This window comes from Thiocapsa sp. (assembly GCF_011390875.1).
Taxonomy (GTDB): Bacteria; Pseudomonadota; Gammaproteobacteria; order Chromatiales; family Chromatiaceae; genus Thiocapsa.
The window spans coordinates 1-55,445 of record NZ_JAABRP010000009.1 but is presented as its reverse complement, the minus strand read 5'-3'; the positions used below and the strand labels follow the sequence as shown (position 1 = coordinate 55,445).

43 protein-coding genes and 2 pseudogenes are annotated in these 55,445 nt (G+C 64.6%); 27 read left to right on the top strand and 18 right to left on the bottom strand.

From position 1 onward, the window contains the following. From GPT33_RS01480 to GPT33_RS01455, 6 genes are all read left to right on the top strand, one after another. Positions 1-715 (top strand): ABC transporter ATP-binding protein (locus GPT33_RS01480; protein ID WP_363928915.1); only part of this gene is annotated, 715 nt, incomplete at its 5' end. Continuing rightward, a complete protein-coding gene (locus GPT33_RS01475) occupies positions 712-3,234 on the top strand; it encodes an ABC transporter permease (RefSeq protein WP_296805203.1) in 2,523 nt (840 codons plus the stop codon). The genes GPT33_RS01480 and GPT33_RS01475, both read left to right, overlap by 4 nt. Before the next feature lie 173 nt (positions 3,235-3,407). Next, positions 3,408-3,956 (top strand): DUF2934 domain-containing protein, encoded by a 549-nt coding sequence (locus GPT33_RS01470; RefSeq protein WP_296805201.1) that lies wholly within the window; start codon positions 3,408-3,410, stop codon positions 3,954-3,956. A 558-nt stretch (positions 3,957-4,514) separates the two neighbouring features. After that, entirely contained in the window at positions 4,515-6,404 is a 1,890-nt protein-coding gene (locus GPT33_RS01465) for an LTA synthase family protein (RefSeq protein WP_296805199.1), read from the top strand. 232 nt (positions 6,405-6,636) lie between these two features. Next, positions 6,637-6,792, top strand: a complete 156-nt coding sequence (locus GPT33_RS01460) for a hypothetical protein (RefSeq protein ID WP_296805197.1) — start codon at positions 6,637-6,639, stop codon at positions 6,790-6,792. After that, positions 6,789-9,254, top strand: a complete 2,466-nt coding sequence (locus tag GPT33_RS01455; RefSeq protein ID WP_296805195.1) for a heavy metal translocating P-type ATPase — start codon at positions 6,789-6,791, stop codon at positions 9,252-9,254. The genes GPT33_RS01460 and GPT33_RS01455 overlap by 4 nt, the downstream gene beginning before the upstream one ends. Here GPT33_RS01455 and GPT33_RS01450 read toward each other — a convergent pair. Beyond that, complete coding sequence (locus GPT33_RS01450; RefSeq protein WP_296805193.1) at positions 9,215-9,496, bottom strand: hypothetical protein; 282 nt, start codon at positions 9,494-9,496, stop codon at positions 9,215-9,217. The genes GPT33_RS01455 and GPT33_RS01450 overlap by 40 nt on opposite strands. Positions 9,497-10,042: 546 nt before the next feature. Between GPT33_RS01450 and GPT33_RS01445 the strand changes: the two genes are divergently transcribed. From GPT33_RS01445 to GPT33_RS01435, 4 genes and pseudogenes are all read left to right on the top strand, one after another. Then, the gene (locus GPT33_RS01445) at positions 10,043-10,411 is read left to right on the top strand and encodes a hypothetical protein (RefSeq protein WP_007191680.1); all 369 of its coding nucleotides are present in this window, start codon (positions 10,043-10,045) and stop codon (positions 10,409-10,411) included. Further along, positions 10,365-10,934, top strand: a complete 570-nt coding sequence (locus GPT33_RS01440; RefSeq protein ID WP_296805190.1) for an RES family NAD+ phosphorylase — start codon at positions 10,365-10,367, stop codon at positions 10,932-10,934. The genes GPT33_RS01445 and GPT33_RS01440 overlap by 47 nt, the downstream gene beginning before the upstream one ends. A gap of 108 nt (positions 10,935-11,042) precedes the next feature. After that, positions 11,043-11,492: pseudogene (locus tag GPT33_RS18845) on the top strand (hypothetical protein); the annotation flags it as partial. 136 nt (positions 11,493-11,628) lie between these two features. After that, positions 11,629-11,751, top strand: a pseudogene (locus GPT33_RS01435) (TIGR03761 family integrating conjugative element protein); the annotation flags it as partial. 549 nt (positions 11,752-12,300) lie between these two features. Here the strand turns inward: GPT33_RS01435 and GPT33_RS01430 are convergent. The 3 genes from GPT33_RS01430 to GPT33_RS01420 form a co-directional block, all read right to left on the bottom strand. Next, entirely contained in the window at positions 12,301-12,543 is a 243-nt protein-coding gene (locus GPT33_RS01430; protein ID WP_296805188.1) for a BolA family protein, read from the bottom strand. Positions 12,544-12,760: 217 nt separating this feature from the next. Continuing rightward, positions 12,761-13,156, bottom strand: a complete 396-nt coding sequence (locus tag GPT33_RS01425; protein WP_296805186.1) for a Rieske 2Fe-2S domain-containing protein — start codon at positions 13,154-13,156, stop codon at positions 12,761-12,763. Positions 13,157-13,597: 441 nt separating this feature from the next. Further along, positions 13,598-13,882 (bottom strand): hypothetical protein, encoded by a 285-nt coding sequence (locus GPT33_RS01420; protein WP_296805183.1) that lies wholly within the window; start codon positions 13,880-13,882, stop codon positions 13,598-13,600. Positions 13,883-14,145: 263 nt separating this feature from the next. Here GPT33_RS01420 and GPT33_RS01415 point away from each other — a divergent pair, with 263 nt between their 5' ends. Beyond that, positions 14,146-14,991: a PA4780 family RIO1-like protein kinase gene (locus GPT33_RS01415; RefSeq protein WP_296805179.1), complete on the top strand. Its 846-nt coding sequence runs from the start codon at positions 14,146-14,148 to the stop codon at positions 14,989-14,991. Between the two features lie 83 nt (positions 14,992-15,074). Here GPT33_RS01415 and GPT33_RS01410 read toward each other — a convergent pair whose 3' ends face one another. The 5 genes from GPT33_RS01410 to GPT33_RS01390 form a co-directional block, all read right to left on the bottom strand. Continuing rightward, a complete protein-coding gene (locus tag GPT33_RS01410) occupies positions 15,075-18,224 on the bottom strand; it encodes an efflux RND transporter permease subunit (RefSeq protein WP_296805177.1) in 3,150 nt (1,049 codons plus the stop codon). Next, complete coding sequence (locus GPT33_RS01405; protein ID WP_296805174.1) at positions 18,221-19,453, bottom strand: biotin/lipoyl-binding protein; 1,233 nt, start codon at positions 19,451-19,453, stop codon at positions 18,221-18,223. The genes GPT33_RS01410 and GPT33_RS01405 overlap by 4 nt, the downstream gene beginning before the upstream one ends. Positions 19,454-19,517: 64 nt before the next feature. Next, positions 19,518-19,856: an SET domain-containing protein-lysine N-methyltransferase gene (locus tag GPT33_RS01400; RefSeq protein ID WP_296805172.1), complete on the bottom strand. Its 339-nt coding sequence runs from the start codon at positions 19,854-19,856 to the stop codon at positions 19,518-19,520. Between the two features lie 31 nt (positions 19,857-19,887). Beyond that, entirely contained in the window at positions 19,888-22,269 is a 2,382-nt protein-coding gene (locus tag GPT33_RS01395) for a Tex family protein (RefSeq protein WP_296805170.1), read from the bottom strand. A 78-nt stretch (positions 22,270-22,347) separates the two neighbouring features. Further along, positions 22,348-22,563, bottom strand: coding sequence for a hypothetical protein (locus tag GPT33_RS01390; protein WP_296805168.1), 216 nt, complete (start codon positions 22,561-22,563; stop codon positions 22,348-22,350). 139 nt (positions 22,564-22,702) lie between these two features. Between GPT33_RS01390 and GPT33_RS01385 the strand changes: the two genes are divergently transcribed. The 4 genes from GPT33_RS01385 (at position 22,703) to GPT33_RS01370 (ending at position 25,993) form a co-directional block, all read left to right on the top strand. Further along, on the top strand, positions 22,703-23,434 hold the full coding sequence (locus tag GPT33_RS01385) for a 4'-phosphopantetheinyl transferase superfamily protein (RefSeq protein ID WP_296805166.1): 732 nt from the start codon (positions 22,703-22,705) through the stop codon (positions 23,432-23,434). Positions 23,435-23,669: 235 nt separating this feature from the next. Beyond that, the gene (locus GPT33_RS01380; RefSeq protein WP_296805164.1) at positions 23,670-24,482 is read left to right on the top strand and encodes an undecaprenyl-diphosphate phosphatase; all 813 of its coding nucleotides are present in this window, start codon (positions 23,670-23,672) and stop codon (positions 24,480-24,482) included. Between the two features lie 21 nt (positions 24,483-24,503). Further along, complete coding sequence (locus GPT33_RS01375) at positions 24,504-24,761, top strand: hypothetical protein (protein ID WP_296805162.1); 258 nt, start codon at positions 24,504-24,506, stop codon at positions 24,759-24,761. Positions 24,762-24,790: 29 nt separating this feature from the next. Further along, positions 24,791-25,993: an alkaline phosphatase family protein gene (locus GPT33_RS01370; RefSeq protein WP_296805160.1), complete on the top strand. Its 1,203-nt coding sequence runs from the start codon at positions 24,791-24,793 to the stop codon at positions 25,991-25,993. A 201-nt stretch (positions 25,994-26,194) separates the two neighbouring features. On the opposite strand, the gene GPT33_RS01365 is transcribed toward GPT33_RS01370, so the two are convergent. The 4 genes from GPT33_RS01365 to sufB all read right to left on the bottom strand — a co-directional run bounded on the left by GPT33_RS01365 (position 26,195) and on the right by sufB (position 30,559). Beyond that, positions 26,195-26,599 carry an SUF system Fe-S cluster assembly protein gene (locus GPT33_RS01365; protein WP_296805158.1) on the bottom strand — a complete coding sequence of 135 codons (405 nt, stop codon included), beginning with the start codon at positions 26,597-26,599 and terminating at the stop codon, positions 26,195-26,197. A gap of 218 nt (positions 26,600-26,817) precedes the next feature. Further along, positions 26,818-28,143 carry a Fe-S cluster assembly protein SufD gene (gene sufD / locus GPT33_RS01360; protein ID WP_296805155.1) on the bottom strand — a complete coding sequence of 442 codons (1,326 nt, stop codon included), beginning with the start codon at positions 28,141-28,143 and terminating at the stop codon, positions 26,818-26,820. After that, positions 28,140-28,895 (bottom strand): Fe-S cluster assembly ATPase SufC, encoded by a 756-nt coding sequence (gene sufC / locus GPT33_RS01355; protein WP_296805153.1) that lies wholly within the window; start codon positions 28,893-28,895, stop codon positions 28,140-28,142. The genes sufD and sufC overlap by 4 nt, the downstream gene beginning before the upstream one ends. Before the next feature lie 218 nt (positions 28,896-29,113). Beyond that, positions 29,114-30,559, bottom strand: a complete 1,446-nt coding sequence (gene sufB, locus GPT33_RS01350) for a Fe-S cluster assembly protein SufB (protein ID WP_296805151.1) — start codon at positions 30,557-30,559, stop codon at positions 29,114-29,116. Positions 30,560-30,878: 319 nt separating this feature from the next. Here sufB and GPT33_RS01345 point away from each other — a divergent pair, with 319 nt between their 5' ends. From GPT33_RS01345 to cysC, 6 genes are all read left to right on the top strand, one after another. Continuing rightward, positions 30,879-31,922, top strand: coding sequence for a Fe(3+) ABC transporter substrate-binding protein (locus tag GPT33_RS01345; RefSeq protein WP_296805149.1), 1,044 nt, complete (start codon positions 30,879-30,881; stop codon positions 31,920-31,922). 95 nt (positions 31,923-32,017) lie between these two features. Continuing rightward, a complete protein-coding gene (locus GPT33_RS01340) occupies positions 32,018-33,664 on the top strand; it encodes an iron ABC transporter permease (protein ID WP_296805147.1) in 1,647 nt (548 codons plus the stop codon). Continuing rightward, positions 33,648-34,751: an ABC transporter ATP-binding protein gene (locus tag GPT33_RS01335; RefSeq protein ID WP_296805145.1), complete on the top strand. Its 1,104-nt coding sequence runs from the start codon at positions 33,648-33,650 to the stop codon at positions 34,749-34,751. The genes GPT33_RS01340 and GPT33_RS01335 overlap by 17 nt, the downstream gene beginning before the upstream one ends. A gap of 256 nt (positions 34,752-35,007) precedes the next feature. After that, on the top strand, positions 35,008-35,364 hold the full coding sequence (locus GPT33_RS01330) for a hypothetical protein (protein ID WP_296805143.1): 357 nt from the start codon (positions 35,008-35,010) through the stop codon (positions 35,362-35,364). 17 nt (positions 35,365-35,381) lie between these two features. Next, on the top strand, positions 35,382-35,777 hold the full coding sequence (locus GPT33_RS01325; protein ID WP_296805141.1) for a hypothetical protein: 396 nt from the start codon (positions 35,382-35,384) through the stop codon (positions 35,775-35,777). A gap of 225 nt (positions 35,778-36,002) precedes the next feature. Next, positions 36,003-36,662 carry an adenylyl-sulfate kinase gene (gene cysC / locus GPT33_RS01320; protein WP_296805139.1) on the top strand — a complete coding sequence of 220 codons (660 nt, stop codon included), beginning with the start codon at positions 36,003-36,005 and terminating at the stop codon, positions 36,660-36,662. A 240-nt stretch (positions 36,663-36,902) separates the two neighbouring features. Here cysC and GPT33_RS01315 read toward each other — a convergent pair whose 3' ends face one another. Further along, entirely contained in the window at positions 36,903-37,967 is a 1,065-nt protein-coding gene (locus tag GPT33_RS01315; protein WP_296805137.1) for a DUF2333 family protein, read from the bottom strand. 158 nt (positions 37,968-38,125) lie between these two features. Further along, positions 38,126-39,508, bottom strand: a complete 1,383-nt coding sequence (locus tag GPT33_RS01310; protein ID WP_296805135.1) for a hypothetical protein — start codon at positions 39,506-39,508, stop codon at positions 38,126-38,128. A 384-nt stretch (positions 39,509-39,892) separates the two neighbouring features. On the opposite strand from GPT33_RS01310, the gene cysZ reads away from it, so the two are divergent. From cysZ to GPT33_RS01280, 6 genes are all read left to right on the top strand, one after another. Further along, positions 39,893-41,074: a sulfate transporter CysZ gene (gene cysZ, locus GPT33_RS01305; protein WP_296805133.1), complete on the top strand. Its 1,182-nt coding sequence runs from the start codon at positions 39,893-39,895 to the stop codon at positions 41,072-41,074. 99 nt (positions 41,075-41,173) lie between these two features. Then, positions 41,174-42,346: an efflux RND transporter periplasmic adaptor subunit gene (locus tag GPT33_RS01300; RefSeq protein WP_296805131.1), complete on the top strand. Its 1,173-nt coding sequence runs from the start codon at positions 41,174-41,176 to the stop codon at positions 42,344-42,346. Beyond that, positions 42,343-45,414, top strand: a complete 3,072-nt coding sequence (locus tag GPT33_RS01295) for an efflux RND transporter permease subunit (protein ID WP_296805129.1) — start codon at positions 42,343-42,345, stop codon at positions 45,412-45,414. The genes GPT33_RS01300 and GPT33_RS01295 overlap by 4 nt, the downstream gene beginning before the upstream one ends. A gap of 518 nt (positions 45,415-45,932) precedes the next feature. Then, positions 45,933-46,169: an AbrB/MazE/SpoVT family DNA-binding domain-containing protein gene (locus GPT33_RS01290; protein ID WP_296805127.1), complete on the top strand. Its 237-nt coding sequence runs from the start codon at positions 45,933-45,935 to the stop codon at positions 46,167-46,169. Further along, positions 46,166-46,588: a PIN domain-containing protein gene (locus GPT33_RS01285; protein ID WP_296805125.1), complete on the top strand. Its 423-nt coding sequence runs from the start codon at positions 46,166-46,168 to the stop codon at positions 46,586-46,588. Before GPT33_RS01290 ends, GPT33_RS01285 begins: the two co-directional genes overlap by 4 nt. A 58-nt stretch (positions 46,589-46,646) precedes the next feature. Beyond that, positions 46,647-46,781 (top strand): hypothetical protein, encoded by a 135-nt coding sequence (locus GPT33_RS01280; protein WP_296805123.1) that lies wholly within the window; start codon positions 46,647-46,649, stop codon positions 46,779-46,781. A 382-nt stretch (positions 46,782-47,163) separates the two neighbouring features. On the opposite strand, the gene GPT33_RS01275 is transcribed toward GPT33_RS01280, so the two are convergent. The 3 genes from GPT33_RS01275 to GPT33_RS01265 form a co-directional block, all read right to left on the bottom strand. Beyond that, on the bottom strand, positions 47,164-51,039 hold the full coding sequence (locus GPT33_RS01275; protein ID WP_296805121.1) for a CHASE domain-containing protein: 3,876 nt from the start codon (positions 51,037-51,039) through the stop codon (positions 47,164-47,166). Continuing rightward, positions 51,032-55,033, bottom strand: a complete 4,002-nt coding sequence (locus GPT33_RS01270; RefSeq protein WP_296805119.1) for a CBS domain-containing protein — start codon at positions 55,031-55,033, stop codon at positions 51,032-51,034. The genes GPT33_RS01275 and GPT33_RS01270 overlap by 8 nt, the downstream gene beginning before the upstream one ends. Before the next feature lie 17 nt (positions 55,034-55,050). Further along, positions 55,051-55,445 (bottom strand): HD domain-containing phosphohydrolase (locus GPT33_RS01265; RefSeq protein WP_296805117.1); only part of this gene is annotated, 395 nt, incomplete at its 5' end.

The following is a 55,445-nucleotide window of genomic DNA, read 5'->3' as shown; positions in this document are numbered from 1 at the left end:
GCAGCCCTCCGCGGACGTCCCGGTGCTGCGCATCCGGGATCTGCACAAGTTCTATCGCGAGGGCGAGGGAACAACCGAGCACCGCGTCCTGGAAGGGATCAACTTCGATGTGGATCGCGGCGAGTGTGTTGCGCTGTTGGGGCGAAGCGGCTCGGGAAAGTCGACCCTGCTCAACCTGCTCGCCGGGATCGACCGGCCGGATCAAGGACGCGTCGAGGTCATGGGGCATCGCCTCTCGACGCTCGGCGAGCCCGGCCTGACGCTCCTGCGACGGCGCCAGGTCGGCTTCATCTATCAGTTCTTCAATCTGATCCCGACCCTGACGGTCGCCGAGAATCTCGCCCTGCCGCTCGAGCTGAACGGCACCTCGCTCGCCCGCGGGATGCCGCGGATCATCGAGCTGTTGGAGCGCCTCGGACTCGGCGCTCGCGCCCGGGCCTTCCCGGATCAGCTCTCGGGCGGCGAGCAGCAGCGCGTCGCCATCGGCCGTGCGCTGATCCACTCCCCTGCCCTGGTCCTGGCCGACGAGCCGACCGGCAACCTGGATGTGGAGACGGGCGAGCAGATCCTCGCGCTCCTCGCCGAGCTGTTTGCGGATCGACAACGGACCCTGATCCTGGTGACGCACAGCCTGGCGGTCTCGCGCATCGCCGACCGGGTGCTCACGCTCGATAAGGGCCAGCTGGTCGACTCGGCTCGGGATCTTGCCTGGTGATCCCCGTCCTCGTTCGCGCCAGCCTGCGCTATCTGGCCCGCCACCGCTGGCAGTCCGGTCTGTCGATCCTCGGCATCGCACTCGGCGTGGCGGTCGTCATCGCCGTGGACATCGCCAACGAGAGCGCGCGGAGGGCCTTCGACCTCTCGATCGAGCGGGTCGCCGGTCGCGCAACCCACCGCATCGAATCGGCCTCCGGCGGCATCGCGGATGCGGTCTATGCCGATCTGCGTCGCCGCGGCGGGCTCGGATCCACCGATGCCACGCCCGTCATCGAGGCCCCGATCCGGATCGGCGAGGCGACCCTCACCCTGATCGGGCTCGATCTCTTGGCCTTCTCCTCGCTGCGAGGCACCGGCCTCTCGGTCGAGGGCACGTCGCTGATCCGCATGCTGACACAGCCCGATACCCTGCTGCTGAGCGCAGCGGACGCACAGCGTCTCGGCGTCGTTCCGGGCGACACCTTGCCGCTTCGGATCGGGTCCCGCGAGATCTCCGCCGAGCTGGTCGGCATCCTCGCCTCGGATCAGACGAGCGGTTTCGAGGGTCTGGCGATCGCGGACATCGCAACCGCACAAGAGATCACCGAGCGCATCGGCAGGCTCGATCGGATCGATCTGGTGCTCACACCCGAGGACGCGTCTGTTCTGGCCGAAGGGCTCCCGCCCGGTCTGCGGCTGGTCGCCTCCGAGCAACGCAGCGAGACCCTGCGTCAGATGACACGGGCCTTCCATACCAACCTGACCGCCATGAGCCTGCTCGCGATGCTGGTCGGCGGATTCATCATCTACAACACCATGACCTTCGCGGTGCTGCAGCGACGCAGCCTGCTCGGCTCGTTGCGGACACTCGGCTGCACGCGTGCGCAACTCTTTGCCTTGGTCCTGTCCGAGGCGTTGCTCTTCGCGTTGGCCGGCGCACTGCTCGGGCTGGCATTGGGCATTCTGACCGGCTGGGGGTTGGTGCAACTGGTCACGCGCACCATCAACGACATCTATTTCACGCTGACCGTACGCGAGCTCTTCGTCACGCCGCTCTCGGTCGTGAAGGGCATGGCCGCCGGACTCCTGATCACCCTAGTCGCCGCACTCGGCCCGGCCATCGAGGCCGCGCGGGCTCAGCCGCGCGACGTGCTGCGTGCCAACAGCCTGGAGCGTCGCGGGCAGCGCTGGGTGCTCTGGCTGGGCGCGTTGGGTCTGACCCTGATGCTCATCGGATGGGGTGCAGCCCAGATCCCGAGTCGCTCGCTCGGTCTCGGCTTCCTGGCCATCCTGATCCTGATTCTCGGCTTCAGCCTCTGTGTCCCCGCACTGCTGCGCGCGATTGCCCTCGGCTTGACGCACGTCGTCGGGCCGATCGGCGGGATCCCGGCCGTGCTCGCAGCGCGCGGGGTGGCTGCATCCATCACCCGGACCGGCATCGCCGCAGCGGCCCTGACTGTGGCCATCTCCTCGACCCTCGGGGTCGGCGTCATGATCGACAGCTTTCGCAGCAGTCTGATCGTGTGGCTCGACACAACCCTGCAAAGCGACATTTATGTCTCTGCGCCCTCGGAAACGGGGAATCGCGCGGATGGCGTCCTCCCGACCGGTCTGGCGGAGCGGCTGGCCACCCTTCCGAGCATCGCCGAGATCAGCATGGGACGCAGCGTGCGGGTCGAGACGGACACCGGCTCGGTGCTCCTGCTCGGGCTGACATCCTCGTCGGTCAGCCCGAGCGGCTTCAGCTTCGAAGGCGGAGAAGCGGCGGATCTGTGGACGCGTTTCGAGGCCGGCGAGCTGATCCTCGCCTCGGAGCCCTACGCCTATCACCACGACGTCGGGGTCGGCGACCGGGTTGCCCTCTTCACCGACCGGGGCTGGCAGTCCTTCGAGATCGGCGGCGTCTTTCGCGACTACGGCTCGGATGCGGGGATGCTGGTCATGGCAGGCGCCCGTTACGCCGCGCTCTGGGGCGACGACGCCGTCTCCTCGATCGGCATCATGGTGCGCGACAACGCCGATCGCGCCGAGGTCTTCGAACAGGTTCGTGCCCTGACCGAAACCCTCGATGCCCCGGTCCTCGTCAGCCTGAACGAGCAGATTCGCGAGCAGTCGCTCGACATCTTCGACCGCACCTTCGCCATCACCCATGTCCTGCGTCTGCTGGCGATCGGCGTGGCCTTCATCGGCGTGCTCAGCGCCCTGATGGCGCTCGAGCTGGAGCGGCGCCGCGACTACGCCGTGATGCGCGCGACCGGCATGACCCGACGTGAGCTGACCCTGTTGATCCTGACCCAAACCTCGATCCTCGGCCTCTCGGCCGGCCTGCTGGCGATCCCCCTCGGCCTCGTCATGGCAGACCTTCTCATCGGGGTCGTCAATCTGCGATCCTTCGGCTGGACCATGGAGATGCGGATCCCGCCGCTGACCCTGATCCAGGGTGTCGTGCTCGCTTGGAGCGCCGCCTTGCTGGCGGGCCTCTACCCGGCTTATCGTTCTGCCGACACGGATCCGGCGCAGGCGTTGAGATCGGAATAAGAAGGTTGAAATCCATGCGTCCGTTCTTGCCACGGGGGTTAGAATCCCGTGTATCCTTATCGGCGATGACGAGAAGAACCGCCGGTCTTGAATCAACGACGTCGAATGACCGACGGGGTCTCAGTAACAACCCCGAAGAGACCACACCGGAATCCAAGAGGCGAGCGAGCGACATGGCCGACGACAAAACGATCGTAACCAAGAAAACGGCCCCGAAAGCGGCCGTGGACAGCAAAAACCCAGTCATCAAGAAGACCGTGGCGAAGAAGACTGCCACGAAAGCGGCTGCCGGCCAGAACGCCGGGCTCAAGACCGCGCAGGACAAGGCGGCTCCCGTCAAACCGGCCGCCATCGCGGCGAAACCTGCACCGCCCAAGACCGCGCCTGCAAAAGCAGCCGCGACGAAGAAGACCGCGCCCACCATGGCCAAGACGGCCGCAGCGACGACGAGCGCGAAAAAGGCACCGGCCAAGAAGGCACCCGAAAGGGCCGGAACGAGTGCGCCGCGCCCCGCTCCGACTGCGCTCGAGGGCAAATCCATCAGCCTGAAATCGCTCGCCAACGTCTCTGACGAAGAGCGGTTGCACATGATCCACGAGGCGGCCTACTATCGTGCCGAGAAGCGCCGTTTTGCGCCCGGGCACGAGGTTGAGGACTGGGCCGAAGCCGAGCGCGAGATCGACGACCTGATCGCCAATGCCAAGCGGATTTCGGGGCGCTGATCCTGATCCCCGCGGCGAAGCGGAGCCTGTCTCGCCTCGCTTGACAGGTTCGCTTCGCGACGGCTCGACGAGAATCTAATGCAGTTCCGAATTCGCCCGGGGTAAAGGTACGAGCCCCGACTCGAATACCCGGCATTCCGGGGTTCGCTCTAAGGCGATTTCCGCGAGTCAGCATCCCGACTACCTATCCCCGCATCCCTCACCGGCGTCGTCGACGACAGTAGATCCAGGCGGCGCACTGCCGCCGCGAGGATAAGCGCGCTTACGCCCGCCCTGAACGCCGCCTCCGTCCTCCCGATAAGACCCGCATCAATATCAAAGGCAGCGCCATACCCGACCCGCCGACCGCCGTGACCACGACGGTCGCGACGAAGCGTTGCAACGGGAACACGGCGAGCGCGACCCTCGACAACCGCACGAACACCGCCGAAAAGGTCCCCGCGCTAGTCAGGGACAGGGGCGTGTATTACACTTTCATGTCGAAATCATGACGCTTTTGCGTCCTTGATGCTCCGTCGACCCTGTGGGGAGAGGGATCTTGGCATGACCCGATTACCGATGAACCAACTCCGTCTTCCGTCTCCCCTTCAGAGCGTGCGCCGCCGAGTCCTCGGCTGGATCGGCGCGATGCTCTTCGTCGCGGCCTGGTATCTGGCTGCGCAGGCGGTCATGGATCTCCTCTTCGAGGTCAAACCCGGCCCCGATGCCTTTCGCACCGACCTGATCGCACACCTCGTGATCGGTGCCCTGCTCTACGGCATGTCCAGCAGCATCACGCGCTTCGCACTCGGCACGGCCGCCCTGTTGACCGCCCTGACCCTCGGCAACGCGCTCAAGATGTCGATCTTGGGCGGCCCCCTGATGCCGGACGACTTTGTCGCCGCCAAGAATATGTTTCTGCTGCTTGATGGGTGGCAGCTCGCAGGTGCTGCACTCATGGTCGCCGTCCCGGCGATCTTGCTCTGGTGGATGATCGCCTGGCGTCGGGCTTGGTCTTGGGTGAACCTCGGTGTCGTCGCGCTCGCCGTCGGGCTGCTCGTCGCCTTCCCCGAGCCGACAAGCCTTGCTCTGGACAAGCAGTTCGGCAACTCGGTGTGGAACCAAAGAGGCAACTTCGAGGCCCGAGGTCTTCCGCTGCAGCTCCTGCAGGAAGGCGTGCGTAGCCGCGCCCGGCGCGAGCCCACTCCGACGCACGGCGAGGTGGAAGAGGCGCTCGCGCGGCTCGGCGCCTCCGCTCCAAGCGAGCTGGTCAAGGTGGCGGCGAGCGCCCGCCCCGGCCGAAACCTGCACATGATCGTGCTCGAATCCTTCTGGGATCCGATGTTGCTCGACGCATCCGAGCTCTCCGCGGATCCGCTCGATCCGGCCTTTCGCGAGCTTTGGGCCGCCGCCGGCCATGCCCATGGCCTCGCGCCCGTTTTCGGCGGCTACACCGCGAACACCGAGTTCGAGATCCTCTGCGGCTTCCCCGTCGAGCGCGACAACGTCTTCTTCGAGGGCGGACTGCGCAACGAAGCCCCCTGTCTGCCCCGCCATTTGGCGAGCGCCGGCTACCGGTCGTTCGCATCGCACCCGAATGCGGCGTCCTTCTGGAATCGGGTCAACGCGTATCGTCGCATTGGGTTCGATACCTATTGGTCCGACGGTGATTTCGACCTCGACGACATGAATAAAGGCTTCTTGAGCGACGCATCGCTCTATCGCCAAGTGCTCGACCGCCTCGGCCCGCAGCTGCACGGACCCACGCCCGTCTTCAATTATGTCCTCACCTATTTCGGACATCTTCCCTACCCGCTCAACGCTCAGCGCCCCACGGTTATCAGAGCGGCCGAGGGACACGAGACGGTCGAGGCCTACGCCAATACCCTGTACTACAAATCGCGCGAGCTGATGGACTTTCTGCGCGAGCTGCGTCGGCGCGATCCGGACGGGCTGATCGTCCTTTTCGGCGACCATCTGCCCGCGCTCGGAAACCAGTTCGGCGGCTTCAGGGAATCCGGCCTCTTGGCGTCGAGCCGCGCGGAGTTCACCGACACGATGTTCCGCACCCTCGTCGCTACACCCTTGATCTTGATCGACGGACGCCGCGGAGTTGTCAAGACCGGCGACCTGCCCTTCTACCAACTCCCCGGATTGCTCCTCCGACTTCTGGGTGATGCGCGCCCCTCGATGATGACCCTGACCGCACCCGAGCCCGGATTACCGTCAATCCGACCGCTCCCCGGCATGCACTTCATCGGCGACGGCGTATCGCTGACCACCTGCCGCGACCCCGCTGACCACGTCGCCGCCTGCGAGGCATCTACTGCCCGGCTCACGGCACTCCGCGTCATCGCTCGGGACATCTTCGGCGGCGCTCAACACGCCCTACGCCGTCTGGAGCCCACACCCGGATTCAGGGCCGCCGCCTCCGCACCGCTCCCGGATGCGCTGAAGCCCAGGCTCTGATGCCTTCGAACCTGCGCGATTGCCTCCGCGTGCGCGCGTTCGTCGCTTGAATGACAGCAGCCGATCCCGCATTTCCTCCTGTCACCGCAGGCGGGCGGGCATCATTTGGCGATACCGGAGATGTCGACATGAACTACACCGAGGTCATGGACGCGCTGGGTCAGGCCGGCTTGTCCGAGATCTATCGCTTCGCCTTCAAGGGCCGCGATGGACAAGAGCGTTTCGCACCGTGGTGAAGATCAATACCAAGACCGCGTCTGTACAGGGCGAGACCGTTCGCTGGCGGGTGAGCTACGGGCTCTTGGCGCCCGTGATCGACGGCGCGCCGGGCGATGTTTTCGACGACCCACCGGTCCTGCCGGGCGTCTGGAGGCGGGTCGACTCATGACGCAGGAGGTACGGATCGGTGTCGATGGCATGAGCTGCGCCTCCTGCGTGGCGCGGGTGGAGCGCGCCATCGCCCGCACGCCGGGCGTGGACACGGCGACGGTGAACCTCGCGGCGGGAACCGCGGTCGTGCGCTTCGAGCAGGCGACCGTGCCGGCCCTGCTCGATGCGGTGCGCGGCGCCGGGTACGTGCCGGTGGTCGAGTCGGTCACCCTCGGCGTCGGCGGCATGACCTGCGCGTCCTGTGTGGCACGCGTGGAACGGGCTGTTCAATCCGTACCGGGCGTCATCGAGGCGACAGTCAATCTCGGCACCGAATCGGCAACCGTGAGCTATCTCCCCGCGTCGGTGAGCACGGAGCGCATCGCCCAGGCGATCCGCACGGCCGGCTACGAGCCGGCGGCGCCCGAGCAACGGGCGGAGACGGACGAGACGCGCAAGGCGCACGAGCTGCGCCGACTCAAAAGCGATCTGCGCGTCGCCGCGGCCCTGACCCTGCCCTTGTTGCTGATCAGCATGGGGCCGATGGTCGTGCCGGGACTCGATGCCCTCATGGGCAAGCTGGCGCCGAAGGGCCTGTGGGCCTGGCTCGAGCTTGGGCTGGCCACCCCGGTGCTCTTCTGGTCCGGGCGCCGCTTCCTCACACGCGGTCTGATCGAGCTTCGGCATCTGAGCCCCGGGATGGACAGTCTGGTCATGCTCGGCAGCGGAGCGGCCTATCTCTACTCGCTGCTGGCCCTGACCCTGCCGGGGATGTTTCCCGCGGGTACGGTGCATCTCTATTTCGAGGCCGCCGCGGTCATCGTCACCCTGATCTTGCTCGGGCGTTATCTCGAAGCGGTCGCCAAGGGCCGAACCTCGCAGGCCATTCGACGCCTGGTGAACCTCCAGCCCAAGACCGCCCGTATCATCGGCCCGGACGGCGAGACCGAGATCCCCGCCGACGCGGTCGTTCCGGGCGACGTCATCCAGGTGCGCCCGGGCGAGCGCATCCCGGTCGACGGCACCCTGACCGAGGGCGGCAGCCGGGTCGACGAATCCATGATCAGCGGCGAGCCGGTGCCGGTGCGCAAGGATCCCGGAGACGAGGTCATCGGCGGCACCCTCAATCAGACCGGGGCCTTCCGTTATCGCGCCACCCGCGTGGGTGCGGAGACGGTGCTGGCGCAGATCATCCGACTGGTCGAAGATGCCCAATCCGGCAAGCCGCCGATCCAGCGCGTCGCCGACCGGATCGCGGCCGTCTTCGTGCCTGTGGTCATGGTCGTCGCGCTTGTGACCTTCGCGGTCTGGCTTTGGCTGGGTCCGGCGCCGCCCTTGAGCTATGCCTTCGTCGCCGCGGTTAGCGTGCTGCTGATCGCCTGTCCCTGCGCCATGGGACTCGCGACGCCGACCGCCATCATGGTCGCCACCGGACGCGGCGCGGCCTTGGGGATCCTCGTCCGCAACGGCGCCGCGCTCGAGACGCTGGCCCGCGTGGACACCATCGTCATGGACAAGACCGGAACTTTGACGGAAGGCCATCCGTCGCTGACTGCGCTCGACGCCTACGGCATGGACGAGGACGCTGCGCTGGCCCTGACGGCAGCGGTCGAGCATCATAGCGAACATCCGATCGCCGCGGCCATCGTCGCGGAGGCCAAGGCGCGGGGGTTGACCCTGCCCGACGCCACGCAGATCGAAGCGGAGCCCGGGTTCGGCATTGGGGGCCAGGTCGACGGGCAGCGAATCGCCGTCGGCGCGCGGCGCTGGATGGAACGCCTGGCGGTGCCTTTGGCGGCAGCCAGCGAGATCGCCGAGCGACTCGGCGCGGAGGGTCAGACCCCGATCTATGTCGCGGCGGATCAACGCCTGATCGCGGTCCTTGCGGTCGCTGATCCCATCAAGGCCGGCAGCCAAGAGGCGATCGCGCAACTGCGCGCGCTCGGGCTCGAGACGGCGATGCTGACCGGCGACGGCCGCCGGACCGCCGAAGCGATCGCGCGCCAAGTCAGCATCACTCGCGTTCTCGCCGAGGTGCTGCCGGCGGACAAGGCCGCCGAGGTCAAGCGTCTGCAAGCCGAGGGGCGTCGCGTCGCCTTCGTCGGGGACGGCATCAACGACGCCCCTGCACTCGCGCAGGCGGATGTCGGCATCGCCATCGGCACGGGGACCGATATCGCGGTCGAGGCGGGCGAGGTGATCCTGATGCAGGGCGACCTGCGCGGCACCGCGACCGCGATCGCGTTGGCGCGTAAGACGCTGCGTACCATCCGCATCAACTTCTTCTGGGCCTATGCCTACAACGTCGCGCTCATCCCGCTGGCGGCCGGCGTCTTCTTCCCGCTCACCGGATGGCTGCTCAACCCCATGCTCGCCGCCGCGGCCATGAGCGTGTCGAGTCTCTTCGTCGTCACCAACAGCCTACGGCTGCGGCGCTTCGGTCAAGCAGCACAGGGCTCCCGCCAGCTCGCCGCCAAGTAATCGTAGACGATATCGATCTGCTCCGGCGTCAGCGCTCCGAAGTGTTGGCTCAGGCGGTATCCGAGATTCAGCCAGGTCAAGCGCTCGAGCTTCTCGGCTTCGTACACCTTGCCCTCCAGCGCCGCAGCCCAGCCCACCCGGAACTTGCTGCTGCGATGCGCATCCGGCGCCTTGCGCTCGTCACGATCGTAGACGAGCGCGGCGAACGCCTCGTCGATGGCCTGTTGCGTTGGAGTCGGCATGCTGTGTCTCTCTGTCCTGTTGTGGCATGGATCCGGCGATTGAACGGCCCCTGGAGTACTTCACGCGGGGTGTCCGAACATTCCGGGGGCGCATTATAGGTCCACGTTGCCTGTAGGGTGCGTTGAGAGATCGCAAGCCCAGGACAGACAACCGAAACGGCGGCTCCCGAAACGCGTTCCGGTGCTCCTCTGAGACCGATAACGCAGGTGTTGTCGCTCACGTTCGTTCACAGAAGACTCTCACGATGACGCTCGCTGACCGTACCGGACAATTTCACCGGCCCCAATCCACTCAGCGTTTCCGCGATTCTGGTTCACCTTGAGTCTTTCCTTAGATTCGCAATCGGCCAAGCGCCTTCGCACGTCAGGTCAAGCCGAGCAACTGTTCGACGCTGGAAACGGAGAATGGAGTCTGCTGCACCGTTGACAGATCACGAACCAGACCTGCCGCTCGGTGCCTGGTCCCGAGAGACCGTTCCGACTTGAGCTGTGCTTAAGCTGTGCGTACAATGTGCATTGCAAAAATGCCCCCTCAGGTGCAACGCCATGGCCGCCATCTTCGCAGACGTGCTCGAATCGACGCGGGAACCCGGGACGTCGCGGTTCTCTGCATCGGGCGTCGCCGACATCCTCGGCATGCAACAGCAGGATCTGGCCGAGCTGGCGGGGGTCCATCGCAACACCTTGCGCACCCACCCGGAATCGCCAAGACTGCAATCCGCACTGCGTGACCTGATGCGTGTGTTGTCGGCCGCTGCGGCGGTGCAGCCGGACCCGCAACGCGCCATCTTCCTGGTCAAGAACGAACCCATTCCCGCGTTCCGTCACAAGACCCTGTTGCAACTGGTACAGGAAGGCCGGACCGAGGATGCGATCGGCTACCTGGAGTCCATCAGCACCGGGTTCGTCGGTTGATCCTCTGCGATCTGCCCCCGGCACCACGTTATTCCGGGCGCTTACCCCGCAGTGGGCCAGCCGGCCAACCAGCGGCGCAGGCGCCGCAACCCGAGGCGGGCGCTTCAACCGAGAAGGCGTCGAGGCGCTGTACCTGTCGTTGGATGAGGTGACCGCCTTGCGCGAGTACCAGCAGACCTCCCCCTTCCTTCCACCCTGCACGATGTGCTCGTACACCGCGGCGCTGCGCGACCTGGTCGACCTGCGCCTGCTCCACCACGGGGCGCTCTGGGACGCGCTATGGCACGACTGGCGCGAGGACTGGCGCCACCTGAAGTTCGATCTGCACATCGAACCCCCGACTTGGGTTCTCGCCGATCTGGTGCTGGCCCATGGCTATACCGGCATCCTCTTTCCGAGCCAGGCTCACGAGGGCGGAACCAACATCGTGGTGTATTCAGACCTGCTCAAGGATGGCAACTCGGTCACCGTCAACGACCCCGACGGGCGGCTCCCCCGAGACCAGTCCAGTTGGGGACTCTGACCCCCCATATGCTGCTGACCCCGCATATGCTGGTTTCCAGTCCGCAATGAACGACGGGGAACTTCAGGCACAGCAGCACGATGTCCAACGGACGTTATCTATTTCGCAATGCGGATGCAGCTGAGCCAGTCTCCTGAAGACTACGCCAGGACACAAAGCGACTTGAAGGAACTGGTGCAGTTGCGAAACAATCTGGTTCACCATTTCATCGACCAGCACGATCTCTGGTCGATAGACGGATGCATTTCGGCACGCAACGCGCTGGTTGCCGCGTTAGGACACATCGGCAAGAACCATGAACAGCTTCGGGGCTGGGCTGAGCACATGGATCAGGCCAGGCGCCTGGCCGCGGAGTTCGCACAGTCCGATGCCTTCTACGACATCATGTTCAATGGCGTCTTCCCGGACGGCACAGTGAACTGGCCAGCCGCAGGCATCGTCCGCGCTTTGCGCGAGGCGGCGAACGAGCTCGCCGTGGACGGCTGGACGCCCGTTGCAACGGCTGAGCGATGGATCATGGAACGGAGTCCTGAACAGCAGCCCAACAAGTACAGATGCACCAGCTGGCGACAGGTTCTACATGAGTCGCGCCTGTTCGAGCTGCGCTACCGTGACGTGGATGGTCAGCGAGCCGCCTGGTACAGGGCCCGCCCCCAGTGCCCTGCTTGGGGTTCATCAGCGCGACATCGACCCTGGCGAAGGTCTCACCCTACGACCCGCGAAGCTGCCGCTGTTCGTCAATGCGTTGTTGGCCTTCATAGCGGTGGACCTGCCGGCCGAGGGCGATCTCGCGCACAAGCTGATCCTAGCCGAACACCGTCAGCCGGCACGCCAATGGGTGTTCAGCGTCCCCTGACATTGCGCTGAGGGGCTCTCGTCGATCACCTACCGTGTCGACCTTGATCCACAGGGAGGACTGGAGTTGCCAATGGCCGGTTCCGGGCGAGAGCCGGCGCTGATCCGGTTCGCCCCGACCGACCGCAATGCGCGTCGAGCTGGCGCTGGAGCGGCTTGGTACCGGCGGCAGCTTTTGGCCAAGTCCCCGGCCCCGGGGTAGGCTCTGCAGGGTTACTCATGGCCGATTGGGGGCTTAAGCGAAGCCTCAAGGCGAACGAGAATCGCGGAACCGCTCGGTGGATTGGCGACGGTAGATTCGTCCGGCAAGGTCCGCGCGGAATGCTGTGAGGGCAATGGACAGATCCCATGCGTCCCCGAAATCCCTGGAGGAGGTTTCGCCAAACCCACCCCGGCGTGCGATGGCAGGCCAGCTCCCCTGCCCTGCTCTCGGGCATGCCGCCGATGACCGTGCGCCGGACCGCTCGGGGCGAGGCGCGAGTCGCCCAAGCAGCGGCGGTTGGGTAGCCTCTCACGGCGACTCCGCCGCCGTCTCTTCCGGTGTTTTTGCCTTGATCGTCAAGGCGTGCAGTGCGCCGGACTTCAACTCGTCCTTGAACAGGGCCAATACGCCCTTTTGCCGTTGCAGTAGACCCTGGCCGGCGAAGGCTTCGCTGACGATGTGGAGCTCGAAGTTGCAGTCGGCCCCGGCGATGTCGATGACCGCCTCCGGGTATTCGGCCCGCACGCGTTTGATGATCTCGTCTTGGTGCATGTGTAATCCTCGGTCTCGTGTCAGCCGGCCGCGCTTTTCAGCATCGGCAGTCACTCGCCGCTTGCGAGCATGGCCTCAATGATGTCGCTGCCGCCGATGACCTCGCCGTTGATGAAAAGCTGCGGGAAATTGGGAAAGTCCGAGACCTGAGAGAGGCCGGTGGTCGGTTGTCTGCCCGGCGCATGCAGAAGGCGGCAAGATTCAACACTCGCCGAGGTCAGGGCAGGCCCGTCACGCGTTTGTCGACGAGGTAAACCTGCCCGTCGATCTCCCTGGACCGCAGCGCCTCGAGACGTTCGCCGGAGCACAACACACTCAAGGATTCACCCGTAGCCGGGTCGTAGACGATGCCGTGCATGGAACAACGCAGGTGCTCGTGCTCTTCATCGAAGACCGTGTCGTGTATGCAGTCCAGACGTCTCACCATGTGCACGCACTGATTCAAGTAGGCGTAGACCTGGCCGCCATGTCGCAACACGATGGCGCTCTGCGGCTCGTGCTTGAAGAGCACGGGGATGATTCGATGCTGACGATCCGTCAAGTCAGCGCTGGCGCAGACCAGCAGCTTGCGTTTGTCGAGCGCCGAAGGGCGCTGGGTTGGTGTCGTGTTCACCGATCAGAAACTCGAATTCTCGTTCAGATGGGCGGCCAGGGCGCTGTCCGTGGTCACGGTATGCACTGCAAACCAAGCCGGCTCTGTCTGCGCTCTCGGTTTCGTTGTGTGGGTTGGTGCCATGCAATCGATCTACGCTGCTGTTGTGCTTCGGCTGATATAAGCAAACAACGGGCCAGTGGTTGCGAGATAGATTTCAATGACCTACCGGGAAATACAGCCATTACGAGGGCGACGTGTCGCATCCGCGACAAAGACAGCTCCAAGGTGAGCCACGGCCGGTGCCGATGTTGCCACATCCGGTGCGCCCGCTTGCGCTGAAGCAGCGCTGCGGCGCCAGCGGTTGCGTGCCGGGGACAAAGGAGTCAAAGCGGCGTTGGATCTTGCCGACCAAGAGACGGCTTGTCAGGTACCGAGAATCCTTTTTGAAACGACAGCATCTCAGCTCGGCTCCGCGTCCTCGGACAGGTTGCCGTTTCGCACCAACACACGATGGATCTTGCGAGCGGTCTTGGCCAGACGCGACAGGTCTGCAAGACTCGGCCGCTCTCCCTCGGCGAGCCGCTGCTCCCATGCCGCCAGCTCTCCCTCCAGATAGTCCAACAGCTTCTGCGAGCAGCCGGAACAGTCGCCGCTGCAGGCACGGGCCTGCGCCGCCTCGAACGGGATCGCCGCGCGCACCTGCTCGATGAGCTGTCGCAAGGCGGTTCGGGTATCCGGTTTCATGATGCTCTCGTGCATCGCATGCCTTCGTCGGTCAGGCGAGGCCCCCGGGCACAGGCGCCCCGAGTCAACGTGTTAATCTTGGCCGAGACCGTAACGCTCGAGACCATGGACACGCCCCGTCGGGGCGAGCGTGCGTCACAATCCCGGGCCGTCAGGTCAACGCATAGCGCTGCAATGCCGTCGGCGGTCATTCGAACACCGAGAAACTGCTCTTGGGCGGCGCCGATTTCGCGCGGATTTTGTCATTTCACATCAGGATGTCTATGAAGATTCCAAAGCGTCTCGAACCCTTGGTCCGCGACGGTCTTGTCGACGAGGTGATCCGCCCGCTCAAGAGCGGCAAGGAGGCCGCGGTCTATGTGGTACATGCCGATGGCGCGGTGCGCTGTGCCAAGGTCTACAAGGAAGCCAATCAACGGGGTTTTCATAAGCAGGTCTTGTACAGCGAAGGGCGTAAGGTGCGAAACAGCCGACAGGCGCGCGCGATGGCGAAAGGCTCGCGCTACGGGCGCCAACAGCAGGAAGACGTCTGGCAGAACACCGAGGTGGATGCCCTATACCGCTTGGCCGCAGCTGGCGTGCGTGTTCCCAAGCCTCACCTCTACGTCGAGGGCGTCTTGCTGATGGAGCTGGTCACCGACGACGAGGGTAATGCGGCGCCGCGGCTCAATGATCTGGACCTGACGGGCGAGCAGGCGCTTCGATACCACGAGATCCTGCTCAAGGATGTGGTGCGCATGCTCTGTAGTGGTCTCGTACACGGCGATCTGTCCGAATTCAACATCCTGGTCGACCAGTACGGCCCCGTGATCATCGACCTCCCCCAAGCGGTTGATGCAGCGGCCAACAACAATGCCGCGAGAATGCTGGAGCGCGATGTCGGAAACCTGGCATCCTACTTCGGTCAATTCGCCCCGGAGCTGCTCTCGACATCCTATGGAAAAGAGATCTGGTACATCTACGAGAGCGGCGCATTGACGCCCGAGATCAAATTGACCGGGCACTTCAAAGGTGCCAACAAGGAAGCGGACATCGAAGGCATCATGCGAGAAATCAACGATGCGCGGGAGGATGCGATCAGACGTCGTCAGGGTCGCGAGGATGCCTGACGCGCGATTGACCTGACCCGGCTTCGCCTGGAGAGGCGTGACACCGCAGGAGCGGTGTCGTCCAGACCACACAGGGGGGAGGATCACGCCGGCGCCGGGTTCGCCCCGAACAACCGGCCCAGACGTCCGTGCACACTGTCGTGGATCGAGAGCAATGCCGGGATGACGAGCAGCACCAGCAGGGTTGCAAACCCGAGTCCGAAGGCGATCGAGGTCGCCATCGGGATCAGGAACTGTGCCTGAACGGATTTCTCGAACAGGAGCGGCGTCAGGCCGGCAATCGTGGTCAGAGAGGTCAAGAGTACGGCCCTCAGGCGCTGGCAGGCGGCCTCGATCAAGGCATCGCGGCTGGCGACCCCCAGGTCGAGCTGCTCCTGATAGAACTTGACCAGGATGATGGAATCGTTGATCACGATCCCGGACAGGCCGAACATCCCGAACAGCGAGAGGATGGTGACATCGATGCCGATCAGCCAGTGTCCGAAAAGTGCGCCGGTCAAGCCGAACGGTATCGCCGCCATGACGACCAACGGCCAGCCATAGGACGAGAAGACCCAGGTCAGGATGATGTAAATCAGAACCAGCCCGAGGACCAGGCCCTTGCGCATATCGCCCAAGGTCTCGCGCTGATCGGCGGAGCGCCCCTCGAAGGAGTAGCTGATCCCGTAGCTCGCCTCGAGCTCGGGCAAGGTCGAGGCGATCAGACCTTCGATGATGGCCCCGGCGTTGTTGGCGTCGGAGTCGACGTCCGCCGAGACCTCCACCGCCAGCTTCCCCTCGGCATGACGCAGGATCTCGAACCCGCGTTGTGAGCGCCATTGCGCGACCGTTGTCAGCGGCACCGAGGTCCCGTCGGGAAGGCGGATGTTGATGCGCTCGAGCGTTCCGAGACGTTCGCGCTCGGCCTTGGGAAGCTTGACGCGGACCTCGACCTCGTCGGCGCCGTCTTGGAAGATCTGGACCAGCTGTCCCTCGAACGCGGTTCGCAGCTGGGTCCCCAGCTCGGCGACCGTGAGACCGAGCGCCTGACCCGCAGGGGTGAGCGAGTAGATGATCTGCTCGCGTCCGAAGGCCATGTCGTCCTCGACGGCCGTCACACCCGAGATCCCCTTCAGAACCTCGGAGATATCCAGTGCCGCAGCCTTCAGCGTCGCCGCATCCGCACCGAAGAGCCGCACGGTCAGGTCTCGACCGGGCGGACCGGCGCGCCGCGAGGCGATGGTGAAGCCCTCGAGCCCAGCCGGCAGCTTGATGCGCTCCTGCCAGGCTCGGATGAACTCCTCGTTGCGCACATCGCGCGCGTCCGGAGCGACCAGCTCCACCTGCAGGGCGCCGAGCTGATCCGCCGAGGAGCCGCTACTGTCCCCTTTGGAACCGTGCAGCGCGATCGCGAGATTGACCAGCCTGCCCTGATCGAAGGCCCGTTCGGTTTCCCAAAGCGTCTCGTCGAGGTGCTCCAAGAGCGCATCGACCCGCGCGCGCGGGGTGCCGGCGACAAAGGTCGCGTTTGCCGTGACGATTTGACCTTCCGGCGTCGGGAAGAAGACGAAGCCCAAGCGCCCGCCGGCCAAAAGGCCGACAGCGATCATCAAGGCCGCCACCGCACTGGCTATCGTCGCGAAGCGATGGTGGACGGCGAGCGTCACCAGGGGCCGGAACAGCCTGTCGCGAAAGTATTCGAAGCCGCGATCCAAGCGTGCACGCAGCGAGTCGGGCTTGACCTTGTGCGAGTGCACGAAGGCGCTGCGCAGATGCCCGGGCAGGACGAGCATGCTCTCCAGGAGCGAGGCAAGGATGACGGCCACGATGACCAGCGGGATGACGTTCAGGATGTTGCCGATGACCCCGCCGACCAACATCAGCGGAAGGAAGGCGGCGATGGTAGTGAGCGAGGACGCGACCACGGGCGCCAGCATCCGCCGCACCCCGCCCTCGGCCGCGAGGAGCGGATCCTCGCCCATCTGATGGTGGGCCATCGCATCCTCGCCGACCACGATGGCATCGTCCACGATGATGCCCAGCGCCATGATGAGCGCGAAGAGGCTCATCATGTTGATGCTGCCGCCGGCCAGATAGAGGATGAAGAGGGTCGCCATGAAGGATACCGGGATCCCCCAGGCGACCCAGAAGGCGACCCGACCGCTCAAAAACAGAAAGAGGATCGCCACGACCAGGACAAGACCGCCGGCCCCGTTGGTGACGAGCAGCATGATGCGGTCGCGGATCAACTCCCAGGAGGCGTCGTAGACGACCAGCTCGACCCCGGGCGGGAGCAAGGGACGGGTCTCGGCCAGCCAGGTGTCGAGCGCCTTGGCCGCGGCGAGCGAGTTGCCCGTCTCGGCGCGCTGCAGGATCATCTCGACCGCGGGGCTTCCGTTCATCGATAGCCGCAGGGTCGCGTCGCGGGGCACCCGCTCGATCTCGGCGATATCGCCGAGCTGCAGATTCAGCGTCTCCTCGGTCTTGATCGGAATCTGTGCAAACTCGAGCGCATCCCGGCGCTTATCCAGGCTGCGCAGCTCGCGCGTCGCCTCGCCCCGACCGATCGCGCCGGCCGGAAGGTCACGACTGAATGCACCGACCCGCTCGCCGATCTGCGGCAAACCCAGGCCCAGCTCTTCGAGCTGCGCCTGATCGACCTGGATGCTGATCTCTTCGAGCGGCAGCCCGCGGATCTCCACCTTGTCGATCCCGTTTTCGAGCAGCTCGGACTCGAACCGGCGTGCCAGATGGCGCAGCTCGTCCGGGCGCTCGAGACCGGTCAGGACCAGGCGGGCGACCGACTCGTAGCGCGTCACCAGCGCGACCTCGGGTTTCTCGGCGTCCTGCGGGAGGTTGCGGAAATCGTCGACCAGGCGACGTACCTGGTCCAGGGCCAACAAGGGGTCCACTCCCTCGTTGAACTCCAGCGTAATCGACGAGATGCCTTGGGTCGACGTGGAGGTCATCTTGCGCAGCTCATCGACCGAGCGCAGACGCTGCTCCAGTGGATTGGTGATGCCGTCCTCGATATCCTCGGCACTCGCCCCTGTCCAGACCACCCGCACCGTGACGAGGTCTAGGTCGAAGTTCGGGAAAAACTGTACGTTCAGGCGATCCAGAGCGAAGATCCCGCTTAGGATCATGATCGCCATCAAGAGGTTGGCGGCGACCTTGTGGTGGGCGAAGAGGCCGACGATGTCGTTCTGATGCCCCTTGACCACCTTCTCCTTGGCCGGTCTGCCGTTCGTCACTGCACCGTCTCCACCCTCAGCCCGTCCACGGCATTGGGCATGTGGGTCACGATCAGGCGGTCCCCGGCGGCGAGATCGGCTGCCTGAACCAGAAGACGTTCCTCGCCCGTCTCGGTAAACCAGCTTCCCAGACTTCGCACGGGCACGCCCTTCATCCGGCCGTCGACGAGCTTGTAGATGCGATCACCGCCGTAGACCGCACCGAAGGGCGCCGGCACCACGCCCTCCTGCGGCGGACGGTCCAGGCGCAACGAAATCATCTGTCCGGCACGCAGAAGGCCCGCCTCATCCGCGACATCGAAGAGACCATCGATGCCGCTAGCGCTTGCCTCCCCGGCGAGTCGTTCGAGCGAAAGATCGAGGGTGCGGTCCCCGACGGTGGCCGTCGCCGGCAGGCGGCCCTCGGCCTGCAGCGATGCGGTCAGCTCAGCTTGAAAGGGCGCCGGGATACGCGCGCGCACCTCGAGGCTGTCGATCGCATAGAGGGTCAAGAGGACATCGTCCTTGCGCACCTGATCGCCCGCCGTGACGGAGACCTTGGCGATGATGGCATCGTAGGGCGCGACCACCGGAGCACGCTCGAGCTCGAGCGCGATCTCCTCGAGACCCGCCCGTGCGCTCGCGAGTCTTGCCTCGAGCGCGCGTCGGCGCGCCGGGAAATCCGCGATGCTCATCTCGCGGTTGCTCACGGCCAGGGCTTGGCGGGCCAGCTCCTGCTCGGCGATATCGAGGTCGGTTTGGGAGCCGACCCTTTGCTTGGTCAGCTGCGAGGCGCGCTCGACCCCGTCTTGAGCGATCGCGAGCAGCTTGCGCTCCTGTTCGAGCGCGGCGAGATCGGTCTCGTGCCCGGTTTGCTCGCTCTCGACCTGGGCCTCGAGCTCGTCGATTTGGGCCCGCGCCTGTGCGAGACGAAAGCTGAAATCACGGGGATCAAGCTCGACCAGGAGTTGTCCTGCATCGACACGATCGCCCTCGCGCACCAGCACCCTGGCAACACGCGCCTGCGCCGAGGCCGCCGCGCGCAAAAGATCCGGCGTCTGAACACTCCCGTAGAGCTCGAGGCCGGGCGAGAGCCGGCGCGGCTCGACCGTTTCGGCCTCGATCCGCCAGACACGCTCGACGATCTCCGCCGGCGGACGCTCCGGACGAGTCTGCTTAAGGTACTGAAAGACTCCGAAACCGACGGCGAGGATCAGAAGGGGCAACAAAAACTTGGTCAGGCGCTTCACGGTGACTCACGGGGTAACTGCTTGGGTGGGTAGTGTCGGGGCGCGCCGTGTCCAAAGCAACTCGTCAGCCTCCGCCGCTGTAGTCGAAGGTGATCTCTTCGTCGACCGCGATCGCGCGACGGGCGTAGAGATCGAAGCCGTCGAACTCGGTGTTCGGATCGTCGCTGTGGTTCAACCAGCGCAGAAGATTGCGGCCCTCGCGAGCGGTGAGGACATTGCCCTCGACGTCGTAGGCCCAGAGCACGTAGGTGCCGTCGCGGTCCACCTCCGCGCCTTCGTAGGTCCCGATAAAGTCGCCGCTGCGAAACGCGATCTTCGCGAAGCAGCCTTGGCCGTGAATCGAGGAGGCTGCGCGGTAGACGCGCGTGCGCAGCAAATCGTCGGTGGAGGATGAGCGGCCCATCGCGGCCGTCGCCTTGCCGCGATGCTCTGACTCAGCGGCGCTTGGCCTTGGCGAAGGCATCCGCCATGGTGCCGCCGCCGGGGGCCGCCGCGGGCGCAGGCGCCTTGGCGCGCGCCGCACTTCGCCCCTCGGACGCCGGGTGTGCCTCGGACGGGCGGCCGGGCCGACCCGGCGGGGTGTGAGCCCTCGGGCGCGGTTCTCGACCCTGCGGTCGAACGTCGGACGCTCCGCCGGCCGCGCGGTCTGGCGCGACATCGCCCAACCGCATGCTCAGCGCGATGCGTTTGCGCATGAGATCGACCTCCATCACCTTCACCTTCACGAGGTCACCGGACTTGACCACTGCATGCGGGTCCTTCACGAAGCGATCTGCCAGGGCGGAGATGTGCACCAGACCGTCCTGATGCACCCCGACATCCACGAAGGCGCCGAAGTTGGTCACGTTGGTGACCGTGCCCTCGAGGATCATGTCGGGCTTGAGGTCCTTGAGCGTCTCCACGCCTTCCTTCAGCTGAGCGGTCTTGAACTCGGGGCGTGGGTCGCGGCCGGGCTTCTCCAGCTCGGCGAGGATGTCCTTCACCGTCGGCAGGCCGAATCGGTCGTCGGTGAAGCGGGCGGGATCCAGGCGGCGCAGGGTCGCGCTGTCGCCGATCAGGGCGGTGATGGGTTTGCCGGTCTCCGCAAGGATGTTGCGCACCAGCGGATAGGCCTCCGGATGAACCGCCGAGGCGTCCAGAGGCTCGTCGCCGTCGCGCACGCGCAGGAATCCCGCACTCTGCTGGAACGCCTTCTCGCCGAACCGGGGGACCGCCATCAGACGCTTGCGGTTGGAGAAGGCCCCGTTGGTCTCGCGGAACTGCACGATGTTCTCGGCCAGTGTGCGGTTCAGTCCGGAGACTTGCGTCAAGAGCGGCACGGAGGCGGTGTTCAGATCCACCCCGACGGCGTTCACGCAGTCCTCGACCACGGTATCCAGGGCGCGCGCGAGCCGGGGTTGATTGACATCGTGCTGGTACTGGCCGACACCGATCGCCTTGGGCTCGATCTTCACCAGCTCGGCGAGCGGATCCTGCAGTCGGCGCGCGATCGAGACCGCACCGCGCAGCGAAACATCCAGCTCGGGCAGCTCCTTGGAGGCGAATTCGGAGGCAGAATAGACTGAGGCGCCGGCCTCGCTCACGACGAGCGAGCGCAGACCGAGCTCCGGATGTTTCTGGATCAGCTCGCGCACCAGCCGGTCGGTCTCGCGCGAGCCGGTCCCGTTGCCGATGCTGACAAGCTTGACGTCGTGCTCCTTCGCCAAGAGGGCAAGGCGCGCGATCGATGCATCCCACTGGTTCTTCGGCACATGGGGATAGATGGTATCGGTCGCGGCCACACGCCCGGTGCCGTCCACGACGGCGACCTTCACGCCGGTGCGCAGTCCGGGATCCAGTCCGAGTGTCGCAAGCCGGCCCGCCGGGGCCGCCAACAAAAGCGCCTTGAGGTTGAGCCCGAAGACGCGAATCGCCTCCTCCTCGGCCGCTTCCATTATCCGCCCCTTGAGCTCCAAATCGAGCCGCGTCAGCAGCTTGATCCGCCAGGTCTTGCGGACCGTCTCGATCAGCCAGTCGTCGCCGGGGCGCCCGGCCTGGCGAACCCCGAAGCGTGAGGCGATCAGACCGCGACAGACGGCGTCGGGATCATCGCCCTCCCCGGCCAACAGTTCCAGGTGAAGGACGCCTTGGTTACGTCCACGGAACAGTGCCAGTGCGCGGTGCGACGGAATGCGTGAAAGCGGCTCGCGATAGTCGAAATAATCCGAGAACTTATTGCCCTCTTCTTCCTTGCCCGGCATCACCTTGGAGACCAGAATGCCCTTCTCCCAGAGGTGATCGCGCAGGCGCCCGGTCAGCTCGGGATCCTCGGCGAAACGCTCCATCAGGATCTGACGCGCACCCTCCAGGGCCGCCGCGATGTCCTCCACGCCCTTGGTTGAATCCACATACGCCGCCGCGCGCGACTCGGGCGACACACTCGGATCCGCAAGCAACGCATCGGCCAAGGGTTCGAGCCCCGCCTCGCGCGCGATCTGGGCCTTGGTGCGCCGCTTGGGCTTGAAGGGAAGATAAAGGTCTTCGAGACGTTGCTTGGTCTCGGCGCCGACGATCTCGGCTTGGAGCTCCGGTGTCAGCTTGCCCTGCTCCTCGATGCTCTTGAGCACGGTCGCGCGACGCTCGTTCAGATCGCGCAGATAGACCAAGCGCTCTTCAAGCAAGCGTAACTGGATATCGTCCAGCCCCCCGGTGGCCTCTTTGCGATAGCGCGCGATGAAGGGCACGGTCGCGCCCTCGTCGAGCAGTCGGATGGCGGCCTCGACCTGCTCGGGTCGAGCGGCAAGCTCCTGGCTGAGGGTCAGGGTAATGTCGGTCATGCGCGATGGGTTCCGATGCAGCGGATCAGGATGAATGGCGGCGGAAGCATACACCCCAGACGGGAGGGGCGCAGGCTCTTAGGTCGGCGGCAGGCGGCAGGCATCGCCGTAGACGGCCATGATCTGTTTGAGCTCGCGCAGCAGGGTGCTGCGCTCCTCCTCGCTCAAACCCCGCGTCTCGGGAAGCTGTGCCCCGGCCTCCAAGGCAGCAATATCTTGCCTGACCTGTCTGCAACCCTTGCTGCACACCGCCTCGATGCGCGCATCCACACGACACTGCTCAAGCGTCTGCACAGCCCTGACCTCCGGCGGTGAGCGAGATGGTCCGACACGCGCGCCTCGTCTCGATCGCCGGCGTTCCGAACGAGATCGACGCACCCTGTTTGCCGGGTGTTTGCCGATTATAGGAAGATGACGACGGAGGTCACAACGCATGTCGACGCAAAGACAGGATGAACAAGGCCCGATGACGGCCCCGCCGACGATCGATTGGGCCGCCGGGACGAGCCGCTGCGACATCCGATCGGGTGCACTGCATCTGTGGCGGATCCGCACCGATGCAGACGGGATCGATCTCGCGCACGGTCTGAGTCTGCTCGGCGAGCGTCAGCGCGCGCGCGCGGCGCGGATGCGTCATCAGCCCTATCGCGAGCGCTATGTGCGCGCACATGCCGGATTGCGCGAGATCCTCTCGCGCTATCTCGACGCACCGCCGGGGTCGCTCCGCTTCGACTACGGACCGGCGGGCAAGCCTGCGCTCGCCGGCGCAGCCGTGTCGCTCTCCTTTAACCTGACGACCACCGGTGACCTGGCCTTGGTGGCCGTTTGCTCCGGGGTCGGGCCAAGCACCGATGTGGGTGTCGACTGCGAGTGGATCCGCCCGCGGCACAGCATCGAGGCCGTGGCTGAGCGCATGTTCGCACCCGAGGTGGTGCGAACTCTCGAATCGGCTCCGCAGGACGAGCGCCTCGCCCGCTTCTACCGTGCCTGGACCGCACTCGAGGCGGATGCCAAGGCCGACGGTCGTGGACTCTTCCGGCCGCGACCCGCCGGCGCACGGCCGCCGGCGGTTCTGCATTGCATCCCGGAGGCGGGCTATATCGCCGCGGTCGCGCGCGAGACCCTGCCGCCGGTGAAGGACTGGTCGACATTCGATCTGCTCTAAACCGCGCCCGGAGCGATATGCGTAGTGTGTTGGATTGGCTTGGCCGCGCCGGCTCCGACACGTGTCGGAGCCGGCGCGGTTTAGGCATGAAAAGCGCTTGAGAATGAAGAGCGTCGCCATCCTGCTCATCAGACCGTCGTCGATCACTCGATAGGGCACCGGAAGCATCGATCGCGCGGACACGGCCGGTACGCCGCGTATAATCCGGGGCTTCAATCCCGAGGAGCGCCGTTCGTTGGAAAACATTCAGATCGTCTTACTTGCGTTCGTCCAGGGCATTACGGAGTTCTTGCCGATCTCGAGCTCGGGACATCTGATCCTGACACCGCTGCTGTTCGGCTACGAGCTGCAGAGTCTCGCCTTCGATGTCGCGTTGCATCTCGGCACGCTCGCCGCGGTAATGCTCTATTTCAGGCGCGAGATCGTGACCATGACGATCGCCGTGCTGCAGTCGTTGCGCACACGCCGATTCGACGCGCCCGATGCCCGTCTCGGCTGGATGATCATTCTAGCCACTCTGCCGGTGATCGTGCTGGGCCTGCCGTTGAAGTCCGTGCTCGAGGTTCTGCGCGACGACCCGACCCTGGTCGCCGTGGTGGTCGCGGCCACCAGCATCGGCTTCGGGCTGCTGCTGTGGTGGGCGGACTACAGCGGAAAACGCGCGCGCGACGAATACAGCGTTGGCTGGAAGGCGGCCCTGTTCGTCGGCGTCATGCAGGCGGTCGCGATCATTCCGGGGACCTCGCGCTCGGGCATCACCATCACGGCGGCGCTCATGCTCGGGCTGACCCGCAAAGCGGCTTCCCGCTTCTCGTTCCTGCTCGCGATCCCGACCATCATCATGGCGGGCGGTCTGGAAACGCTCGATCTGGTGCAGGCCGGCGAGCCGGTCGACTGGATGTCGCTGTTGCTCGGAGCGGCCCTTTCGTTCTTCTTCGCCTACCTGACCATTCACTACTTCCTGAAATTCATCGAGCGCATCAGCATGCTACCCTTCGTCATCTACCGGGTGCTGCTGGGCGCTGTGATTCTGGTGCTGGTGTGGTGACCATCCATGTGGTGACCATCCATGAGTCTGGAAGCCGAAATCGCGACAACCTTGACCTCCGGGATCGCGAGCCTGCAGCCGATCCTCGATCGTTACGGACTCTGGGCACTGTTTGTCGCCTGCATGGCCGATGGATTCGGCATCCCGCTGCCGGGCCAGACCATCTTGATCGCCTGCGCGCTCTTGGCCGCGACCGGGAAGATGGACACCTGGTGCGCCGTAAATCGGCCGGCCAACACGCCTGAGCCGCGACAAATCGCACGGCAGGCCCGGCCGTGACCTGAGCAACAACCAACGGGGGCGGAAACATGGTCAATCCCCAGCCGCCGGACGCGCTCGAGATGACACGGCCGGACTACGAGGGCGGCGGCATCCTCAATCTGATGAGCAGCATCATCCAGGCCCGCGGCGGACGATCCGACGCCCCGAGCCTGCGCGATCTGCCAACGGACGAGCTGGCGCAAGCCACCAATCTGATCCTCCTGGTCATCGACGGTCTCGGCGCCGATTGGCTCGACAAGCGATCTCCCGACGGGATCATGAGGCGAGCCCGGCGCACGACCCTCACCTCGGTCTTCCCCTCGACGACGGCCGCCGCGATCCCGACATTTCTGACCGGGGAAGCGCCGTCGGCACACGGACTGACCGGCTGGCATACCTATCTGGGTGAGCTCGGATGCGTGATGACGGTGCTCCCGGGCACGCCGCGCTTCGGCGGCGTGCCCTATCGGAAGGCCGGGATCGATCCGGTCAAGCTCTTCGGGACCACCCCGATCGCCGACCGGATCGCCACTCGCAGCATCTTGGTCTCGCCGGTACACATCGCCCGGTCGGACTTCAATCGCGCACATCTCGGGCGCGGCGAGCTGGTGACCTTCAAGGGATTGCGCGACATGTTCACCCGCACCGCCGGGGTTCTACGCGGGTGGGGGCGACGTCGCCGGGAGCCGAAGTATCTCTATCTCTATTGGCCGAGATTGGATGCCATCGGTCACGAGCAGGGAATGGAGAGTCCGGCTGCACAGGCACACCTGCACGAGATCGAACAGGAGATCGCCGCCTTCATGCAGGAGATCGCCGATACGGACAGCCTGCTGCTGGTCAGCGCGGATCACGGTCAATTGGATACTCAGCCCGCGGATGCGATCGACCTCGCCGATCATCCGGAGCTTGAAACCCACCTCTTGCTTCCGCTGTGCGGCGAGCCGCGTGCGGCCTTTTGCTATCTGCGCTCCGGCCATGCGGAGGCCTTTCGCGACTACTGCAACGATGTCCTCGCGGACCGCGTGGAGCTCGTGGCGAGCGAGCAACTCGTCGAGGAGGGATTCTTCGGAGCGGGGAGACGGCACCCGCGATTCATGGAGCGTGTCGGGGATGTCTGTTTGCTCCCGAAGGGCAACAACGTCGTCCGACAGTGGCTGCCCTTCGAGGAGCCTCACCGGCAGATCGGTGTCCACGGCGGACTCAGCAACGCCGAGCTTCGGGTACCCTTATGTCTGCTGCGCACTTAAACCGCGCCTCGCACAATATGCGGTGTTTTCGGATTGGATCGGGCCCGGCAGTCTTGATAAACGTTGGAGTCGGCGCGGTTTAAGATATTGAAAATATTTAATTTTAAACCGCGCCCCAAAACGGGTTGTTTATGCACTGAAGGTCGAGCTGACTCGAAAATCAGCAAGTCGCTCCGGACGCGGTTTAACATGCCGAGTGCCTCACATCAAACCGAGCTGGAGACGCGCCTCGTCGCTCATGTTCGCCTGACTCCACGGCGGATCCCACACCAGGTCGACCTGAATCAGGCCCACGCCCTCGACCTTCGAAACGGCATCCTTGACCATGATCGGCATCATGCCGGCGACCGGACAGGCCGGCGCGGTCAGCGTCATGTCGATCGAGACGTCGCCGACCGGGGAGATGTCGACCCGATAGATCAGACCGAGATCATAGATGTTGATGGGAATTTCAGGATCCTGGACGCTGCGCAGCGCCTCGATAATCGGCTCGCGCAGTTCCTCGGCGTCCATCTGCTCGACCGCGACGTCCTCCGTGAGCACAGCGGTGGTCGCACTCTCCTCGTCGTGCTTTCCGAAGCCGGCGAAGCGGGCCAGTCTGTTCATGCTCGACCTCTTGACTACAATTTCCGGTTGAACCGCGTCGGGCGCTACAGGCGATTCGCGCGATAGGCTTGACCATTCTCGATACCACGACCTCCGTAGAAGACGCGGTTCAAGGGATTGATGATGACAAATCTCCGAACCGTGTCGACTCTACGTCTTGCCTTAATCCGCAAGGGAGCCGACTCGAGCGATCCCTCGAAGACCGGTCCGGACGCGCTTTAGGTCAGTGGAGCGGTTTCGAGTCGGCGCCCAACCTCCTCCGAGACCGCCTCGCGCAGTGCATCCGAGTGCAAGGCATCGATGATCTCCTCGGCGAATCCCATGCAGAGCATGCGACGTGCGAGCGGTGCGGAGATACCGCGCGAGCGCAGATAAAACAGCTTCTCGGGCTCGATTTGGCCGACCGTCGTGCCGTGGCTACACTTCACGTCGTCGGCGTTGATCTCGAGCTGCGGCTTGGTATCGACCTCGGCGTTCTCGGACAACATGAGATTCTTGTTGGACATGGCCGCGTCTGTCTTCTGCGCGTCCTTGGCCACCACGACCCTCCCGTCGAATACCGCCCGACCCTTACCGTAGAGGATGCCCTTGAAGGTCTCGCGGCTCGAGCACGCCGGGACTGCGTGATCCACGTCGATGTGGTAGTCCATCAACTGCCGATCGCCCGCGAGATAGAGCCCTTGCAGGTCGCATTCGGCATGCTCGCCGCTGAAGCGGGTCACCAGATCGGTACGCGCCCAGGCTCCGCCCAGACCGATATTCACGCCGACATAGCGACTGTTGGCGTCCTGGCTCAGGTAGAGGCCCGTAATGTGGAAGGCGTTCGGGCTCTCGATCTGGATACGGTCGTGCTTCAGCACGGCGTCTCGACCGAGCGACAGCTCCAGCACCGAGTTGGTGCAATAGAGCGACTCGCCGAGACTCACATACCGCTCGATCAGGGTCGCTTGCGCTCCGTCTGCAAGCGAGACGACATGGCGGGGCTGAGCGACGCGTGGCTCGTCCATTCCGACGGAGAGATGGATCAGCTCGATCGGCCGCTCGAGGATCGCACCGCGATCGAGCAAGACCACCAGGCCGTCGTCCAGACCCGCCGTGTTCAAGGCTGCAAACAAGGGCTGGCTCTCGCCCGCCACGCCGTTGAGACGCTCGCGCAAGGCATCGGGGTCACTTGCCAACAAGGCCCGAAGACCGGTCACGCGAACACCGCGCGGCAGGTCGCCGAGTGCTGACAGCGAAGGCGTGTAGCGGCCATTCACCATCACCACGCGATGGCTCTCCAACTCGGGGATCAGCAACTCCTCGATATCGTCCAGCTGCAGCGCAGTGACCTCGTCCTCGACCCGAGCGAACCCTTGCTCGATCAGTCGCTTCAGACTGGTATAGCGCCAAGCTTCCTGCTTGGTACCCGGCACGCCTTGCTCGCGCACTTGGTCCAGTGCGCTGCGCCGCTGCGCCTCGAGCCAATCGAGCCCGGCGCCGACCTCACCGTCCGCGCGGGCGGCAAGCCAGGTGTCGAAGCTGGTGGGCGCAGCGCCGTTCATGCCGCCTGCTCCTGCTCGAGAATCCATCCGTATCCCTTCTCTTCGAGCTCCAGCGCCAGTTCTTTGCCGCCCGAGCGGATGATCCGACCCTTGGCCAGGACATGGACACGGTCTGGCTCGATGTAATCGAGCAGACGCTGGTAATGAGTGACCACGATCATGGAGCGCTCGGGATTGCGCAGCGCATTCACGCCGTCGGCGACGACGCGCAGGGCATCGATGTCCAGCCCGGAGTCCGTCTCGTCGAGGATTGCGAGCTTGGGTTCGAGCAGCGCCATCTGGAAGATCTCGTTGCGCTTTTTCTCGCCACCGGAAAATCCGGCGTTGACCGCGCGTTTGAGCAAAGAATCGTTCAGATGCAGGATCTTCAGCTTCTCTTTGATAAGACGTAGAAACGACACCGCGTCCAACTCACTTTCGCCGCGGGCCTTGCGGATACTGTTGAGTGCGGCCTTGAGGAAGTAGGTGTTGTTGACACCGGGCAGCTCGACCGGATACTGGAAAGCCAGGAAGACGCCAAGATGCGCGCGTTCCTCGGGCTCGAGCGCAAGTAGGTCTTGCCCTTCGAAGGTGACCGAGCCGGCCGTGACCTCGTAACCCTCGCGTCCGGACAGCACATGCGAAAATGTGCTCTTGCCGGACCCGTTCGGACCCATGATGGCGTGGATCTCACCGGGACCGACCTCCAGATCAAGCCCCGTCAGGATCTCGTTTTCACCGACTTTGGCCCGCAGGCCCTTGACAGACAACATCGTTAAGTCTCCTGATCGATCGCGTCCGGCGTGACAGGCTCGACCCTCGGACTGGATCGGCCTGAGAGCCGGCCAAAGAACGTCTGAGCCGACGCGATCGATGTGTTTAATGTCGTTTATAAAGACTTGAACCGCGTCGCGCTAAGGCTATTGATCGCCGTAAGGCCGGATGCGTGCACTAAGCGTGCATAATCATCCGAACGCGGTTCAACAGCGGTTCAGCCGACCGCGCCTTCCAAGCTGATGCTCAAAAGTTTCTGGGCCTCGACCGCGAACTCCATCGGCAGCTCATTGAAAACCTCTTTGCAGAAGCCGTTGACGATCATCGAGACGGCGTCTTCCTCGGTGAGCCCGCGCGAGCGGCAGTAGAACAGCTGGTCGTCGCTGATCTTCGAGGTGGTCGCCTCGTGCTCCAGATTGGCGCTCGGGTGCTTGACTTCGATGTAAGGGAAGGTATTGGCGCTACAGCGGTCGCCGATCAGCAGGGAGTCGCACTGGGTATGGTTGCGCGCACCCTCGGCGCGCTGACTGATCCGCACCAGGCCGCGATAGGTCTGTTGACCCTCGCCCGCCGAGATCCCTTTGGAGACGATGGTCGAGCGGGTATTGCGCCCGAGGTGGATCATCTTGGTCCCGGTATCGGCTTGCTGGCGGCCCTTGGTGACGGCAACCGAGTAGAACTCGCCGACCGAGTCGTCGCCGCGCAGGATGCAGCTGGGATACTTCCAGGTGATCGCGGAACCCGTCTCGACCTGGGTCCAGGAGATCTTGGAGCGTGCACCGCGGCAGTCCCCGCGCTTGGTCACGAAGTTGTAGATGCCGCCACGGCCTTGGGCGTCGCCGGGATACCAGTTCTGGACGGTCGAGTATTTGATCTCGGCATCGTCCATGGCGATCAGCTCGACGACTGCCGCATGGAGCTGATTCTCGTCGCGCTGTGGCGCCGTACAGCCTTCGAGATAGCTGACGTAGCTTCCGGCTTCGGCGACGATCAGGGTTCGCTCGAACTGGCCCGTGTTCCGCGCATTGATTCGAAAGTAGGTGCTCAACTCCATCGGACAGCGCACGCCCTTCGGGACATAGACGAACGTGCCGTCGCTGAAGACCGCGGCGTTGAGTCCGGCGTAGTAGTTGTCGGTATGCGGAACCACCGAGCCCAAATACTGTTTGATCAACTCCGGATGGTCGTGAACGGCCTCGGAAATGGAGCAGAAGATCACGCCCGCGTCGGCCAACGCGGAACGGAAGGTCGTGGCCACCGAGACGCTGTCGAAGACGGCATCCACGGCGATCCCGGCGAGCGCCTTTTGTTCCTCGATCGGGATGCCGAGCTTTTCGTAGGTCTCGAGCAAGGCCGGATCGATCTCGTCGAGACTCTTGGGCATGTCTTCCGGTCGTTTCGGGGCCGAGAAGTAGGAAATCGACTGGAAATCAATCGGCGGATAGTGGACCGATGCCCAGTGCGGCGTCTGCATGGTCAGCCAGTGCCGGTATGCCTTGAGCCGCCACTCGGTCATGAACTCGGGCTCGCCCTTGCGGGCGGAGATGGCACGCACCACCCCTTCGTCCAGACCGGGCGGCAGGGTATCGGACTCGATCTCGGTCACGAAACCATGCTCGTACTCGGATCGGACGATATCGTCGACAGCTTGGGTTGAGGTCATCTCTCCTGGCTCCGTTTTCTTGAGCGTTTTACTGGGTATTTACTATACGCCCTTCTCGGCGGGTTTCAACAGCCCGCGGGACGTGCGCAAGGCATCGGGTCGGTTTGGCTTAAATCCTCGACATCGATCATGTCCGAGCGCCGCACCCAGGTTTCAAGGGCTCTCCCGCGACGACCCAAACAACGGCGGGATTATATTCGAATTTTCGCAACGCATTCAGCGCAGACTTGTTAATGCGAACGGTTCCCATTATTCTATCCGCCGGACGGAAAACCACCGAGACCGCTACCCACATTCGGCCATCAGGAGGCCCAACCGCATGAAACCATCACGCTATCTCATCTCCTCGATCAGCGGCGGGATCGCCGCGACACTCCTCTTCGCCCTCCCGCCCAGCGTCGAGGCGGCCGAGGAAGAGGTCAACCTCTACTCCGCGCGTAAGGAGGAGTTGATCAAACCCTTGCTGGACCGTTTCACGGAGCGAACCGGCATCAAGGTCAACATGGTGACGGACAAGGCCGAGACCTTGCTCAAGCGCTTGGAGAGCGAGGGGATCAATTCGCCGGCCGATTTGCTGGTCACCGTCGATGCCGGCAACCTCTATCGCGCCAAAGAGGCCGGGGTGACCCAGCCGATCGAAAGTCAGGAGCTGATCGATGCGATCCCGGAGGCTTACCGTGACCCCGAGGGTCATTGGTTCGGCCTGTCCCTGCGTGCGCGCCCGATCCTCTATGTCGAGGGCAAGGTCGATCCGACCAGCCTCACGACCTACGAGGCGCTGGCCGACCCCGCTTGGAAGGGGCGCATCTGCATCCGCTCCTCGGACAACATCTACAACCAGTCGATGGTCGCATCCATGATTGCCGCCGACGGCGTCGACGCCACCGAGGCCTGGGCGACGGGGCTCGTCGCCAACATGGCGCGTCCGCCCAAAGGTGGCGATCGGGACCAGATCGCGGCTGCGGCGGCCGGTCAGTGCGACATCGCCATCGCCAACACCTACTACCTCGCCGGCATGCTGACCTCGGGCGATCAGAGTCAGGTGGACGCCGCGCAGGTCATGCGAGTCTTCTGGCCGAACCAGGACGGTCGCGGCGCCCACGTCAACGTGAGCGGGATCGCCATGACCCACTCCGCGAAGAACCGGGAGGCGGCAACCAAGCTTGCCGAGTTCCTCGTCAGCCCCGAGTCTCAGACCTGGTATGCCGAGGTCAACGGCGAGTACCCGGTGCTCCCGGGTGCTGAGGTCAGCGAGCTCCTGCAATCCTGGGGCGAGTTCAAGGCCGACGACCTTCAACTCTCGAAGCTCGGCGAATTCGGGCCGGATGCGGTGCGCCTGATGGACCGCGCGGGCTGGAAATAGACGGGGAACCACTCGAGAAGCGATAATGGGGCCTGACCGGGCCCCTTGTCGGCCCCTCACCCCGGAGGCAGTCCTTTTTACAAGATGAGGCGATCGTGAGCACGCATGAGCGCCGAGGATTGTGGTCGGCGAGCATCCTCGCGATTGCACTCTTGACCGGTTTGCCGGTGCTGGTGATCGTCGGTTTTCTCCTGGTTCCCACCGGCGATGTTTGGCAGCATCTGGTCGATACGGTCCTCGCCGACTATGTGCTCAACACGCTACTGTTGATGCTCGGAGTGGCCGTCGGAACCCTGATCGGCGGCGTCGGCACGGCCTGGCTGACCAGCATGTGTCGCTTTCCCGGGCGCGGCCTTTTCGAATGGGCACTGATCCTGCCCATGGCGATGCCCGCCTACATCATCGCCTACACCTACACCGGCATGCTCGATTTCGCCGGACCGGTTCAGAGCACGCTCAGGGACTGGACCGGATGGGGGTTCGGAGACTACTGGTTTCCCGAGATCCGCTCGCTCGAAGGGGCCGCGACGATGCTCGCCTTGGTCCTCTACCCTTACGTCTATCTGCTCAGCCGAGCGGCCTTTCTCGGCCAGTCGCTGTGTGTGTTGGACGTCAGCCGCACACTCGGCAACGGTCCCTGGCGCACCTTCTTTTCGGTCGCATTGCCCCTGGCACGTCCCGCCATCGTTGCCGGACTGACCCTGGCCCTGATGGAGACCCTGGCCGATTATGGTACGGTCCAGTATTTCGGCGTCCAAACCTTCACGACCGGGATCTTCCGCACCTGGTTCGGTCTGAACAACGCTGCGGCTGCAGCACAGCTCTCGGCGATGCTGCTCGGCTTCGTCCTGGTGCTGATTGCGCTGGAGCGGATCTCGCGCAGCCAGGCCCGTTACCACGACACGGGTCGGCGGCATCAATCGATCCGCCGCTACCATCTGACCGGCTGGCGCGCCGTCGCGGCGGTCGTCTTTTGCTTGATTCCGCTGATGCTCGGGTTCCTGATCCCCGCCGGACAGCTCGCCGTCTGGGCGTTGACGATCGCCGAGGGCGCCTACGACGCAGCCTTCTGGCGCTTGGTGCGCAATAGCCTCGAGCTCGCGGCAATCGCCGCGCTGATTGCCTTGCTGCTCGCACTGGTGCTGGGCTACGGAAAACGCCTGCACCCCACCCGCACGGTCACTGCGGCCGTGAAGGTCGCGGGTCTGGGCTACGCCATTCCCGGGACGGTCATCGCCATCGGCGTCATTATCCCTTTCGCCTGGTTCGACAACACGCTGGACGCCTGGATGCGCCGCACCTTCGACGTCTCCACCGGCCTGTTGCTGAGCGGAACCCTGGCCGCCCTGATCTTCGCCTACCTGACGCGCTTTTTGGCCGTTGCACTGCAGACGGTCGAGGCGGGGCTCGGGCGCATCCGACCGTCCATGGACGAGGCCGGCCGCGCGATGGGCTATCGACCCGGGCAGGTCCTGCGGCGTATCCACATCCCGATGCTCAGGGGCAGCTTGCTCACGGCGGTGCTCTTGGTCTTCGTCGATGTACTCAAGGAACTCCCGGCGACCCTGATCCTGCGACCCTTCAATTTCAACACACTCGCGGTACGCGCCTACGAGCTGGCCTCCGACGAGCGCCTGGCGGACACCGCGCCGGCCGCGTTGACCATCGTGCTTGCAGGCTTGGTTCCGGTTATCCTGCTGAGCCGTTCCATCACCAAATCCCGCAATGCCGACACAGCTTGAGGTCAGAGACGTCAGCGTCGCCTATGGCGACACCACGATCGTGCGCGATGTGTCATTCGTCCTCGAGCAAGGCATCATCGGGTGTCTGCTCGGACCGAGCGGCTGCGGCAAGACGACCTTGCTGCGCGCCATCGCCGGTTTCGAGCCCGTCAGCGGCGGCGAGGTCCTGTTGCACGGGCGTCGCGTCTCGGTGCCCGGCGACACCCTTCCCCCGGAGCAACGGCGGGTCGGCATGGTCTTTCAGGACTTCGCCTTGTTCCCGCACCTCACGGTGGCACGCAACGTCGCGTTCGGCCTACGCGGACTCAAACGGGCCGAGCGCGAGCGTCGCGTCGCGGAGCTCCTCGATCTGGTGGACCTGCGACACGCGGCATCCCTATACCCGCACGAGCTCTCCGGAGGGATGCAGCAACGGGTCGCCCTGGCCCGCGCCATGGCACCGCGTCCCGATATCCTGTTGCTCGACGAGCCCTTCTCGAGCATGGACGCGGAGCTGCGCGAGCAGCTCGCGCGCGAGGTCCGGAATTTACTCAGACGCGAGGGCGTGACGGCGATCCTCGTCACCCACGATCAGCTCGAGGCCTTCGCCATGGCCGATCAGATCGGCGTGATTGCGAACGGCAGCATCCGTCAATGGGGAACCGGATTCGGGCTCTACCATGAGCCTGCAGATCGCTTCGTTGCCGGCTTCATCGGCCAGGGCGTCTTGCTCCCGGCGGTCGTGGTGGACGAGACACGCGTGAAGACGGAGCTCGGGCGCGTCGCCGGGAGCAAGCCGCATGGTTTGCTGCCCGGAACGACGGCGGAGGTGTTGATCCGACCCGACGACATGCTTTACGACGAGACCAGCCCGAGGCGCGCGGTCGTGGTCGAACGCGCATTTCGCGGCGCCGAATACCTCTACCAGCTCCGGTTGGAAAGCGGAACCGAGGTGCTTTGTTTGGTCCCGAGCCATCATCAGCATGCCGTCGGGGACGAGATCGGGGTCCGGCTCGAAGCCGATCATCTAGTGGTCTTTCCCTGCACGGGCGGCGAACCGGATACGCCGGAAGACGCGGCGGCGAACCGTCCCCCGGCGCGGACCTGACCGGAAATGGCGTCGGATCCCGGCGATGCAGGACCCCTTTCGCTCAGCCGCTTCGGCCGGTTTTCTTGGCCTTCTTCTCCGCCCGCTTCTCCTTCATGTTCTTCAGCGGCTGCTTCTTGGCTTCCTTCTTTTTGTCTTCGCCTTTGCTCATTTGTGTCTCTCCACGTCCCGTCGTCGATCGATCGGATATCGGTGATCGGTCGGAACGCTCGAACGGAATGGTCGAATGGGCCCTGTACCGGCCCGGCTCTGCCCGATGATCGTCGGCGTTCAATCCTCGAATCGGCAGGAGGTTATCATGCCACAAGCCCCCCGTAAGGCTAGCGCCGCGCACACCGAGATCCCGACGGCGATACGCAACCTTATCGCCCTTTATCTGGCCGTATCGATCGGCGCGATCGCCCTGCTGCTGTTCGGCGGCGATCCATCGTCCGGGATATTTCTCGTCCTCTTTGCGCTACCATGGAGCCTGTTCGTAAGCCAGGTCAGCGGCCTGCTCGGAATCGACTCGGCCGCGCTCAACCTTGCACTGCTTGCAATCGGCGTCGGTATCAACGGCGCGCTGCTTTATCTACTCGGTCGCCGCTTGCGCAGACGACAATCGCCTTCTTGACCAACGCGAGATCACCGATGGCATCCTCGATCTTTTCCGCGCGCGCTCCACACGTTTTGATCGGCGTCCTGGCGATACTTGCCGCCGCCGGATGTACCAATCACCTGCAGGAACGACAGCTGATCCCGCCCACCGATTCGCGAGCACAGGCTTGCGTGGCGAGCTGCGACCTGAGCCGAAGCCAGTGCGAGCAGCGCCAACGGGTGCGCGAGGACGAGTGCCGCCTGCATTACGAGCGACTGTCGGCAGATCACGAGACATGTCTCGCCACGCCGGGAGCGCTCTGCATCAGGCCCGACACCTGCCCGGCCGCCGAGATGACGATCTGCACGATTCAGTACGAAGAGTGCATCGTCGGCTGCGGCGGCAGCGTCGAGACACGGTTCTCGCTGCCCCGCGCGGCCTCGGGCTGATCTCGGACGTTCGGACGGTTCGAGACCGCAGACGCGATGCTCCAGCTCGCGTCCGTTCACGAGCCATCCGCCTGGAGGCCACACGAGGTCGCCCGCATCGGGCGCACAGGGCCGCTGCTTCGCATCGACCCGTGCCGAGTCTGCCGTGTTCGCGGTAACGCGTATACGGCATTATTTTTGCTTTCCGTGGTTCGTTACCCCTAAAAACAGCTTTGAGGATAGACCATGAACGACACCAATGTGACCTGGCACGAACACCAGGTCTCTCGCGTGGATCGCGAAACGATGAAGGGACACAGGGGCTGCGTGATCTGGTTCACCGGACTCAGCGGCTCGGGAAAGAGCACGATCGCCAATACGCTGGACCATCGGCTCCACCAGCAGGGCATCCACAGCGCGGTACTGGACGGGGATAATGTCCGTCACGCCCTCAATGCCGGACCCGGAATGCTCCGCGAGGTTCACGGCGAGGAGTTCGCACAACGCTTCGGCCTTGGTTTCTCCGCGATCGATCGTGAAGAAAACATTCGACGCATCGGCGCGGTCGCACACCTCTTTGCACAAGCCGGCATCATCGCCCTGACCGCCTTCATCAGTCCCTATCGCGCGGACCGTGACCGGGTTCGGCGCGCCATGCCGGAAGGTGACTTCATCGAGGTCTTCGTCGATACCCCGATCGAGATCTGCGAGACCCGCGACCCCAAGGGGCTCTACAAGAAAGCCCGTGCCGGCGAAATCAAAGGCTTCACCGGGATCGACGATCCGTACGAGGTCCCGACCGCACCTGAGCTGCAACTCCATGCCGGCCGGAACCCGCCGGATATCTTGGCCGACGAGGTGATCGCCTATCTGCGTTCAAGCGGGGTCATCCTGCCGAGGTCCTAAGCTCACGGGCCGCGATGCAGCCTGATTCGATACCTTGAACAACCCCAAGTCGTAGGATGGGTAGAGTGCAGCGAAACCCATCCTTACCATCACCGACGTCGTCGCAAAGAGGTCGCGGCTTGGAGGCCAAATTGAACTTTGCCACTTCGTCACGAGACGCTTTAGCTTGGAGGATGGGTTTCGCTGCGCTAGTTTGGAGGATGGGTTTCGCTGCGCTCTACCCATCCTACGTTTTCGCGGTCAGCCCTTCTCGAGCAGGCTTCGGAGATCGATAATCGCCGCGTTCGCACGCGAGATATAGGACGCCATCACGAGGGAATGATTCCCGATCGGACCGAATCCGGTGCCGTTCAGGATCATCGGGCTCCAGATCGGATTCTGAGTGTTCTTGAGCTCTCGGATGATCTGTTGGAGGGAGACCAGCGCGTTCTTGTCTTCAAGCACCTTCTCGAAATCGATCGAGAGTGCCTCGAGGGTATGCAGCAAGGCCCAGGTATAGCCGCGCGCCTCGAAGAAGACGTCGTCGATATCCAGCCACGGGGTCTTGTTCTCGCGCTCGCCGACGGCCGGACGTGCTTGCTGAGCACTTGGTTCACCCGCGAGCGACGTATCCAAATGGGCCTGCCCGACAGCATAGGAGAGGCGCTGAGCCAGGCTGCCCAGGCGCTTTTCGGCAACCGCGAGATAGGATCTCAAATTGTCGGATCGCGCGAAAAACTGCCCGTCCGAGGTCGCGTCGTCTCTGAGACGCTCGAAATACCGGTACATGGCAGCTATGCCGGTGCGATATTCGGACTCCGTCGAGGGTAGGATCCATGACTCGGAATCGTAGCTGAACTGTGGCTCGGCCACCTGAAGATCCGGGTCCTCGACCGATTGAGTCTGGGAGCGGGAAAACTCGTTGCGCATCGCTCGCGACAGATCCCGCAGCTCGGTGAGGGCACCGAACTCCCAATTCGGAATGTTGTCCAGGAAGACGCCCGGCGGGGTCATATCATTGCTCAGATAGCCGCCTGGTTTGTCCAGAAGTGTCTCGGCGATGCCGATGGCGGCGGCAGTCGTGTAGCTGCCGGTCATGAGTCGCGCCGGCTCGCTCCCGTCGCCGCCGGCCAAGCTCGCTGCCTTTTCCCGGACGTCGAAGGTCGCCGGCGAGCGCGACCAGAAGACCGCGAGAATCGTGATCACCAGGATGTAGGTGACGACAAACAATCCCGCTGTCCACCACAGCCCCTTCTCGCGCCAGGTTCGCGGATCATACATCTTGACGACTTCGGTCACCGTCTTCGGCAGGTGCGGCTTTTCCATCACGTTCTCCGTACTTTCTGGGGCTTGTGCGTTCGCGGGACTGCAAAGCCGCTCGGGAACCTCGAATCGATGTCGACCTCGCGGCCGCGACTGTACGCGCCTGACGGGCAGGGCCCGCACCGGCGCCCGTCGAGCGGGGCCGGTGCGGGAACCTCGGCCTAACGCATGGGGCCGAAGTGTTTCATCCAAGTCGGCATTGGTTGGACAACAGGCGGTGTCGGTGACGGCTCCGCTGCAGGGGCAGGCGCAACCGGCGCGATAATGGCCGGTGCCGGAGTCGGGCCAGGTGCCTCCACCGAAGCGGGTGCCTCTGCCTGAGCAGGCGCCGCCGCCGGGGCCGGTGCCTCCTTCGGAGCAGGTGCCTCCGCCGGAGCAGGTGCCTCCGCCGGAGCAGGCGTCTCCGCCGGAACAGGCAATGGTGCTGCCGCGACCGGCGCCTCGACGACCTCCGCCTCGATCATGTGCGCTTCTGCCGATGCCGGATCCGTCACCGGAGGCCCGGAAACAGGCTCCTCTGCCGCCGGCATGACGGCCACCGGCACTTCGATGAGGGAGTCCGGGGTCGTGGCTGCCGGATCCGCGGGCACAACCGGCTCCTCGGGTATGCTCTCCGCGACGGCAGGCTCCTCGACGGGCGCCGCAGCCGGCGGGGCGGACACATCCGGGGCAGGCGCATCCGGAAGGACCGGAAGCGTTGGATGCGCTAGGGAGGGCGTTGCCGCAGGGCTCGGCGGAGCGGCCGTGGTCGAACCCGGCAGAGGCGCGAAATGCGGCATCCGATACTCTTTTGGCGTGCCGACCGCCGGAGACGCAGGCGTCACCGGAGCGGGCTCTGAGGATACCTCGGCGGCCGGCTCGCCACCGGGCTCAGGCACCTCGGCCTCGGCCTCGGGGACGGTGGCGATGTCGGCCTCGACCCCGGAAACAGCTGCGGCCTCGGATTTGGCCTCGACCTCGGAAACAGCTTTGGAAGCGGGCTCGGCAGCAGCGGAGTCCGCCACCGGTGCGGATTCAGGCGCCGGCGCGGGGGCTACCGGCAAGGGCGCGAAATGGCGCAGGCCGGCTGGCTCGGACCGAGTGGTCTCGGGCACCGGTGACGCCGCGTCGGCAGGGACTTGTGCTGTCGGCTCGGGCGCACTTTCCGGTTGAGCCGTACTCGCCGCAGGTGCTGCCCGCAGGGGCGCGAAGTGCGGCGCGCCGGCTGCCTTCGACGGAGCGGGCTCGGGTTCCGTAGGTGACGCCTCAGCAGGAGCTTGCGCGACCGGCTCCGGCGCAGGCGCCAGCTCGGCTGCGCTCACCGCGGGTGTAGGCGCGGCAGCCGACGGCGGCGGCGCCGACACCGTCACGGTCCCGATGGGAGCGAGATTCGCGGCGACTTGAATCGGCGTCAGAGGTGCGGGTTCCTCGAAAGGGTCTGCAAGCGTGACGTACAGGGTTCCGACAACAGTCACGACGGCCACGGTCCAGACGGACGTCTTACCGATATCGATAGTCGCCAGTTTTGCCCGCGCTTGTGCGAGCGTGGCCACGACCTCTTTCATCAGGTTGTTCCTCGTTTAGGACGGTTAGAAATGGATTTGGTCATAAAACCTGCTTAGGCTGCCTGAATAGGCGCGCGGGTTCAAGGGAGAACCACAATCGGGAAAGACAATCGCGCCGCAATCGGGCGTTCGGCGAGGACTCGGCGCGCCGGGTGGGCGGTCGGCCGGCGAGCGGCTCACCGCCTGGTGCAGCCGCCTTCGCACCTTGCGGATCGTCACGCGAGATTCGCGGATCGACTGCCGCATGCCAAGCGCCCCGGATATACTGCTGCGAATGTCGCCGGCCCGCCGAGACGTCCACCGACGCCCGAGCCGACCCGTGAATCCGGGAACCGGTTTCGTACTCACCCGACCAGACAAAGGCTGCGGCCGCCCATTATCGCTATGGCAACCAACCCTCTCTCAGGCGCCGGATACCTGCTCCAGGGCGTCGGACTGATCACCCGACCCGGGTTGCGGCGGTTCGTCGTTGTTCCGCTCGCGGTCAATATTCTGATCTTCTCCGCTGCCATCGCCCTGGGCGTGCGTCTGTTCGGAAACGTCCTCGCGACCCTCGAGGCGCGCCTTCCGAGCTGGCTCGGCTGGCTGGACTGGGTTCTCTGGCCCCTGTTCGTCCTAGTCCTGCTCGTTGTGGTCTTCAACCTCTTCGCGCTGGTGGCAAACCTGATCGCGTCGCCCTTCAACAGCCTCTTGGCCGAGAAGGTCGAGCGGATGCTCACCGGACGCCCGCTCGATGAGGGAAGCACCCTTGCCGGCGTCATGGCCGACATCGTGCCGACACTCGTCGACGAGATCCGAAAACTGCTTTATACCGTTGTTCTTGCGATTCCTTTCCTACTCCTGCTGTTCGTGCCCATCGTCGGACAGATCCTCTGGTTTCTGTACATTGCCTGGGTATTGGCCGTTCAGTATTCGGATTATCCGATGGGAAACCACGGGATGAAGTTACGCGAGATGCGCCGAAGGCTCGCTCGGCAACGCGGGATAAGCCTTGGTTTCGGCGCTTCTGCGGCCATGCTGAGCATGGTGCCGCTGGTCAATTTCATCCTCATGCCGAGCGCCGTGGCGGGCGCCACCGCCATGTGGGTCCGTGAGCTGAAAGGCGCGACGAATTATCAAAGTCCAACCCGGTCTCGTGTGGCGACGCGCTACGTTCTGCTCGAGATCGACCATCTCTCGGGCCGGATCGGCGGCGAGGTGCAGGTCGGACCACATGCCGGGCAGTCGCTCGATCAGGTGACGACGGAGGATCTCGTCGAGATGCTCGAGACGTGCTATGCAGGCGACCCCGAGTCGGCCGAGGCGCTCGAGGTCTATCTCGATCGCGAGCGCGGACGCAAGACCGCGGAGGCACCGCACCGCCGACACGCCGAGGCACCGCACGCACCGATCGAGCGGATGCCGTCGGACGAGGCCCGGGCCATCCTCGGTATCGGCCCCGATGCCGGTCCGCAAGACGTTCGCAGCGCGCACCGGCGCCTGATCCAGCGTCTGCACCCGGACCGCGGCGGCTCGGACTATCTGGCCTCCAAGATCAACGAGGCGAAACAGGTCCTGTTGAACTAAACCGCGCCGGCTCCAGCGGCAGTCAAGTCTGCCGGGGCCGATCCCATCCAATAAACATCGCATACCGCGCCGGGCGCGGTTTAGAGGCACAGCTCGCCCATGTTCGTCCGAATCCTGCTTGTGTTGATGGTGCTGGCCGCAGTGATCGGCGCCCTCGCCTACGTTAAATACAGCCAGATCCAGTCCGAGAGCGCCATGTTCTCGCAACCCATGCCGGCACCGACGGTGACTGCCGTGACGGTCGAGGCGAGGGCCTGGGAGCCGACCCTGGAGGCGGTCGGCACCCTGCAGGCGATCCAGGGCGTGGAGGTGAACAACGAGGTCGCCGGGCAGGTGACGGCGATCGAGTTCGAATCAGGCGCGATGGTCAAGAAAGGCGACATCCTGGTCCGGCTGGCCGATGAGGTCGATCGCGCCGACTTGGAGGGATTACAGGCGGCGGAGCGCCTCGCGCAGATCAAGGTGGACCGCAATCGCTCGCTGCTCAAGGACCGTGCCGTCGCTCAAGGCGACTTCGACGAGCTCAGCGCGCAGCTCGATCAGGCCCGCGCGCAGGTCAAGGCCAAACAGGCGACGATCGAGAAGAAGACGATCCGCGCGCCCTTCGACGGACAGCTGGGCATCCGTCGAATCGACCTCGGGCAGTTCCTTGCCGAAGGTTCCTCGATCGTCCCGCTCCAGACCCTGGATCCCGTTTATGTCGACTTCGCCCTGCCCGAGCGTCACCTGGGGCTTCTGCAGGTCGGGCAACAGGTGCAGGTGCGCGTCTCCGCGCACCCGGACCGGATCTTTGACGGGGTCATCCAGGTCATCAGCCCCGGGATCGACCAAGGCACGCGCAACGTCCGTGTCCGTGCGGGCCTGAGCAATCCGGATCTGGCGCTTCGGCCCGGCATGTTTGCACGCGTCGCGACCCTCTTGCCGCGCGAGAACGCCGTGCTGACCATCCCGCGTGAAGCCATCGCCTTCAACACCTACGGCGACGCGGTCTTCGTCATCCGGGAGGAAGACGGCAAGGCGCTCGTCGAGCGCCGCCAAGTGCGCACCGGCGCGGTACGCGGGGACGAAATCGCGGTGCTGGAGGGACTTGCCGAGGGCGACCGTGTCGTCTTGTCCGGCCAAGTCAAACTCAACAACGCGCAAGAGGTCCGAATCGTCGATGCAGTGGGCGAGACGCCCGGGGCCGGCACATCCGAGGCCGAACCCACGCCTGACGCCGAGTCCGAGTCCAAGCCCCAGTCTGAAAGCGTTCCCGAGGACACGGCGACATGAAATTCACCGACATCTTCGTCCACCGCCCGGTCCTGGCCACCGTCGTCAGTCTGTTGATCTTCATCCTCGGCATTCGCGCCTTCCTCGACCTGGAGATCCGTCAGTACCCGGCGACCCAAAACACCGTCGTCACCATCACCACGGCCTACCCGGGCGCCAGCAGCGACCTGGTCCAGGGCTTCATCACCACGCCGCTGCAGCAGGCGGTGGCCGAAGCCAACGGGATCGAGTATCTCGTCGGTACCAGCACCGCCGGGATCTCGGTCATCGAGGCGAACATGCGCCTCAACTATGACCCCAACGCGGCCGTCGCCGAGATCCAGGCGAAGGTCGCCAGCCGTCTGAACGTCCTGCCCGAGGCCGCGCAGAACCCGGTGATCGATTCCACGACCGGCGACTCGACCGCACTCATGTATCTCGCCTTCTACAGCGAGGAGATGACGCTGCCGCAGATCACGGACTACCTGATCCGGGTCGTGCAGCCTCAGCTGCAGGCGCTGGAAGGCATCGCCAAGGCCGAGATCTTCGGCGACCAGACCTTTGCGATGCGGATCTGGCTCGACCCCGCACGCATGGCCTCGCTGGGTGTCAGCGGCGACGAGGTCGCCCGTGTGCTCGCCGAGAACAACTATCTCGCCGGCATCGGGCGGCTGCGCGGGGATCAGGTCCAGATCGATGTGTCGGCGACCACCGACGTCAGTCGCGTCGAGGACTTCCAACGCCTGGTCGTGCGCGCCCAAGACGACACCCTGATCCGTCTCGACGACATCGCCGAGGTCGAGATGGGTGCCAAGACCTATGACTCGGCCACGCTCTACAAGGGCATCCCGGCCATCTTCATCGGCATCGAGCCCGCGCCCGGCTCCAATCCGCTCGACGTCGCCGCGCGGGTGAGGGACCTGATGCCCGAGCTCGAGACCCAGTTCCCGGAAGGGCTGAAGGCGTTCGTGCCCTACGACGCCAGCGAGTTCATCGAAGAATCCATCACGGAGGTGTTCAAGACGCTCGCCGAGGCGGTGCTGATCGTGCTGCTCGTCATCTTTCTGTCGCTCGGCTCGTTCCGTGCCGCCCTGGTCCCCTCGGTCGCGGTGCCGCTCTCGATCGTCGGGGCCGGCTTCCTCATGTTGCTCCTGGGTTTCTCGATCAACCTTCTGACATTACTTGCGATGGTTCTCGCCATCGGGCTTGTCGTCGACGACGCCATCATTGTGGTCGAGAACGTGCACCGACACATCGAGATGGGCAAGAGCGGAATGCAAGCGGCGATCGACGGCGCGCGCGAGCTCGCCATGCCGATCATCGCCATGACCACGACGCTGGTCGCCGTCTACGCGCCCATCGGCTTCATGGGCGGGCTGGTCGGATCGCTCTTCACCGAGTTCGCCTTCACACTCGCCGGCGCCGTGGTGGTCTCGGGCGTGGTGGCCCTGACACTCTCCCCGATGCTCGCCGGACGCGTCCTGCGTGCGGGCAGCGAGCAAGGCCGTTTCGAGCAAGGCGTCGAACATGCTTTTACCGGTCTTGCAGAGGGTTATCGGCGCCTGCTGCATGGTTGGCTTAAGTATCCGGGCGTCACCCTCCTGGTCGCCGTCGTCATTCTGGCCGCCATCTACGGCATGTACAGCATGACCAAGAAGGAGCTGGCCCCGACCGAGGACCAAAGCATCCTCTTCTTTATGGGCACCACGCCCCAGACCGCGACCGTCGATCTCAATCTGCGTTATATCGACGAGATGCTGCCGATGTTCGAATCCTTTCCCGAATACAAGGAGAGCTTCATCATCGCCGGCATGGGCGGTGACCAGAGCATGACGTTCGGAGGCTTCAAGATGTCGCCGCCCTCGGAGCGCGAGCGTGGCCAGATGGAGATCCAGCCGCAGCTCCAGGGCATGCTCGGCGAGATCACCGGCATGCAGACCGTTGTCTTCCCCCGACCGAGCTTGCCGACACCGGGCAACGGTATTCCCGTCGAATTCGTCGTCCTCTCGGACCGCCCCGTCGCCGAGCTCGACGTCCTCGCCGACCAGTTGCTCGGCAAGGCGATGGCCAGCGGCAACTTCATGTTCCTGAGCAAGGACATCAAATACGAGCGGCCGCGCACCGTCTTGGAGGTCGATCGCGACCTCGCCGGTGATCTCGGAATCAGCATGGCCGATCTCGGCCGCAGCCTCTCGGTGATGCTCAACGAAGACTATGTGAACTGGTTCAGCCTGGAAGGCCGCAGCTATCAGGTGATTCCTCAGGTCGCACAGCGTTTCCGAAACGATGTCGGCGAGTTACAGGATTTTTATGTCCGCAATGCAGCGGGCGATCTGATCCCGCTGTCGGCCCTGGTCGAGATCCGCGACGAGGTCGAGCCCTCCAAACGCGTCCAGTTCCAACAACTCAACGCCATCACGCTCTCGGGCGTCATGACGCCCGGCGTCCCCCTGGGTGCCGCCCTCGCCTATTTGGAGCAAGAGGCGTCTGACCTCTTCCCGCGCGGCGTGCGCTGGGACTACAAGGGCGAGTCGCGTCAGTTCAAGACCGAAGGTGCGGCGCTCGAGGTCACCTTCTTTCTCTCGCTCCTGATTATCTATCTGGTGCTGGCCGCCCAGTTCGAGAGCTGGCGCGACCCCTTCGTGATCCTGATGTCCGTCCCGCTCACCATCGCGGGCGCCCTCGCCTTCCTTTTTCTCGGGTTCGCGAGCGTCAACATCTATACCCAGGTCGGGCTCATCACGCTCATCGGTCTGATCGCCAAGAACGGCATCCTGATCGTCGAGTTCTCCAACCAGTTGCGCGAGCGCGAGGGACTTTCCAAACGCGATGCAGTCGAGCAAGCCTCGGCGATCCGGCTTCGCCCGATCCTGATGACCACGGTCGCCATGCTGGTCGCCATGATCCCGCTCCTCACCGCCAGCGGTCCGGGGGCCGTCAGCCGCTTCGACATCGGCCTTGTCATCGTCACGGGGCTGGGCATCGGCACGCTCTTCACGCTCTTCGTGGTGCCGGCCTTCTATATGCTGCTCTCGCCGGATCAGCAGCGGACCGTCGGCGTCGTCCGTCCCGAGATCGATGCGGCTTAAACCGCGCCCGGCGCGGTATGCGATGTGTTTGGATGTGATCGGCCCCGGCAGACTTGACGACCGTTGGAGTCGGCGCGGTTTAAGATCACAAACTCATTGTCGTGGCTTCGAGAATCGTTTCGACCACATCGGCAATGTCCAAGTCGCCAACCGCGACCGCCCAGGTCCGCCGGATTCATCCGGCACCCGGGGACGGGCGACTTCAGTCGCCCGAGCGCGCCCTCGCGGCGAACGAAGGTCCGCCGCGAGGGCCGACTAAAGTCGGCGGACCCAGGCGTGCGGCCGAAGTCTCCCGTCGGGGAACCCGAGATGCCTGAACGCAGGGATGAGCAAGGCTGGCAGTGAGTGATGAGTGGCGGGAAGCGAATTCGTGAACAGTGATTTTTCTATCTCTGGAGCAGTTCCGGATCTGCGCCCCGCCGCGCCCGGAGCAGGAACAGTCCGCCTTCCCGTTTGTCCCGTCGCGGTCCTTGATATACATTCTAGACTCTGTATATCCATACGAGGTCTCGACGTCCATGCAAATCTCCAAATGGGGCAACAGTCTAGCCGTGCGTCTGCCCGCGGCGGTGATCGAGGCGCTTGCGCTCAAGGAGGGCGACGACATCGAGATCGTCGTTGCCGACGAGCGCCGTTTCGAGGTCCGACGCAAGCCGACCCGGACCGAGCTGCTCGAGCGCTTACGGGCCTATCGTGGGCGACTCCCGGCGGACTTTCGCTTCGATCGGCTGGAGAGCCACGAGGACCGCGGGTGACTACAGAGACCGACTTTTTCGACACCAATGTCGTGCTCTATCTGCTGAGCGAGGACGAGATCAAGGCGAACCGCGCCGAGGCCCTCCTCGCGGCCGGAGGGACGATCAGCGTGCAGGTGTTGAATGAATTCGTCAGCGTGGCTCGCCGCAAGCTCGGATGCGATTGGACTGAGGTTCGGGATATCCTCGAAACCATCCGCGCCCTGTGCCCGGTGCAGCCTTTGACGATCGACGTCCATGATCTGGGTCTGCGGCTCGCCGAGCGCTACGGTCTCCCGATCTACGATGCCATGATTGCCGCCAGCGCCCTGGATTGCGGCTGCACCACCCTTTGGTCGGAGGATTTCCAGGACGGCCAGACCCTCGACGGACGGCTGCGCGTCCGTAACCCTTTTGTCACCAGCCCCGGTCGTGCCTAAGCGGTGTCTCGCGCAACTCAGCCCGCCCCGGTCCGGAAATAGACCGCTCCTCGACCTGGTGCATCGTCTGAGCATCGGCCATATCGACGACACGCATTTCTTCACGCTGTCGCAGGTCTACGAGGACCTGCTTCTGAAGACGGGCGAGAAGAACGGTGCGATCACGCGTACCCGACCTTCGTCCCGAACCTGAACACTTCGAGCTACTCCGTCAGGACTAAAAGGATATCCAGAATGCCATTGACCCAGGCAATTCAGGGGTATGTGCTGATCATCGCGATGGTGCTGATACCCATGCTGATCGTCGTTCTGATCTTGACCGCCTGGAAGCGGTTCGTGCGCAACCGGAATTGCCGTCGCCTTTGTCGCCTATCAGACCCTGAAGATCGTTGGTGTTGTCGCTTAATTGGCGCGGGCTGGATGGGTTTCGCTGAGGCTCTACCCATCCTCGCGTATCAGTTGTTCTTGAATCGTTCCCGCCCGCTCCCACAGCAGCGCCATTGCCCAAATGAATACATCGAGCCGGATGCCGCCAGAAGCCCGGCGCGAATCACTGGACCGAAAACAGCCGCGACTCACTCCCGACGCGCGCGACGCAGGGTCTCCAACGCCCGGGCATAAGCCCCGCTCGCGATATCCTCGCGGACCCTTCGGGCATCGTCCCCGAGGATGGGCGCGACCAGATCTCCGAGCTCGCCCCAGACCTCCAGAGCCCGTGGGTCGCCTTCGGAGAGCAGGAACTCCAATTGGGCCAGGAGGACCTGCGCGATGGCCGGATCCGCGTTCGAGGTCGCGGCCGCAGACTCCGTCGGCTCGGCGGTCGCCTTGCTGTCCGCGCCAAAGGGCTCCGGAGGCTCCGGGGGCACGGCAGGCAACCAGCGCAGCAGGGCTGCGTACAATCGTGTCGGCTCGACGGGCTTGCCGATAAAATCGTTCATACCGGCATCCAAGCAACGTGCGCGATCGTCCTCGAAGGTCCCCGCCGTCATGGCCAGGATGGGCAGATTGGCCCGGCCGGGGAGCGCGCGTATGGCGCGGGTTGCCGCCAATCCGTCCATCCGCGGCATCTGGACATCCATAACGACCAAGGCATAGTTTTGCTCGCGCACCCGTTCGACAGCGGTTAAACCGTCGTCGGCCATGTCCACGAGGAGCCCTGTCTCCTCGAGCAGATCCAGGGCGACGTCTCGATTGATCGGGTCGTCCTCGACCAAGAGGATCCGCGTGCCTGAATAACGTCTAGCGATCAGCTGCTCCGGCGGCGCTGTCGACGAGGACGCGGAGGCGGCCGTCGGCTGCGCCGGCCGGTCGTCCCGGCGCAGACGCGCGGTCATCCAGAAGAGACTGCCTTGCCCCGGGGTGCTGGTCACGCCGACCTCGCCACCCATGAGGGTCGCCAGTCGCTTGACGATCGCCAGACCGAGTCCGGTGCCACCATGGCGACGCGTCGTCGAGTCATCGGCTTGGGTGAAGGGCTGGAACAGACGCTCCTGCTGATCCGGCGTCAAGCCCATCCCGTGGTCCTCGACCTCCAGACGGAGCAGAATGCTCTCCGCGATCTCCTCGGCGAGAGTGCCCCGCACCCGGATCTCGCCTTGCTCGGAGAACTTGATCGCGTTGCCGAGGAAGTTGACCAGGATCTGCTCCAGACGCAGCGGGTCCCCGATCACCCGGGCCGGCAGGCGCGGATCGATCGTCGTCAGCAGCCGAAGACCCTTCTCGGACGCGCGCTCGCCGAGCAGGCCGACGCCTCGCTCGATTACCGCCACCGGCGAAAACGGCGTCTGCTCCAAGACCAGTCGGCCGGACTCGATCTTCGACAGATCGAGGATATCGTCGATGATGAGCAGCAGATGAGACGCGGCATCACCGAGCTTGTGCAACCGGGTTTGAGCCGCGGGCGCGGTCACTTCCTTCAGAAGCAGATGATTCAGCCCGAGAATCGCATTCATCGGGGTACGAATCTCATGGGTCATGTTGGCCAGGAACCGCGTCTTGGCCCGGTTCGCGGCATCCGCGGCGTCGCGTGCCTCGGCAAGCTGCGCGGTCCGCTCCGCAACCAACTCCTCCAGGCGATGGCGATACTGCGCCAGCTCGGTCTCGGCCGCTTTGCGCCGAGAGATATCGAAGAAGGTCACGACGATCCTCTGCATCCGACCCTGCTCGTCGTGCAGCGGATGCGCGTCGCAATGCACCCACACGGGATCCGGTCGATCGGGCCTGACGATACCCAGTGTCAGGCCCTGGAGAGCCTGCCCGGTCTCGGCGACACGCTGGACCGGAAACGCGTCCACCGGCATCCGGGTTCCGCTCTCGCCGATGAAATGCCACCTCGGGTCAGTGGCAGCGCGGCCCTGCATCTGCTCGACCGTCAGCCCCAGGAAATGGGACGCCATCGGGTTGGCGTAGAGAATCCGGGTATCGGGTGCATGCACAACCAAGCCGGCATACAGGTTGTCGACCAGAGCGCGGTAGTTGCGCTCGCTCTCGCGCAAGGCCGCTTGGGCGTTCAGGCGCACCATGGAGTCGGCCGCTGTATCCGCGACGGTCTGCAGCATGCCCACCCATTCCGACGCCTCCGGGCGTCGCCGCACATCGCCGAGGGAGAGGGCTCCCAACACCCGCTCGCCGATCTTCAGCGGGATGCAGACGAAGCTCACGACACCGAGTGCGCGCAGTGCCGGCAAAGCGTACTCGGGACGCCGATCCGCTTCGAGCTCCACCAATGCCTCGCCGTGTGTCGCAACCCAGCCCGACAGGGTCTGATCGACCGACACGCGCAAGGGCTCGTCCGATGCCCCCCCGATCCCGACGTCGCCGACAAAGACCATCTCGGCGGATGCGCGGTCGTAGGTTTCGATGGCGACATGGGGACATGCCAGACGCGTGGACAGCAGCTCGGCGAGGGCTTGACAAAATTGCGCCGCGTCGTCCGAGGAGACCGCCAGGCGAGCCGCGGCGCTGAGTGTCTCGCGCGCCTGCTGCGCCTGGAACCGCTCGGTGATATCGGCGTAGGTGACGAGAACGCCGTACCCGGGCAAGGGCAGATGCGTTGCGACGACACCGAGCCAGATGATCCGCCCATCCGGCTTGCGGATCCCCATGTCGGCGCGATGCAATCCTCTTGGGTCTTGCAACGCCAATACACTCGGGTATTCCGATGAGGGCATGGGGGATCCGTCCGGACGGATCAGCTCCCACGCGACGCCGCCGAGGGTGCGCCGCAGGTGCTCTTCGCGCGAGATCCCGAGGATCGTCTCGGCGATCGGATTAGCCTCGACGATGGCACCGTCTTCGTCGGCGACCGAGATCCCGAGTGGAAAGCTGTCGAACAGGGTTCGGTACTTGGTCAGAGCGACGTCGAGCGAGTGCTCCGTGCGTCTGTGCGCATCGAGCTCCGCGACCAAGCGCTCGGCCTGCGCGCGCAACTTGGCGACCGCATGCACGAGGCCGGCAACGAGCAGGCTGATCAGTGTCCCGGCCGCGGCGATTGACCAGACCTTCAGGGTTCCGACGGAAAGCCCGCCGCTCGCCTGGCTGGAGAACACCAGGGTCCAACGGTAGCCATTGAAGTCGAGCGGAATGCGGGCAACGCCGGTTCCCCCCGGTGACCCGGCGATGGGTGCCCCGGGCTGACTGTCGTAGAGCAAGGTCTCGGGTGCAAGGCCGTCCCCGTCGTAGACGGCGAGACGGATCCGCATCCCATCCCGTTGCTCCCATCGGCCCAGAATGCCGCGCATCAGATCGTTCATGCGGTAAGGGCTGTAAACCCATCCCGCCAGCGCGGCGCGACGCTCCTCGATGGTTCCTACCGGCATCCCGTCATGATAGACAGGCACATACATGAGCGCACCGGCCTGGACGTCTTCGTCGGTCTCTTGGACCAGACGGACCCGTCCGGAGAGCGCTGCGATATCGCGATCGCGTGCCTCTTCCATCGCGGCCCGTCGCACCGGCTCGGAGAACATGTCATACCCGAACGCGCGCAGATTACGACCGCTGAAGGGCTCCAGATAGCGGATCGAGGAGTAAAGCGAGCGCTCGCCCTCGGGCCAGACACGGTAGTCGGGAAACCCCTCCCGACGCACCACATCGAGATGCGCCTGCAACTGCTCGGGCATGATCGGGAGGGAGAATCCGACACCCTGGATCCCCGGCATCTGGTCGTCGAGCCGCAGACCGGCAACAAAGGTCCGCCATTCGTCGCGTGTGACCTCCTCGGATGCCGCGAACAGGGCCGCACCGCTGCGCAGGATCTGCGCATGCGCGGCGAGTCGGGTCTGAATGCGATCGGCGATCTCCGCCGCCACGAAGGTCAGCTCGTACTTGGCGAGTGCCTCGACCTCGGCTCGAACCACGAGGGTGAGCAGCGCAGTGCACAGCAGCCCCGAAACCAGTGTCGCCCACACCGGCCACGCCGAGCGGCGCGGGATGTGTCGCGGATCATCCATCGCGCGTGTGGATAACCAGACGCAGCGTGTTCAGCGCCTGCTCGAAATCGAAGTTCTGGACCTGGGACCGGAACCGTGCGGCATGTGTCCCTAAAATCGCCCCGATCAGGGGTGCGAACTCAAGCACGAGGTCTTTGGCGCGCGTGTTGTCCTCGGCCAAGAGCGTTTCCAACCGGGCCAGGACGATCGGTGCCTGCGACCAATCGAGATCGGGTGTCGCGCTCGGTCGCGGGCTCGTCACCGAGCGGATGCCCGCAAGAAGCGGAGTCAGGACAGATTCCAAGGCGCCAATGCCGGCCTCCAAGTCCGACGTCGATGCACCGCTCCGAACACGCTCGGCAAGCTCGCCCGCGCGCGCACCCAAGGTGGTCGCACCCAGGGTCGTCGAGAGTCGTTTCAGCGTTCGCGCCAGACGCTCGACCTCGACGAGCTCACCCGCCGCCAAGCGCCGACGCAGCACCGCCGCGACGTCTCCGTGCGCCCGGGAAAACAAGTCGAGCACCCGCCGATACCCGGCATGATCGGAGCCGACCGCACGCAAACCGGCAGCACTGTCGAGACCGGGAATCATCACCAAGGCGCCGGTCGAAGCACCCTCGTCGACGCGGCTCGCGGCGGTCTCCTCGTCCGCTCCGGGCGCCCCCGGCATCGGCGGAAGCCAGCGCAGAAGTGCGCTGTAGAGGCGTTCCGGCTGCACCGGTTTGCCGACATGATCGTTCATCCCGGCGTCCAGGCATGCCTGACGATCCTCCATGAAGGCGTTGGCGGTCATGGCCAGGATCGGCAGGGTCTCGCGGCCCGGCAGGCGACGAATCGACCTGGTCGCAGCTAGGCCATCCATGATCGGCATTTGCACGTCCATCAGCACCAGCGCGTAATCGCGCTCGCGGACGAGGTCCAGCGCCTCTTGTCCGTTCGCGGCAATGTCCACGACCAATCCGAGTCTGCACAACAACTCGCGGGCCACCTCGGCGTTGAGCGGATCGTCCTCGACCACGAGCAGCCGAACCCCGCGATAGCGGCGCCCCAGACGTCCCTCCAAGTCACCGGACGGCCCGAGGCGTGGATGAATCATATCGCCCGGGGTCGCCCCCTTGTCGCCGCGCAGCGGCACCTCGACCCGAAATCGGCTGCCCTGCCCCGGCACGCTCGCAACGCCGACCTGCCCGCCCATGAGCTCGGCCAACCGCTTGCAGATGACCAAGCCGAGACCTGTGCCGCCGTAACGACGCGTCGTGGAATCGTCGCCTTGGGTGAATGGCTTGAAGAGTCGCTCGCATTGGCTCGGGGTTAGACCGATGCCCTCGTCGGAAACCTCGAGACAGAACAGGAGTCGACGACCCTCCGCTTCGCGAGCCCGGGCGCTGACCCGAACTGTCCCGCGCTCGGAGAACTTGATCGCATTGCCGAGATAGTTCAGCAGGATCTGGCCGAGCCGATGAACATCGCCGTAGAGCACGGCCGGGATGCCCGGATCGATCGACTGCTCGAGGATCAGCCCCTTCGCCGACGCCCGCTCGCCGAGGATGCTGAAGGCGTGCTGAATCAGCGCAACGGGCGAGAAGCCGGTCTCCTCGAGCGTGAGCTGACCGGCCTCGATCTTGGAGAGATCGAGAATGTCGTTGATGATCGACAAGAGATGCTGGGCCGCATCCATGACCTTCGTAACCTGAGCGCGCGGCCTCGGGTCGATCACCTCGCGCTCCAACAGGTGGCCGAGACCGATGATGGCGTTCATCGGGGTGCGAATCTCGTGACTCATGTTGGCCAGGAAGGCGCTCTTGGAGCGGTTGGCCGACTCGGCGCTCTCCTTGGCCTCGGCCAGTGCGAGCTCGGTGCGCCGGCGCATGACGATCCGCCACAGATCGTCGCCGACCAACTGAAGCTGCAGGCGGTCGGATTCGTCGTAGTCGATCGGTTTGTTCCCGACACCGATGAGCATCCGCACCTGCCCGTCCTCCTTGACGGGCACACCGAGATGACGCGCCAGCACGGCATGCCCCTCCGGGTAGCCGCGTCGGCCGTGTACGGCCTGAAAATCGTTGTGGACGACAGCTTGCCCGGTGCGCAGGGAATCGGCCCAAACGCCGGCCTTCGACAGCGAATAGTGACCGTCTTGCTCGGCCGTGCAATAAGCAAGTGTCCCGCGGGACCAGGTGCAGAGGTGAATGGTCTCCTGGTCATCGTCCACGAAATGCAGGTAGCCGACGAGGCTGTCGGTCAGGGCGACCGCGGTGTCGATACCCGCCTGCAAGAGCTCGGGCTCACTCAAGGTCGGCGCAGCCTGACTCAAGTCGAACAGCGCCTTCAGACGCCGGTCGCTGCGCATGAGATCGCGGTTGGCGGCATCCAGCTCGGCGGTCCGGGCATCGACGAGCGCCCGCAAATGATGCCGGTGCAGATCCAGCTCCGCTTGGGCGAGGGTGCGCTCGGTCATGTCCGTCACGATCGCGACAACATAGGGATGCCCCTCGATCTCGATCGCGCGATTGCCCACCCGGACATGCCGGACGCTGCCGTCTTTGTGTCGATGCAGGGTGTCGAAGTCGCCCCGGCCTCCTTTGAGGATCATGCGCAGGCCATCCAACACGCCGGCCAGATCGCGCTCGGCTTGGACATCCGCGATTCCGAGCCGGGCGAATTCCTCGCGGCTGTAGCCGAGCGCCTCGCAAGCGGCGTCGTTGAACTCGATGAAACGGGCCGTCTCGGCGTCGACCAGAATGATGCCGTCGCTCGCTTGTACGAAGATGGCGCGATAGACCTCTTCGCGCTCGCGCAGCGTTTCCTGAGCCTCGCGCAGCGTGGTGAAATCCATTGCGGTTCCGACCGCGAGCACGGGGCGTCCTCCGGGGTCTCGGCGTACGACACGCCCGCGGATCTGGAGCCACACCCAACGACCGTCGCGGTGGCGGCTGCGGTACTCGCATTCGATCGGAGGATCACCCGGCGCAAGAGCCGCGTGGAAGGCACGCAGCGCCGCGTCGCGGTCATCCGGATGCACGCACGCCAGCCAGGCAGCCCGATCAAGCGGTGCCTCGCCCCCGCGAAGGCCGAGCAAATCGCGCAGTGTCTCGTCGCGATAGAGCTGATCCGCGACCAGATCGAATTCCCAGAAACCGATGCCGGACGCCTCGACGGCCATCCGCAGCCGCTGCTCGGCATGGGCTTGCGCCCCCAACAAGCGCTCGGTTCGGCGCTTGGTGTCGTCGTGCAGGAGGTTGAACCCGATCCGCTCCATCAGGTTATGCAGCGTCAACATCCCCATGACCAATCCGTCGGCATCCACGACCGCGAGATGCCGTAGACCCTGCTCCTGCATCAAACAAGCGGCATCCGATACAGGACTGTCGTCGCGGATCATCCGCACGGGCGATCGCATCACATCGCGCACGATCAAGCCTCGGGCCTGTGCGCCCCGCCTTGCCAAGAGATCGGGAATGTCGCGCTCGGTGAGGATGCCCAGCGGGCGACGCCCCTCCACGATGAGCACGTAGGAGGCACGGTACTGCAGCATGAGGCCGCGCGCTCGCGCGACAGACGCATCGGGCGGCATGAGCGGCAGGTCGCGATCCATCACGGCGGACAGATCATCGAGCTGCTTGAGCAGGCGCAAGGTCAAGTAGCGACGAAAGTCGGTCTCGCTTGCGACCCCGACCGCCTTGCCGCTCGAGTCGACCGCCACCACGTGTCGAATCTGGTGGTCGAGGGCCTGGAGGTAAGCCGAGGCGAAATCGCTCTCCATGGGGATGGCGAGCACCGGGGTCGTCATCACATCCGAAACCGGCCGGTCGAGATCGATCTCCCGATCAAGCAGTCGCAGCAGATCACGCTCGGTCAGGATGCCCACGGGCTGCTCATCCTCGAGCACGAGGATGCACGAGAGTCTGTCCCTGGCCATGGTCCGGACGGCATCCCCGAGCGGGCTGTCCGGCACAACAGACTGCAGCCCCCGCGACATGATATCGGCGAGCGTCAGCTCAATGGCATCCGACATCCAATCACTCCTTGATGTCAGGCCGGACCCGGGCCGGCAGGCACGGGCGCGAGTGATTCGCGCAGCGGCTCGATCTGCTCAAGGCGGCGCGAGTCGCTGTCGGCATAGCGCACGGCAATGCTCCGGAACGCCTCGCGCCGCAGCATAAAGGCGTCGACCACATCCGGATCGAAATGGGTGCCGCGGCCTTGCTCGATGATGGTCACGGTCTGCGCAAACGGACAGGGAAGCTTGTAGACACGCTGGCACATCAGCGCGTCGAAGACATCCGCCAGCGCCATCAGCCGGGCGGCGATCGGGATCGCGTCGCCCTCGAGCCCCTCCGGATACCCGGATCCGTCCCATTTCTCGTGATGATAGTGCGCGATATCTTTTGCGATCGCCAAGAAGGCAAGCGGGCACTCGGCATCGC

Excerpts from the sequence above, each read along its gene's own strand:
- GPT33_RS01440 (WP_296805190.1), top strand. The coding sequence starts at position 10,365 with ATGCGATCGGCTACCTGGAGTCCATCAGCACCGGGTTCGTCGGTTGAT.
- GPT33_RS01400 (WP_296805172.1), bottom strand. The coding sequence starts at position 19,856 with ATGGGCCGCTCATCCTCCACCGACGATTTGCTGCGCACGCGCGTCTAC.
- GPT33_RS01385 (WP_296805166.1), top strand. The coding sequence starts at position 22,703 with ATGTCGACGCAAAGACAGGATGAACAAGGCCCGATGACGGCCCCGCCG.
- GPT33_RS01395 (WP_296805170.1), bottom strand. The coding sequence starts at position 22,269 with ATGACCGACATTACCCTGACCCTCAGCCAGGAGCTTGCCGCTCGACCC.
- GPT33_RS01455 (WP_296805195.1), top strand. The coding sequence starts at position 6,789 with ATGACGCAGGAGGTACGGATCGGTGTCGATGGCATGAGCTGCGCCTCC.
- GPT33_RS01330 (WP_296805143.1), top strand. The coding sequence starts at position 35,008 with ATGATCGTCGGCGTTCAATCCTCGAATCGGCAGGAGGTTATCATGCCA.
- cysZ (WP_296805133.1), top strand. The coding sequence starts at position 39,893 with ATGGCAACCAACCCTCTCTCAGGCGCCGGATACCTGCTCCAGGGCGTC.
- GPT33_RS01325 (WP_296805141.1), top strand. The coding sequence starts at position 35,382 with ATGGCATCCTCGATCTTTTCCGCGCGCGCTCCACACGTTTTGATCGGC.
- GPT33_RS01470 (WP_296805201.1), top strand. The coding sequence starts at position 3,408 with ATGGCCGACGACAAAACGATCGTAACCAAGAAAACGGCCCCGAAAGCG.
- sufC (WP_296805153.1), bottom strand. The coding sequence starts at position 28,895 with ATGTTGTCTGTCAAGGGCCTGCGGGCCAAAGTCGGTGAAAACGAGATC.
- GPT33_RS01365 (WP_296805158.1), bottom strand. The coding sequence starts at position 26,599 with ATGAACAGACTGGCCCGCTTCGCCGGCTTCGGAAAGCACGACGAGGAG.
- sufB (WP_296805151.1), bottom strand. The coding sequence starts at position 30,559 with ATGACCTCAACCCAAGCTGTCGACGATATCGTCCGATCCGAGTACGAG.
- GPT33_RS01370 (WP_296805160.1), top strand. The coding sequence starts at position 24,791 with ATGGTCAATCCCCAGCCGCCGGACGCGCTCGAGATGACACGGCCGGAC.
- GPT33_RS01420 (WP_296805183.1), bottom strand. The coding sequence starts at position 13,882 with ATGAAACCGGATACCCGAACCGCCTTGCGACAGCTCATCGAGCAGGTG.
- GPT33_RS01415 (WP_296805179.1), top strand. The coding sequence starts at position 14,146 with ATGAAGATTCCAAAGCGTCTCGAACCCTTGGTCCGCGACGGTCTTGTC.
- GPT33_RS01315 (WP_296805137.1), bottom strand. The coding sequence starts at position 37,967 with ATGGAAAAGCCGCACCTGCCGAAGACGGTGACCGAAGTCGTCAAGATG.
- GPT33_RS01300 (WP_296805131.1), top strand. The coding sequence starts at position 41,174 with ATGTTCGTCCGAATCCTGCTTGTGTTGATGGTGCTGGCCGCAGTGATC.
- GPT33_RS01465 (WP_296805199.1), top strand. The coding sequence starts at position 4,515 with ATGAACCAACTCCGTCTTCCGTCTCCCCTTCAGAGCGTGCGCCGCCGA.
- GPT33_RS01335 (WP_296805145.1), top strand. The coding sequence starts at position 33,648 with ATGCCGACACAGCTTGAGGTCAGAGACGTCAGCGTCGCCTATGGCGAC.
- GPT33_RS01295 (WP_296805129.1), top strand. The coding sequence starts at position 42,343 with ATGAAATTCACCGACATCTTCGTCCACCGCCCGGTCCTGGCCACCGTC.
- GPT33_RS01450 (WP_296805193.1), bottom strand. The coding sequence starts at position 9,496 with ATGCCGACTCCAACGCAACAGGCCATCGACGAGGCGTTCGCCGCGCTC.
- GPT33_RS01375 (WP_296805162.1), top strand. The coding sequence starts at position 24,504 with ATGAGTCTGGAAGCCGAAATCGCGACAACCTTGACCTCCGGGATCGCG.
- GPT33_RS01275 (WP_296805121.1), bottom strand. The coding sequence starts at position 51,039 with ATGGATGATCCGCGACACATCCCGCGCCGCTCGGCGTGGCCGGTGTGG.
- GPT33_RS01345 (WP_296805149.1), top strand. The coding sequence starts at position 30,879 with ATGAAACCATCACGCTATCTCATCTCCTCGATCAGCGGCGGGATCGCC.
- cysC (WP_296805139.1), top strand. The coding sequence starts at position 36,003 with ATGAACGACACCAATGTGACCTGGCACGAACACCAGGTCTCTCGCGTG.
- sufD (WP_296805155.1), bottom strand. The coding sequence starts at position 28,143 with ATGAACGGCGCTGCGCCCACCAGCTTCGACACCTGGCTTGCCGCCCGC.
- GPT33_RS01445 (WP_007191680.1), top strand. The coding sequence starts at position 10,043 with ATGGCCGCCATCTTCGCAGACGTGCTCGAATCGACGCGGGAACCCGGG.
- GPT33_RS01310 (WP_296805135.1), bottom strand. The coding sequence starts at position 39,508 with ATGAAAGAGGTCGTGGCCACGCTCGCACAAGCGCGGGCAAAACTGGCG.
- GPT33_RS01430 (WP_296805188.1), bottom strand. The coding sequence starts at position 12,543 with ATGCACCAAGACGAGATCATCAAACGCGTGCGGGCCGAATACCCGGAG.
- GPT33_RS01290 (WP_296805127.1), top strand. The coding sequence starts at position 45,933 with ATGCAAATCTCCAAATGGGGCAACAGTCTAGCCGTGCGTCTGCCCGCG.
- GPT33_RS01270 (WP_296805119.1), bottom strand. The coding sequence starts at position 55,033 with ATGTCGGATGCCATTGAGCTGACGCTCGCCGATATCATGTCGCGGGGG.